Origin of the sequence: Arthrobacter sp. NPDC057009, from assembly GCF_042673905.1 — a bacterium.
Classification (GTDB): domain Bacteria; phylum Actinomycetota; class Actinomycetes; order Actinomycetales; family Micrococcaceae; genus Arthrobacter.
Map to the genome: position 1 here is coordinate 202,056 of NZ_JBHUSB010000003.1, position 52,889 is coordinate 254,944.

A 52,889-nucleotide genomic window follows, 5' to 3' on the forward strand; every position below is an offset into this window, starting at 1 on the left:
CATGTCCATCCTGCCCGTGATGATCGTCTACCTGCTGTTCCAGCGCTACTTCGTCCAGGGCATGTTCACCGGCGCCGTCAAGGGCTGACCGGCCCTTCCGGTCCCCACCATCCTCCACCCCACTTTCACCGCAGAAAGGCCACCATGGCGACCTTTACCGCACAGACCCCGCTGTTCGATGTCATGCGCGACCCCGCAGGGCACGAGATCCTGGCCAGCCACGTCCCCGACCTGGCAGCCAACCCCCTGCTGCACACGCTCTACCACTACCAGCTCGGCCTGATCCTCGGCACCGAGGAATCCCTGCGCAACGACCCCCAGAAGAGGGCGGAGATCCTCGCCAAGATCGAGGCGCTGGACCCCGTACCTGCCGGCCAGGACCGCTCCGTGCGGGACATCGAGCGGCCCTCCGGTTACGAACCGGACTCCGTCGAAACCGGCAGCGCCGCCGCCGAGTATCCGGCCGAGGCCCGCAAATGGCAGCGCTTCGAGCTCACCCTCCAGGGTTCCTCGCACGGCAACCCGTTCACCGACGTGGACCTTCACGCGACCTTCAGCAGCGGCGACCGGACCCTGCGAGTTCCGGGTTTCTACGACGGGAACGGCACCTACCGCATCCGTCTGCTGGTGCCCGCGGAGGGCGGCTGGTCCTTCACCACGGAAAGCAACGCCCGCTCATTGGACCAGATCACGGGTTCGTTTACAGCGGCAGGCACCGAACCGGCGTCGCGCGGTGTGGTCCGGGTAGCGGATAAGTTCCACTTTGCTTACGACGACGGCACCCCCTACCTGCCGGTCGGCACCACCTCCTACGTCTGGACGCACCAGGGCAATGAGCTCGAGGAACAGACGCTCGCGTCCCTGAAATCGGGACCGTTCAACAAGATGCGCATGTGCGTCTTCCCCAAGTCCTACCTGTTCAACGAAAACGAACCCGGGATCTACCCCTACGAGGGATCCCTGCAGGAGGGCTTCGACTACACCCGCCCGAATCCTGCCTACTACCACCACCTGGAACGGCGCATCAGCCAGCTCGAAGAGCTGGGCGTCGAAGCCGACCTGATCCTCTTCCATGCCTACGACCGGTGGGGCTTCTCCACCATGAACGCCGCGGCCGACGACCTCTACGTCAAGTACGTCACCGCCCGCCTGGCCTCGCACCGGAACATCTGGTGGTCCCTGGCCAACGAATACGACCTCATGTTCGAGAAGACCACCGAGGACTGGGAACGCTTCGCGGCCATCGTGCAGGAGAACGACCCGAACCAGCACCTGCTCTCCATCCACAACTGCCGTGAGTTCTACGACCACAGCCGGCCCTGGGTCACGCACTGCAGCATCCAGCGGCGGGACATCTACAAGACCGCCGAGATGACCACCGAATGGCGCGAGCAGTACGGCAAGCCGGTCGTCATCGACGAATGCGCCTACGAGGGCAACATCGACCAGGGCTGGGGCAATATCACCGGCGAGGAAATGACCCGGCGGTTCTGGGAAGGCGCCATCCGCGGAGGCTATGTGGGCCACGGCGAAACCTACGTCCACCCGGAGGACATCCTCTGGTGGGCCAAGGGCGGCGAGCTTCGCGGAACCAGCCCGGACCGGATCGGCTTCCTGCGCCGCATCCTCGAGGAAAGCCCCGGCGGGCACCTCGAACCGCTGCGCGGCCACTGGGACGTCCCCAGTGCAGGCATCAAGGACCGGTACGAACTGATCTACTTCGGGTTCAACCAGCCCACGTACCGCCGGTTCGTCAAGCCTCAGGACCAGACGTTCGAGATCGACGTCATCGACACCTGGAACATGACCGTGGAAACCCTCCCCGGCACGTTCTCCGGGCGGTTTAGGATCGAGCTGCCGGGCAGGCAGTTCGTGGCCGTGCGGCTGCGCGCCGTCTGACCGTTCCACCCGATGGCCGGGGGCAGGTTCTCCTGTCCCCGGCCGTCACACCGGATGTGAACCATCCCGACCTCGAAGCCCTTCCGACCGAAAGCGCAGACGTGATCCTCGCCGAGAACGAATCCCGACTCCATGCACCGGCCCGAACGATTGAGAACGGCCCGTGGCGCGTGCAGCTGCGCGGGGACGAACTGGCGGACATCGAATACCAGGGACACCCCGTCCTCAGAGCCATCAGGCCAGTGGTCCGGGACCACGACTGGCGGACCCTAGTACCTGAAGTCGAATCCGTCCCCGAGGTTGAATCTGCGACTGGCGACGACGACGACGCGTCCCTCCGGCTCGCCGTCGGCTTTACCGGTTTTGGCTCCGAGTACGCTGCCGACGTGGCCGTCAGCTTTTCGGGCGACGGGCTCACGGTTGCCTTCGACGGTACCGCGCCTCAGGATTTCCGCAGTAACCGGATCGGCCTGGTTGTCCTGCACCGGCCCGACGACGGCGGACGGCGCGTCACCATCACAGCCCCAGACGGGACCCGCACAGAGTCAGCTTTTCCAACCGACGTCAGCCCGCACCAGCCCTTCATGGACATTGCCGCGCTGGCCTGGGAACGCGACGGCACCGCCTACACACTCGAGTTCAGCGGCGACGTCTTTGAAACCGAAGACCAGCGGAACTGGACCGACGCCTCCTTCAAGACCTACAGCACCCCGCTGTCCCGCCCGTTTCCGGTCAGTGTGCGCGCGGGGGAGCGGGTGCAGCAGAGCATCCGCCTCACGGCCGCACCCACGGACCAGGCGGCCGGATCAACAGCCCCTTCGACTTCCGCGGAACGGGCCGACGGCGTGCTGACGGTGCACCGGCAGGTCCAGGGTTTTGTCCCTGGGCTGGGAACGTCAGCGTCCCGCTCAGCGGCGAGGCTCGGCGTCGTTCCCGGGCTGGACGCCCTAATCGTTGAGCTGCCGGGCAGCGGCCCCGCAGCAGCGGAAGTCCTGCACCACGGAGAGCGGCAGGCCGCCGAGCTGGACGCTCCGCTGGACGTGCGGATCGCCGCGGCCAGTGCCGCCGACATTGCCCCCAGGCTGGACCTGCTGCCCCTCGGGAAGGTGGCCAGGCTCGGGGTGTTCAGCTCCGACGGCCATGTCACCGAACCGGAACTGTGGGACGAACTGCGCGTCGAAGCGCAGCGGCGCGGCTTCACCGGCACCCTGCTCGCCGGCGCCCGCTCCCATTTCACCGAGCTCAACCGCCGGCAGGACGTCCTTCCCGATGACGCCGGCGCCCTCACCTACAGCATCACGCCGCAGATGCATGCCACCGAGGTGCCCCATATCGTGGAAAGCCTCCCGATCCAGCGGCTCACGGCGCTGAACGCTATCCGCATCGGGGTCGGTAAGCCGCTGCACATTGGCCCGGTCACACTCAAGGCCCGGTTCAACGCCGTTTCCACGGACGGTGCCTATGACCCTGCGACGGTCGAAGCGATGACCACGGACCCGCTGCAGGGCGAGGACTTCACCGCCGCCTGGCTGCTGGGCAGCATCGCGGCCCTGACCCTGCCCGGCGTCGATTCCGTCAGCTACTTCGAGGCCAGCGGACCCAGGGGCTTTATCGCCGATGACGGGACCCCGACGCCCGCCTTGCGGCTTTTCGAAAAACTGGCCGCCCTGCGCGGCGCCGAAGTGCTGGAGGCACCGCAGGGGATCCCCGGGCTGGTCCTCTACCCGGTTTCATCAGGCTCCGGCGTGTTGCTCTTTGCCGCGAACCTCACGGCAGAACCGCTGAACACAGCGGTCCGGCTTGAAGACGGCGAGACCCACACCTTCAACATTCCCGCCTGGTGCCACACGGCCCGGCGGCTCGACTGATCCCTCCACCCGGAGCCGATCCATCCACCACGAAATGAGGAACAAGATGTCCAACAGGCTTGCAGGCAAAACCGCTCTGGTCACCGGCGCCGGATCCGGAATCGGGCTGGCCGTGGCGCAGCGCTTCACCGCTGAAGGCGCCCGCGTGTACTTCGCCGACATCAACGCCGAAGCTGCCGAGAAAGCGGCGGCCGCCACCGGGAGCGACCTTGCCACAGCGCTTCCCGTGGACATCTCAGACGAAACCAGCGTGGAAGCGGCCTACGCCTCCATCGCGGCCGGCGGACCGCTGGACATCGTGGTGGCCAACGCCGGAGTCCAGCTTTTCGGCCAGGACGCGAAGGTGGGCGAGCTGTCCCTCGAGGTGTGGGAGAAGACCGTGGCCGTCAACCACCGCGGCGCGTTCCTGACGCTCAAGCATGCGGTGCGGGCCCTGCAGGGGAGGGGCGGCTCCATCATCTGCACCGGCAGCCCCACCGCGGTGGTGGCCTGCGGGCAGACGTTCACCGCCTACTCCAGTTCGAAAGCAGGCGTCCACGGACTGGCACGCGTCGTCGCTGCTGACTACGCCAGGGAGGGCATCCGGGTCAACACAGTTGTCCCCGGCTACACGGAGACGCCGCTCGTGCAGACCATTGCGGATGATCCTGCCAGCCGCGCCGGCCTGGTTGACTCCACCATGCTGGGCCGCGCCGGCACCGCCGCGGACGTCGAAGGCATCATGGTCTACCTCGCCAGCGATGAATCGGCGTACGCAACCGGCGGCCTGTTCACGGTCGACGGCGGCCTGACGGCGCTCTGAGGTGCGGCGCCTTCTGAGGTCAGGCGCGCCGCTGCTCCAGCAGATCGTGCTGGGCGGTGACGATCTGTTCCTCGCCGCCGACGACGAGCTTGCGCACCTCGGCGGCGATGGCCTCCGGGTCTCCTCCGTAAACGGTGTCAAGCATCTGTCGGTGCCAGTCCACGGAGCGCGACAGCGGCTCATCCAGTGCTGTGGTGAGCCGGAATAGCTCCGTGAAAGTGGGTACCTGCTGCTCCCAGACCGCCAGGAGCCGGCGGTTGCCGCACGAGGTGAAGAAGGCTGAGTGGAATGCTGCATCTGCGGTGGCAAACGCGTCCGTGTTGCCGGCTTCGGCCGCGGTGCGCATGTCCTCCAGGGCGGCTTCTGCTTCCTGGTGCAGTCCCTCGGGGTTTCCCGCCGCGCACTGCTGGGCCGCGGCGACCTCGAGCAGCTCACGGAGTGCGAAGAGGTCGCGGAGGTCCTGCCGGTCCAGGCCGACAACCCGGTAGCTCCTGCCGGAGGCCGCGATTAGGCCCTCGCCGGCGAGGGTTCGCAGGGCGTCCCGGACGGGTCCGCGGCTGACGCCAAAGGATTCCGCGAGTGCGGCCTCCACCAGCAGGTGCCCGGGAGGAAGATCGCCTGTAAGGATGTCGGACCGCAGCGCTGCCACAACCTGTTCTCCCAGTGCCTCCGCACGGGTCACGCGTCGGGCCAAAGCCATTGGATTCCACCTCTCATCAACTGCTGTTCATTCTAACGGTCAACCGGTTTCGGTTAACCGCCGAGAAAATCATCCGTGGCGCCGGCAACCACCCGGCGTTAGGATGCCGTGTGACGTTCAGGCAGGGATACGCGGACAACGGCGGCCTCCGCATGTACTACGAGGTCCACGGCGAGGCGCAGACAGGCTGGGCACCCCTTCTCCTGATCCCCGGCGGGGGATCCACCATCCAGACGAACTTCTCCAGCATCATTCCGTTCCTGTCCGAGCGCCGCCTGGTGATCGCCGTCGATGAGGAAGGCCACGGCCGGACGGCCCCGACCGATCGGCCGCTCACCGCCGAGAACTCGGCCGGGGACGTCCTGGCGGTCCTCGACCAGCTGCACCTGGACGCGGTGGATGTGCTCGGGTTCAGCGCCGGCGGCCACACCGCCCTCGCTTTGGCCATGCAGCACCCGTTCCGGGTGCGCCGCCTCGTCGCCGCCTCCACGTTTTTCAGCCGGGACGCCGTGCCAGACGAGTTCTGGGAGGGGATGAAGGCGGCCACCCTGGACGACATGCCCGCTGTCTACCAGGACGCCGACCGCAGCATCAATCCCGAGCCCGGCCACCTGGAGCGCCTGTTCGAACTGGACCGGCAGCGCATCCTCGGCTTCCCAGGCTGGACTGACGAGGAGCTCGGCAGAATCACTGCGCCAACCCTGGTGCTCTGCACCGACCAGGACGTGGTGAGCCCGGAGCACGCAGTGCGCATGAGCCGAGCGATCCCGGATGCCGGCCTCCTGATCGTGCCCGGCGGCCACGGTGACTACCTCGGCGAACTGGCCGCCAGCGACGGCGACCTGCAGGCCATGCACGCTACCCTCCCGTTCCTTAAGCGCTTCCTGGACCGCTAGCGCGGCGCGGAATAGCCCCTTCGGCTAGGGTTCAGGAAGAAGGGCCTCGGCGCGAAAGGTGGATCCAGTGTTGCTCTCCAGGACTCGGGCGGCGTACGCGCTCGCCGCGGTCTTCCTGTCCGCCGGCTGCCTGCTCACCGGCTGCGCCATGCCCGCCGACCCGAAAGGAACGCTGGGAAACATCACGGGAGGAACGCTCCGGGTCGGAGCGACCGAAAGCGTCAGCAAAAGCGGCGACTGGGTCCGGCTGGATCCAGGCAGTGATCCGGCGGGCATCGAACCGGATCTGGTCCGGAGCTTCGCGGACTCCCGAGGTGCAGCCGTGGACTGGCGCAGCGGCAGCGAACAGGACCTCGTCAGCGACCTCAAGCACGGGGACCTGGACCTGGTGGTCGGCGGGTTTGCCGACGACACACCATGGTCCAAGGACGCCGGCCTCACCCGCCCCTTCGCGGAAAGCACGGACGAGCGCGGCAAAACCGTCAAGCACGTCATGCTTGTCCCGCACGGCGAGAACGCCTTTCTGCTGGAACTGGACCGCCACCTGCTGGCGCAGGAGGTGACACCGTGAACCGCGCGGACAGCAAGACAACAGCCCGGTTCGGGCACACGCGGCTCCCCGAGGAGCAGCGCGCAGCCCTCCACAAAGCCAGGAAGCTCGAATGGCTGACCATCGCCTTCCTGGCCGTGACCGTCTCGCTGGTCTTCCTGGTGCTGGGCAGTTCGCAGGCCATGAAGGCGGCCTGGATCGAGGACCTGCTCTCTTTCCTGCCGCCCATCGCTTTCCTCGTGGCCGCCCGGGTCATTCGCCGTCCGCCCACCGAGCAGCACCCGTACGGCTACCACCGCGCCATCGGTGTTGCCCACGTCGTGGCGGCCGTCGCCCTGCTCGTGATGGGCGGCTACCTGCTCGTCGATTCCGCACTGGCACTCATCACGGCGGAACACCCCACCATCGGCGGCATCGAGCTTTTCGGCCAGACGGTCTGGCTGGGCTGGCTGATGATCGGCGTCATGCTGCTCATCGCCCTGCCGCCGGTTTTCATCGGCCGGGCCAAGATGAAGGTCGCCGAGAAACTGCACGACAAGGTCCTCTACGCCGACGCGGACATGAACAAGGCCGACTGGATGACGGCGGTGGCCGCCGCCGCCGGAGTGGCGGGCATCGGCGTCGGATGGTGGTGGGCGGACGCTGCCGCGGCCCTCGTCATTTCGGCCGGCATCACCTCCGACGGCGTCAAGAACCTCCGCGGGGCCATCGCCGACCTGATGGACGCCCGGGCGAGAACGTACGACAATGCCCGGCCCCATCCGCTTGCCGCGCAGATCGAAGCTGCGCTGGTGGACACCGGATGGGTCGCCCGGGCCAGAAGCCGGATCCGCGACGAAGGCCACGTCTTCCACGTTGAAGCCTTCGTGGTTCCCCGCGAGGGCGTCATCCCGTCCCTGGACCACATCGAACGGGCGCGCCGCGAATGCGTCGCCCTGGACTGGAAAGTGCAGGACATGGTGGTGGTTCCCGTCGCCGAACTGCCTGAGGAGTTCCTGCCGGGAGCCACTCCGGGCGGCGAACGCTAAAAGGGGACGGAAGAAAGATCAGTCGCGTCCCTGCCACGTGCAAATGTCCACCACGTTGCCCTCGGGATCTATGAGGGAGACCCATGCGGGGGCGTAGCGGTCGCCGAGGACGCGGCCGCCGGCGGCCAGGACTGCATCGATACGCGCCTGCGCCTGGTCATGCGGGACCGAGACGTCCATGTGGATGCGGTTGTGCGGCGGGACGGACTCTTTGTCCTGGAACCACGCGGACGGGCCGACGAGGTTAGGTTCGACCAGGTCCTCATCCCCGACGGCGACGTAGCCCAGCGCCGCACGCCAGAATTCCATGACGGCCGGCCGGTCGGAGGCGTCGAACGCGAGCTGGACGTGCTGCACGGCCGACGGGTCTGCTTTCAGCCCAAGCCCGGCAGCAACGCCGGAGATGCTGCGGGCAAGCTCGAGGTCGCGGTCGCTCAGCCCCACGCCCGGTGTGACGACCTGGACCGTCACGGTGTCCGGCCGCAGGTCCACCAGAGGGGCGTGGCCGAGTGCTTCCGCAGCCTCAGCGATGGCGGCAACGAACTGTGCGCCGGTGGCGAAGTCGCCGGTCTGGTACAAAGTCTTCGCACCCCAGAACAGCACGCGCCACTCCGTAACACCGTCGGCGGCTGAGAAGTCTCCATCGGAAATCGCTGTTGCCATGCCCCCACTATTCGGAGTCCGCGGGCCGTGGTCAATGGCCTTGTCCCGGTAACTAGTAGGCTTCTCTGGGTTGGCTTCGCGCCGACTCATCATTGGGGAATCTGTTGGGGGAAAATTTCATGAGGTACCGCTGGGCCGCGTCCACTGCCGTTATCGGAGCCATGCTGGGTCTAGCGGCAGCGCCGGCAGTGGCGGAAGCTGACGAAGCAATCTATATCTACGGCACCCCCGTCCGGGTGGCCATCGCCGCAGATGGAACGGCATACCTCGGCAATTACGGCCAGGGCGGTGGAGTCTTCGTGGTTCCCTCGGGCGCCACGAAGGCGGCACGCACCCTCAGCACCGGAGGACGCATCACCACTGGACTCGCGCTCGGCCCGGATGGCACGCTCTACGTAGCCACGGCGGAGGGGGACCAAGGCGCCGTCGGGATCATCCCGCCCGGTGCTGCAGGTGTGGAAAGGACCGTTCCGGTGTCCGCAGGCCTCCATCCGCTAGCCGCCGGACCGGACGGAACGGTTTACGTTGCCAACCCCGCCGGGGATTCAGTCTCAGTGATTGCGCCGAACGGAACCGCGGTGGACCGCACCATCAAGGTCGGAGCGGGACCGGCGGAAATAGCGGTCACGAAGGACGGAACCGCGTTCGTAACCAGCCAGACTGCCGGCACCGTCTCCGTGATCCCGGCCGGGGTGGACACTGTTTCGAAGACCATCGAACTGATCTCGGACACCGGAACGTCAGAGCAGCCCCACGGCATCGCCGCCGGACCCGATGGAACCGTCTACGTAGCCAACATCAAGTCCAGTGACATCGCCGTCATCAAACCCGGCGCCGACACTGCGGCTGAGCGGATCTTTGTCGGGGGCGGGCCGCAGGACGTGGCCATCGCATCCGACGGCTCGCTGTACATAACGAGCCTGCTGTCCCAGAAGCTGTCGGTCATTCGGCCGCACGCCAAAGACGTGGCGGGCTCGATCCCCACCGACGGCGGCCCAGGCCACCTGGCGGTAGCCCCGGACGGGTCCGCCATCGTGATCAGCCCCGCGGTGTCATGGCCGGGGGACGGGGCCGTGGTCCGCTACTCTGCGGCTGCCCTGGCGGCCGCGTCCCAAGGTTCGACGGCGGCGGCACTGTCCGCAGCTCCTGCCGGTGAAGCGGCTGTACCGGCAGCCGCCGGCTCCGGGAATGCCCTGCCGGCCGGCTTTTGGTACACACTGCCTGGCGGGGTAGGGGCCGCCGTCGTCGCCCTCGCCGCCTGGATCCTGGTGAAGGGCCGCCGCAGGCAAGGCCGTCCAGAGGACGGCGCCAGCTCAGCGGGTAGCGGGCTGTAACATCGTTCACATCCGTCTTTGAAAGGGGAGCAGTGCGCGCAACGGTCAAGGACGTCGCGCGCCGTGCCGGGGTTTCACCCAAGACGGTGTCAAACGTGATGAACGGCGTGGTGCCGGTCAGCGGTTCCACGCGGCTCAAGGTGGAGCAGGCCATCCTCGAACTGGACTATGTCCCCAACCTCTCCGCCCGGGGGTTGCGCAACGGCAGGTCCGGCGTCATAGCCCTGGCGCTGCCGGACCTGGCAACGCCGTACTCCGCCGAGATCGCGCACAACATCGTGGAGGTCGCGCACGAACAGGGCTGGAGCGTCCAGATTGAGGAAACCGGCTCCGATCCGCGCCGCGAATACGAACTGATGTCCCGCGCGCGTTCCAACCTCATCGACGGGCTGATCCTCAACCCTGTGGTGCTGGATGAGAGCGCCGTCAAAGTTGGCGTCTCCCTGCCTCCGGTGGTCCTGCTCGGCGAGGTCTCCCAGCAGCTGGCCGACCGGGTGTGGGTGGACAGCGTTGCCGCCGCCCGCGACATGACCCTCGCACTCGCCCGGACAGGCCGCCGCCGCATCGCCGTGCTGGGTACGGCGGAAGGCCGGCACTCGGCAGCGGCAGTCCTGCGTACCCGGGGTTACCAGGAGGCGCTCGATGAACTTGGGATTGACCAGGATGAGTCGCTGCTGATTCCGTGCGAGAAGTGGACGCCCCAGACCGCGGCGGAAGTACTGGGCCCCTGGCTGGACTCGCACCCGCTGCCGGAGGCACTGTTCTGCTTCACCGATTCCATGGCCATCGGCGCGCTGAGTGTGCTGTGGAAGCGCGGCATCAGGGTTCCGGACGACCTGGCAGTCGCCGGCTTCGACGACATCGCCGACGGGCAATACGCCGTGCCCTCACTGACCACCGTTTCCTTCGACAAGCGCCGTGTGGCCAGCGAAGCCCTGCGCCTGCTCACCGAGCGGATGGCTGACCGCTCCGGTGCACAGCGGGTAGTCACGGTGGGCTACAGCATTGTGGAGCGAGACAGCACGCGCAGTTAAACCGAGACCGCCGAATCAGATTGTTGGCGCTAACAATTTTTCCTTGTGCGCTCTTTTACAACGATGTAATGTGAGGTCTGCGTCACACGCCGGCTGCACCGGACCCGGGATGCAGCAAACCGGAACGGCTGGCAGGGCGCCATCAGGACTACTTTCAGCGGACCCATCCAAAGGAGTGACGGGTGAAGCAGTTTGATTTTTTCGCCGGCAGGCAGCTGCCCGGCCAGCAGATGTCCCGGCGGCAATTATTGACAGGAACAGCAGCCCTGGGCGGCGTGCTGGCCGCGGCCTGCCTGACGGGCTGTGGCGGGACCGCCTCGGCGGCGGCCGTGCGGGACATTGCCTTCTGGCACCTGCTGTCCGGCGGCGACGGCGTCAAGATGCAGGCCATGATCAGCGCGGCGAACAGGGCCAACCCCGCCTTCAAAGTCCATCCGACGGTCCTGGCATGGGGCCCGCCGTACTACACCAAGCTGGCCATGGCATCGGCCGGCGGCAGGCCGCCGGAACTGGCCATCATGCACGCCAGCCGGGTTCCCGGCTATGCACCGGGCGGGCTTATCGACCCCTGGGACATGTCTCTGCTGGCGGAGCACGGCGTTACGGCGGAGAGTTTCGCACCGAGGATCTGGGACAAGAGCCAGCAGGACGGCCAGGTGTTCTCCATCGCGCTGGACTCCCACCCCTTCGTCATGTTCTACAACACCAACGTTGCCGGCAAGGCAGGGCTGCTCGCCGCCAACGGCCAGCTGCAGCAGGTGACTTCCCCGCAGGACTTCCTCGCCATGGCCCGCGAGATGCAGAAGGTGACGCAGGCGCACGGCCTGTCCTTCGGCTACCTCGGCAGCGGCTCGCAGATGTGGCGCCTGTTCTACACCCTCTACAAGCAGCATGGCGCGGACATGGAACTCACTCCGGGCCAGCCGATGAAGGTGGACAGGGATGCCGCCGTCGAATCCCTGGAATTCATGGCGTCACTGTTCGACGACACCATCGCCGCACAAAGCGGTGACATCAGCACGGGCATTGCCGAATTCGCCCGCGGCGGTTCCGGGATGCTGTTCAGCGGCGTCTGGGAACTTCCCACTTTCAAGAAGGCGGGCCTGCCCGTCGACGCCGCCACCATCCCCACGCTCTATGGGACCCCGGCGTCCTATGCGGATTCGCATTCCTTCGTCCTGCCGCGCCAATTGAGCGTCGACGACGAAAAGCGGCGCGACGTGTACAAGTTCGTCAGCGACATCCTCAAGGGGTCGCTGTCCTGGGCCGAGGCCGGCCACATTCCGGCCTACCAGCCGGTGGTGCAGTCGCAGGCATACCGGGAACTCACGCCCCAGATCCACTACGCCAACGCCGCCGACATCATCACCTACGACCCCGAGGCCTGGTTCAGCGGCTCGGGCTCGGATTGGCAGACGTACTTTGCGGAGAGCGTGCAGAACGTACTCCTCGGCCGCGACAAGGCAGCCGACGGCTGGGACGCCTTTGCGCGGCGCACCAACACCCTTCTTTCCCGGCCCAACCCGGTCTGAGCGACAAAGGAGTCACCCATGAGTTCCTTGGCAACATCCCAAAGCGCCGCGCCTGAAACATCGTCCCTGCCCGGCAAGCCCCGCAGCAACCGCCCCCGCCGAAACCCGTCCCTCCGTGACGGAACCGGTTCGGCAATTGCCGGCCCCCGGCGCACCCGGGACAACCTCAACGGCTGGGGCTTTGCCGCCCCGTTCCTGGCCTTCTTCCTGGTGTTCCTCGTCTGGCCCCTGCTGTACGGCCTGTACATGAGCCTCACCGGCAAGTCCCTCACCGGGGCGAATGACAGCCTGATCGGGCTGGCCAACTACGCCGAAGCGCTGGCCGACGCCGACATGTGGCATTCCCTCGGCAACACGCTCTACTTCACGGTGATCAGCACGGTCCCGCTGGTACTCGTCGCCCTCGTCATGGCCGCCCTGGTCAACGTCGGGCTGCCCGCGCAATGGCTGTGGCGGCTGTCCTACTTCGCCCCGTACCTGCTCGCCTCCACCGTGGTTTCCCTCTTCTTCACCTGGATGTACAACCCGCAGCTGGGCCTCATCAACGATTCTTTGGCGAAGATCGGCCTGCCCAAGGTGGCCTGGCTGAACGACCCGAACGTGGCCATGTGGGCCATCGTCATAGCGACGCTGTGGTGGACCGTCGGCTTCAACTTCCTGCTGTACCTGGCTGCCATGCAGAACATTCCCGCCCAGCACTACGAGGCCGCGTCGCTGGACGGCGCCGGAGCCTGGCGGCAGTTCTTCTCGATCACGCTGCCGCAGCTGACCCCGACCACCGTGATGATTGTGCTCCTGCAGATCCTGGCCTCGCTCAAAATCTTCGACCAGGTGTACCAGATGACCGCCGGCGGCCCCGCCGGATCCACCCGGCCCGTGGTGCAGTACATCTTCGAAACCGGGTTCACCGGCTACCGGCTGGGCTACTCGGCAGCCATCTCCTACATCTTCTTCGGACTGATCGTGGCCGTCTCGGTCATGCAGTTCTTCATCACCCGCCGCAGGAGCGCATAACCATGGCAACCCAGACCCTCGCCCGCCCCGCCCTTCGCACCACGTCCGCCACACAGCTCCGCCGGCCCCGCAGGAAGATGACGGCCGGAAGGGCGGCCGTCCTGGCGGTCGCCGCGATCCTGGCCGTCCTCTGGCTTGTCCCCTTCGCGTGGGCAACCGTCACCGCTTTCAAGAGCGAGACGGACGCCGCCGCGTCGAAGGTCAGCTGGATCCCGCCGTCGGGCTTTACGGCCGACGCCTTTGTGAAGGTGTTCCAGGACGGCAACATCCCGCTGTGGACCTGGAACTCGCTCTACACCTCCGCCGCCATCACCGTGATCACCCTGGCCATCTCCGCGCTGGTGGCCTACGCCCTGTCCCGCATCGACTTCCGCGGCAAGAAGGTGCTGATGACGGTGATCATCGCCTCCATCATCATCCCGCCGCCGGTGCTGATCATCCCGCTGTTCTACCAGATGGTGGCGATGCACATGATCGACACCTCATGGGCCATCATCCTGCCGCAGGTCATCCACCCGGCCATGGTGTTCGTGCTCAAGAAATTCTTCGACCAGATCCCGCGCGAACTCGAGGAAGCCGCCGTGATGGACGGCGCCAGCCGGATGCGGATCTTCACCCAGATCATCCTGCCGCTTTCACGCCCCATCCTGGCCGCCGTCGCGATCTTCGTGTTCATCAGTGCCTGGAACAACTTCCTCTGGCCCTTCATCGCCACCAATGACGGCTCCATCCTGACCCTGCCGGTGGGGCTGCAGACCATCAAGAGCGCCTACGGCATCCAGTACGCGCAGAACATGGCCTCCGCGCTGCTCGCGGCGCTGCCGCTCATCCTCGTCTTCCTGTTCTTCCAGCGCCAGATCATCAAGGGCGTTGCGACGACGGGTCTCGCCGGCACCTGATCCGGCACCACTGCTTTCACAACAGTTCTGAACCACTACCAAGGAGACCCAAACATGTCCCGCGCAAGGATCACCCTCGACCGCGACTTCACCATCGGGGAAGTGCCCCGCCGCCTTTTCGGCTCCTTCGTCGAGCACATGGGCCGCTGCGTCTACACCGGCATCTATGAGCCCGGCCACCCGGAGGCCGACGAGAACGGCTTCCGGCAGGACGTGCTTAGGCTCGTCAAGGAGCTGGGGGCCACCGTCATCCGGTACCCCGGGGGCAACTTCGTGTCCGGCTACAACTGGGAGGACGGCATCGGCCCCCGGGAAAACCGCCCCCGCCGGCTCGACGGCGCCTGGCACACGCTGGAGACCAATGCCTTCGGACTGCACGAGTTCGTGGACTGGTCCCGGCAGGCCGGCACGGAAATCATGGAAGCCATCAACCTGGGCACCAGGGGAGTGGACGCGGCCCGCGAGATCGTGGAATACGCCAACCACCCCGGCGGCACCTACCTCTCCGACCTGCGCGCCAAAAACGGGCACAAGGACCCGTTCAACATCAAGCTGTGGTGCCTCGGCAACGAGATGGACGGGCCGTGGCAGATCGGCCACAAGACCGCCGAGGAGTACGGCCGGCTGGCGCAGGAGGCCGCCAAGGCAATGCGCTTCGTGGACCCGGACATCGAACTGGTGGCCTGCGGCAGCTCCAACTCCGGGATGCCCACCTTCGGAGCCTGGGAGCAGACGGTGCTGGCCCACGCCTACGAGGAGGTGGACTACGTTTCGCTGCACGCCTACTACCAGGAGCACGACGGCGACGTCGGCAGTTTCCTCGCCAGCGCCGTCGACACCGACTACTTCATCGAGTCGGTGATCGCCACCGCCGACGCCGTCCGCGCCAAGGGCAAGCACAAGAAGCACATCAACCTGTCCTTCGACGAGTGGAACGTCTGGTACCAGCGCGGCCTCGACACTGAGGACCAGCCGCACAACGTCAGCAAGGCGGGCTGGCGGGAGCACCCCCGGGTCATCGAGGACAAGTACAACGTCACGGACGCGGTTGTCGTCGGAACCCTGCTCAACTCGCTGCTCCGCCACGGCGACCGGGTGAAGATCGCCAACCAGGCGCAGCTGGTCAACGTGATCGCGCCGATCTTCAGCGAGGAAAACGGCCCGGCCTGGCGGCAGGCCATCTTCCACCCCTTCGCCCGCATGGCCGAGATGGCAAAGGGCCAGATCCTGCGCCTGGCTGTCGACTCGGACAAGTACGCGAACGCCCGGTTCGGCGACACCGACCTCGTCGACGTCAGCGCAACCTGGAACGAGGAAACGGGCCGGCTGGCGCTGTTCTTCGCGAACCGCGGCCTGGAGGAGGCCGCCGACGTTGAGGTGGCGCTGCGCGGCTTCGACGCCCGCCAGGTTGTCCGCGCGGAGGTCCTGGAAATTCCGGAAGGCGGGGACCGCTTCACGATCAACAGCCAGGGGAGCCCGGACCGCGTGGGCCTGAAGCCGCTGGAAGGGGTCAAGGCCAGCGGCCCGGAACTGCGGCTGACCCTGCCGGCGCTGTCCTGGACCGCCGTCGAGCTGGACGTGGCCATGAACTGATCCTTCCCGCCCCCCAAGGAGGGTGTTATGTACACCCGTACACAAGCAGTGTACGCTTGTACATAACGCCCTTCTGGAAGGAACCATCTTGGAGCAGTACTTTGCCGGCGACAGCAGGACCATGCAGGAGCGGATGCTCGCCGGGGACCTCTACATCGCCGACGATCCGAACCTTGCCGCCGACAACATCCGCGGCATGGAACTCGCCGACCGCTACGGCAGGACATGGCTGGCGGACCGCGGCGAGGCCAAGCAGATCCTCGCCGACCTCCTCGGCGCGATCGGCGAGGACACCGAGATCCGCCCGCCGCTGTACGTCGACTACGGCAAGTACATCCGGATCGGCGCCCGCACCTTCATCAACTTCAACTTCACCGCTCTGGACGTCGCTGCCATCACCATCGGCGACGACGTCCAGATCGGTCCCAACGTCCAGCTGCTGACGCCCACCCACCCGCTGGAGCCCGGTCCGCGGCGCGACAAGCTCGAGGCGGCGAAGCCCATCACCATCGGCAACAACGTCTGGATCGGCGGCGGGGCGATCATCCTGCCCGGCGTGACCGTCGGGGAGAACTCGGTGGTCGGCGCCGGCTCCGTGGTCACCAAAGACGTGCCGGCCAACGTCGTCGCCGTCGGCAACCCCGCCCGCGTCATCCGCAGCCTATGAGCGTCCGGCGCCACGACCCCAACCGCCGGCAGCGCCTCATCGAGGTTGCCCTCGACGTCATCGCCGAACACGGCGTGGCGGCCACCACCCACCGGAAAGTCGCCCAGGCCGCGGACGTGCCGCTCGGTTCGCTGACCTACCACTTCACCGGCCTCGACGACCTCCTCGCCGCCGCCTTCACGAAGCTCGCCGACGACACCGCCGACGGGTTCGAGGCGGCCCTCGCCGGCGCCGGGAGCCCGGACGCCGCCCGGGAAGCCGTGGTGGGGCTCATCACGGGCGAGCTGCTGGGGGCCAGGCGGAACATCCTGCTGACCTACGAGCTCTACGCCCTGGCCGCCCGCCGCCCGGACCTGCGCCGCGTGACCGACACGTGGATGGCCAGGAGCCGGGCCGCCCTGGCGCGGCACTTCGATCCCGACACCACCGTGATGCTCGACGCCCTGATCGAGGGCCTGTCCATCCACCGCGCCCTGGCCCTGAACCCCATGTCCGCCGAGACCGTTCGTGAAGCCGTGAACAGAATTGTGACCCCGCAGTGAACAGCCCTTCGACAACAGCAGCCGTCCTCTCCGCTCCGCCAGCCGGCTCCGGCAGGGCCCGCGCCGCGGTGGCACTGCTTTTCCTCACCAACGGCGCGCTCTTCGCCAACCTGCTGCCCCGGTATCCGGCCATCGTGGAGGAACTGCGCCTGAGCAATGCTGAATTCGGCCTTGCCGTGGCGGCATTTCCCCTCGGCGCCCTCATCGCCGGACTTGCCTCCGGTGCCCTGATCCGCCGCTTCCGGTCCTCGCGGGTTGCCGTGGCGGGCACCATCCTGACCAGCCTGGGCATCCTCGGCGCGGGAACGGCGCCATCCTGGGCGGTGCTGGCGGCCGCACTCTTCTTCGCCGGAGCCATGGACGCCGTCACCGACGTGGCCCAGAACGCCCACGGGCTGCGCGTCCAGCGGCTGTACCAGCGCTCCATCATCAACTCCCTGCATGCAGTCTGGAGCATCGGCGCGGTGCTCGGCGGCCTGATGGGGGCCGCGGCGGCGGGCCTGAACCTCGCACCCGGAATCCACCTCAGCATCTCCGCCGCCCTCTTCGCGGCCCTGACGCTGTGCTGCTACCGCTTCCTCCTCCGGGGACCCGAAACGGACGACGACGGTGCTGCGGCCGCCGCTGCGGATGGCCAGCCTGCCCTGGACGCACCCAAGGCCGCCCGGGGGACAGCTGCCAAGTACGGCATTCTGGCCGCCCTGGTGCTGATTGCCACGGCGGGCGCCCTCGTGGAGGACGCCGGCAGTTCGTGGTCCGCCATCTACCTCAGCGACACCCTGGAGGCCGCCACCACCGTGGCCGGGCTCGGCTTCGTGGCACTGACCGGCGCGCAGTTCATCGGCCGCCTGCTGGGAGACCGGCTCGTGGACCGCTTTGGCCAGCGGACGGTGGCCCGCGCCGGCGGGATCATTGCCGCCGGCGGCATGGGCACAGCGCTTCTTGTCCCCAGCATCCCCGGCACCATCCTCGGTTTCGCGGCGGCGGGCCTCGGCGTGGCAACCCTCGTTCCCGCCGCCATGCACGCCGCGGACGAACTCCCCGGGCTCCGGCCCGGAACGGGGCTCACGATGGTCAGTTGGCTGATGCGCGTCGGCTTCCTGGTGTCCCCGCCTGTGGTGGGGGCCATCGCTGATGCCGCCAGTCTGCGCGCCGGTCTCTTCGTGGTGCCGCTGGCGGGCCTCCTGGTCCTGGCGCTGTCCCCGGTACTGGCGAAGCGGACGGCGAGCTAGGCTACGGGTCGTGTCATATGAACTTTCTGTTTTCGGGACCAATGAGTTGACTGCCGACGCTCTGGCAGATCTTATTCGCGCAGCCAGCATCATGCATGTGGAAGAGGTTCCAGACCCGGCAGCCAACGGACCAGCGTTGCTCACAGCAGTGCGCGGCAGCCGTCGGGTCGACTCTTTCAGCGTCGAAGGACCCTTCCACGTGGAGCCTGAAGACGTTCCGGAGGACGTCACCGCCGCTGTCCTGGATCCGCAGTTCATGTACCAGGTGCTGGCAGTGGGCGGCGCACAGGAGATCCCCCACGCAGTGCGGTTTGGGAAGAAGCTGGCGACAGCGGCAGGCGGTGTCCTGGTGGATGAGCAAACCGAGGAAATCTGGCCCAAATCGTCCCGTCGAAAATCGCCGCGGCGCGAATCCGGGGATAAACCCGACGAGGTGGATGTCACGATCTATTTCCTCGCCGAAGAAGCGCCAGAAGACGTCCCCGCCCGCTTCCTGAAGCTCGCAAAGCGTTATCTGCCTGAATCTGTTCCCCGCCGCTTCGGCACGTACGAGCCGCTTCAGGGCCGCGTTGACCGTGACGGCGAGGAAGCCTTCCTGGCCGCATGCGAAGAGGAATCCGTGACCGGCATGTTCTTCACAACCGGGTCCCCGGTCCTGTTAGGACGCCTTGACCTGCCAAGACCACGGTACCGTCGGGACATCGGGAAACTTAGTCTCATACTGGCCCGCGATGCGCTGACTGATGCAGCCTGGCGTCGGTCCTTGCGCCGCTTCTTCATGGGCGCGGCGACAGAGTTCAATGCTTTCTTCGCGAGTGCCGAAGTCCTGCGGCGAACCCCTCCAGAGGGAGTGCCCAAGGTCGGAGGCACTGAGCTCCCGCGGCGCCCCATACTGTTTGGCGAGTGGGTAGGCTTGCCACCGTACCCACAGTGGTGGAACTGGTTCGGACCGCTGTGGGCAGACACCGTCCGGCCGTACCTGGTAGGAGAACCGGAAGAACATCCGACAGGGCTGTTTCACGCTTGGTCAGAGGAACCTTTGGACCGCGACCAAATCGCGGCACTCCTTCGCGACCCGACACAGCCTTGGGTGCCCGCCCAATACTCGGCTGTCTACGGGGACGGGGTCGAAGCGCTCCGTGTCGCCGAGGTCGTACCCGGTCGGCTCACCAGAAACACCTTCCGGACGACTGACCAGGCATCCTAGAACAGTCTGCCAGAGCCTTCGGCATCTCCTGCGCCGTCTCAGTCGTCATTCTTTCCAGCTGAATGATCGGAACTCCCACGGGGCGTCACGTGTGAGGCGATCCGCTTGCATGCCTGGTGGCATGGCTGCCAGCTGCGCGAGGGAAGGATCAGCTTTTCCTGCCAGCTGCTCGGCTCTGAACACCAGATCCCTCATCTTGCGCGCCATGAAAACCCGCATAGGTGCTGCCGGACCGTGATCGATTCAATACTCAGGCTCGTCCTTGAGAGACTTTTAGTGCTGTTTACTGTCTGCGACATGGGGATCGCTGTGAAAATCGTGCTGTACATCATCTGGGTGCTGTTCGCCGCTGGCGCGGCGGCTGCCTCCATCCATTCGCTGCGGAAGACGCAGGCCCAGGAACGGCTCATTGACAGCTGGCCCAAGGCGCAGGCAACGGTCACCGGCAGCCGGCAAGGCTGGACTTCCGGTGCCGGTAACGCGAGCCGGAACCAGCGGCACTGGCCGAGGTACGAGTTCACCGGACCGCAGGGCGTCCTGTACCTCGGCGAATCTGAGGTCTCGCGTGTGGAGCGGCCCGTTCCCGGATCGGTGCTGGAGGTCGCCTACAACCCGGAGAACCCGGCCGAGTCCTTCGAGGTCGCGCACCCGTCCAAGGTCGTGTTGGGCTGCCTGATCCCGGTTATGGCGTTCTTCGCGCTGGCGTCGTTCTGGTTCATAGGAGTGTTCCCGCTCGGTTGACCAGTACCGGCCGCCGTCCCGGTCCCGTGGCACTCTGGCCGCATGGAGGAATTGATCAGCTATCCAGAGCCGCCTGAGCTTCCAGCCGAGAAGATCCGGGAGCTGACCGACTACGCGGAGCAGATGGCCGCGGCCATGAAGCTGAAATGAAAGTGGTCCGCCGACTGGGCAGGGCATCCCCGGAACACGACCTGACCAAGATCATCGAAGGCTGGAAACTCGTGGCCTTGTCCATCAGGGAAAGCTACGACGGCCGCTTCTGACCGCCGCAGGATCGTCTTGGAGAGCTCGGCAACACGCGGGACCTGCGTCCACAAACATGTCGGCCCCCGGGCGCACCATGGGGCTATGACAGCTCCAACGGTTGAGGCTGCGATCCACGAACTGATGGATCTGGCCTGGAATCTTGTCTACGACCTCCTTCAGCACCGGGGTCTGCTGGGCGACGGGTTCTTCGTCGAGGAGTACACCGGCATCCATTCCTGGGTGGACGGGCAGCGGCGGTACACAGTCGTCCATTCGCGGGACGTGGCGGTCCTGTTCGTGGACACCCGGCCGGTGGACGCCATCGTCTTCCGTCACGATCTGCTGGGCGCGGACGACCCGAAGAGCTTTTTCACGGTAAGCGCCTGAAGCAGATTGCCGGGAAAGCGGGCTCAGCCAATGGGGCAGCAGTGTCCGTATGGAGGCGACAGGATCTCAAGCACGTGCTGATCGCTGAGAACCCCCGTAGCTCCCCTTGTATGGGGGTACCATACAAGTGTGGACGATGAGATGGTGAGCCGTTTGGCTGAAGAGGCCAAAGCCTGGACACGAGAAACTGAGGCTGTCCGTCAAAAACTTTTGCTCACGGCCCGCCGCCGGCAGGAGAGTATCCTCGGTCTGCACGCTTCCGGCCTGTCGGTGCGTGCCATCGCCGCCCGCTTAGGGAGCAGCCCCGCGGTGATCCAGGACGCCATCAGAGCGGCTAAGGCCAGGCATCCCGCCGCCCGGCGGGAGGAACGGTTCCCCTATGAGTTGCATGTCATGGTGGGAATAAGGCTGCACGAGGAACCGGAGCGGCTCCGCAAGGTCGCCCGGACGAATATCGAAAAGATGCGCGGCACTTCGCGTGCACCCATCGCCGAAGGATGGCTGGATCGGTGGGAGGAATTGCTCCATTTGTCCGATGATGAGCTGGAGCGGGCCATGCTGGCCGATGATGAAGAAGGCAGGGACCTCCGGCAAATCAGCCCGTTTGCCGGAGCACTGAGCTCGCAGGACCGGCTGGTCGCAATGAGGAAGGTGCAGTTGCTTGAAAAGGGATGAGCTGGAGCATGCGATCCGTGCCGCGACGCAAATAATCAAGCAAGACCAAGTGATCATCATAGGAAGCCAGTCGATTCTCGGTTCGTTCACCGAAGATCAGTTGCCTGACGTGGCCACCATGTCGCCGGAGGTGGATATTGCTCCGATGCGCGACGTGGACGCCGAAGCTCTGAGCGACCAACTTAGTTTTGATGCAGGCGAGCTGTCGGAGTTCCACCAGGAGTATGGCTTTTACATTGAAGGCGTTGGACGGCGGACGGCGATCCTGCCCCCGGATTGGGAATATCGTTTGGTTGGCGTCAGGAGCGAGGCCACCAATAATGCCACCGGTCTTTGTTTGGAGCCGCAATGACCTTTGCGCGGCAAAACTTATGGCGGACCGACAAAAGGATCTCGACTTTGTCCGGGCGCTGGTGGAAGCGCGGCTGGTCGATCCCGCAATTCTTGAACAGCGTCTGGCGTCGATCGACTTGGCGGGGGTCGACAGCGACCAAGGCGAAGAAGCGTTGGCCTATCGCCAGCGAAAATCCATCGAGTGGGCCACGGCCGTCCAGACGCAGGCAGGCACTCAAGACCCCCGCAGAACTGGCTAGGACCAATAGCAGCGTCAGGCCTCGACCTTGTTTTCCCCCAATGAACCCCATGCCCGGAGATTACCGGCATCCGCCAGCATGAGCTACCCGCTGACCTGCCCCGGAGCGGTGAGTCCTTGCCGATGGGACCTATCCCGGTTAGGGCGCAGGGTTCCGGCGCCGTAGGCTAGGCCGGATAGACGGCGATTGCGGTGGCCTTGATGACGAAGTGGACGGTCATCCCGGGGTGAAGGCCGAGGTCCGCCGAGGCTGCCGGGGTGATGTCCGCCGACAGGCCGCCGGCGTGGACCCGGATCTGGTCGCCGTGCGGTTCCAGGTCCGTGATGGTGACGGCGAACGAATTCCGCGGGCTGCCGTGTTCATCGCCCGGGAAGACCGAGACCGCCGTCGGCGAAAAGACGGCGACGCCGTCCTGGCCGGGGACGGCACCGTCCTCGGGGTGTGCGGTGATGTCCAGCCCGCCGTCGGACGTGAGCCCGTGCGCGGTGATGGTGCCGGGGAGAAGGTTCATTCCCGCCAGGCCCGCCGCGAACTTGCTGCGCGGTCTTTCCAGGACGCCGCGGGTGGGACCTTCCTCCGTGATCCGTCCGTGCTCGATGACGACGGCGCGGTCGGCGAGCATCAGGGCATCCAGGACATCGTGCGTGATGATGATGGCCCGGCGGTTTGCCAGGACGCGCTTGAGGAGCCGGCGCAGCATGGGGGCGGCATGGATGTCGAGGGCTGCCATCGGCTCGTCGAGGAGCAGCAGTTCGGGGTCGGTGGCCAGGGCGCGCGCGATGGCGACGCGCTGTGCCTGCCCGCCCGAGAGCTGCCCGGGCCGCCGGTCCGCGAACTCCGCCGCATCCACTTCGGCCAGCCAGTGCCGTGCCGTCTGCAGTGCATTGGCCCGGCCCGCACCGGCCGCGCGCGGCCCGAAGGCGACGTTCTCCAGCACGCTCATGTGCGGAAACAGCAGCGGTTCCTGTGCCAGCAGCGCTGTTCCCCTGGCGTGCGGGGGCAGGAAGTGGCTGTTGCCGCCGTCGAGATTGAACAGTGTCTTCTCACCCAGGTCCGCGCGCCCGCTGTCCGGGCGGAGCAGTCCTGCGACGATTCCCAGCAGTGTTGATTTGCCGGCTCCGTTGGGGCCAAGCACGGCTATGGTTTCGGAGGCCCCGAGCGTCAGGGAGACCTCGAAGTTGCGGGCGTGCAGGGCGGCCTCGAGCGTGAAGGTCATTCCGGACCCGCCTCCGCAGCCAGCGCGCGGGGGCGCCGGTAGGAAAGCCCGACGACGGCGACCGCCACCGCCACGAGCACCAGGGACAGCGCGACGGCGGCATCGGCGTCGGTTTCCCGCTGCAGGTAAATTTCCAGCGGCAGGGTGCGGGTGACACCCTGCAGGCTGCCGGCGAAGGTCAGGGTGGCACCGAACTCGCCAAGGCAGCGGGCGAAGGACAGCACGGCCCCGGAGGCAAGTCCAGGCAGGACCAGCGGAATGCTGACGCGGCGCAGCACCGTGGTGGGGCGGGCGCCGAGGGTTGCCGCCACCGCCTCATACCTGGTCCCGGCCGTCCTGAGCGCGCCCTCCAGGCTCACCACCAGGAACGGGAGGGCCACGAACGTCTGGGCAAGAACGACGGCGGTGGTAGAGAAGGCGATCTGGATCCCCGCCAGCTCCAGGCTGCGGCCGAGCAGGCCCTGCCTGCCGAACGTGTACAGGAGGGCGATGCCGCCGACGACGGGCGGCAACACCAGGGGGAGCAGCACGAAGGCCCGCAACAGGCGCTGGCCGGGGAAGCTGGCGCGGGCCAGGACGAGGGCCAGGGGCACGCCGAACACGATGCACAGCACCGTGCTGGCTGCCGAAGTCCGAAGGCTCAGGCCCAGCGCGGTCAGGGATGATTCCGAGGTGACGAGCGGGATGAACTGCCCCCAGTTGACCCTGGCCACCATGGCGGCCAGCGGCAGCAGGACAAGCAGAGCCCCCGCCGCCGCGATCGCGAACACCCACGGCGGGACGCCGGTGTATCCGGTGTTCCGCCGGTTTGTTATCGTGCTGGCGGCAGCCTTTTTGCTACGGGGTGCCGAAACCGGCATCACTGAGGACCTTCCTGCCTTCGCTGCCGGTAACCATGGCGATGAAAGCCCTGGCCACTTCCTTGTTGCTGCTGCTGCCGACGGTGGCGATCGGGTAGGTGTTCACTGCCTGGTCTGCTTCGCTGAACGGAATGCCCCTGACCTTGTCCCCGGCGTTCCTGACATCGGTGACGTAGACCAGGCCGGCGTCGGCTTCCCCGGAGGTGACCTTGCCCAGCACGTCGGTTACGGAGGATTCCTCACTGACGGGTTTCAGGGTGGTTCCGGTGGCCTTTTCAACCTTCTCGGTGGCGGATCCGCACGGCACCTGAGGTGCGCAGACAACCACCTGGACGCCTGGCTTCGCCAGGTCGGCGAAGGAACTGATCGACGCCGGGTTGGCAGCTGGGACGGCGATCTCCAGGACGTTGGTGGCGAAGTTGCTTGCCGGGCCGTCGATGAGCCTGGCGTCGGAGAGTCTGGCCATGTTCTTGGTATCGGCCGCGGCGAACACATCGGCCGGCGCACCCTGGCTGATCTGGGTGGCCAGGTCCGAGGACCCGGCGAAGTTGAGCGTGACGTTGGTCCCTGGGTTCTTGTCCTCGAATTCGGAGGCGATCCTGGTAAAGGTCGCCTTCAGGGACGCGGCGGCGAACACGGTGAGGGTCCCGGTTTCACCTGACTTACCGTTCGCCGTCGAACCGCCACTTTGGGTGGTGCCGGATGCGGTATTGGAGGCGGCGCAGCCGGCCAGCCCGGCGGCAAGGAGGGACGCGGCCAAAAGCGCGGTGGGGCGCGCACGGGTGATGCTCATATGACGCTCTTTCCCTGGGGCGTCTCGATGATGACGGTGGTGGCTTTGACCACGGCGGTGGCCACCGAGCCGAGTTCCAGGCCGAGTTCCCTGACGGCTTCGCTGCTCATCAGGGACACGACGCGGAAGGGTCCGCACTGCAGCTCGACCTGGGCCATGACCTTGTCCGCGGTGATGCCGGTGACCAGGCCAACGAACCTGTTGCGCGCCGAGCTGCCCACGCGGGTGGGGTCATCGGGCAGCTGCGCCTGGTCGCGGGCGAGCTTGGCCAGTTCCAGTCCGTCCACGGCCAGGCGGCCGGAGGAATCCTTGACGGGGGTGAGGGTCCCGTTCTCGGTCCAGCGGCGGACGGTGTCGTCGCTGACGCCCAGAAAGCGCGCGGCTTCGGAGATGCGGATTTTCGGCACGACAGCATCGTGGCATATCTGCGGAGTTATTGGCTACTTATTCCCGCGTATGCGGAACTCGCACTCGCCCTCCGGTGCGGTAGTCCGGGAAGGGTTGCAACCCAATGTAAGTAGTGACACTATCTAGCTGTGAGCGGAATCGACTGGCAGCAGGAGCTGACCCGCGCTGCTCTCCCGCATGCAGTGCTGGGGCTCCTGGCGAACGGCGGAATGCACGGCTACGCCATGATCGAAGTCCTCCGCTCCGGCGGGTTTCCTCGGACGCGGGGCGGGACGCTGTATCCCCTGCTGCGCCGGCTCGAGGAGCAGGGGCTGGTCAGCCATGTGTGGCAGCACGACACCGCGGGGCCGGGCCGCAAGCAGTTCGCCATCACCGGCGAGGGCCGGGCGGAACTGGCCCGCGCGGCGGACGCCTGGCAGCAGATGGATGAAGCACTCAGCAGGATTCGGACAAGCGGAAAGGAAACCCCATGACGTACGAGCGTGACCTGGCGTTCAACCTTCGGATACGCGGTGTCTCTGAGCGCGAGATCGCCGAAACGCTGGAGGAAGTCCGTGCCCACGAGGCGGCCTCCGGGACGTCGGCAAAGGACGAGTTCGGAACTCCTCAGGACTACGCGAAGCAGTTCCCCAAAGGGAAGCGCCGGTCACGGGGAACCACCGTGACCACAGTCGCCGTGGCAGTGGCGCTCGCGTACGTGCTCGCCGTCGTCGTCACGCCTTTCCTGGGCCTCGACATTAGGGAAGCCGTGGGGCCGGTCACGCTCCTGCCGGCGCTCGCCGTCCTGCTGGCCGGCGTCATTGCCGGGTTCCTGACCGACTACCTCCGCCCGGCGCCGCGTTCCCTCCAAAGTTCCGCTCGGTAGGTTTTCCGTCGCCGTTTGCCCGGGCACTGGACGGCCTGCCTGGCTCGCGGCATAATGCACCTCACCAATCAACGCGCACAGCCATTTCCAACCTCGACGGGGCAGGCTCATGAACGCAGACCAATCCGAGAGAAAGAGTGGCGGCGGCCCGGTATCGGTCCGCCCGTTGCGCAACGGCGACCTCGATCGCGCCGATGAGATTCTGAGAGTTGCGTTTGGTACCTTCCTCGGCATTCCCGATCTGTTCGGGACGGCTGACTACGTCCGTACGCGGTTCGCTGCTGATGCCCACGCCGCGTTCGCCGCTACGGTGGACGGTGACCTCGTCGGATCGAACTTCGCCGCCAACTGGGGCAGCGTTGGCTTCTTCGGACCGCTGACCGTGCGCCCGGACCTGTGGGACCAGGGCGTCGGTCAACGCCTGATGGAGCCGGTCATGGGCTGCTTCGAGACCTGGGGAAACAGGCACCTTGGCCTGTTCACCTTCTCGCACAGTCCAAAACATCTCGAGCTTTACCGCCGTTACGGCTTCTGGCCCCGTTTCCTGACCGCCGTCATGCGCAAGAAGGTGGTGCCCGCGGGCCCTGTACCCGGCCGGATGTTGTATGCCGAGCTGTCCGCTGCCGAGCAGGCCGACTACCTTGATGCATGTCGAGCACTGACCGATGCCGTGTATAACGGGCTGGACCTGGGACGCGAGATCACGGCCGTGCACGCCCAAGGGCTGGGTGACACCGTGCTGCTTCAGGGCGAATCAGGGCTTGATGGGCTCGCAGTGTGCCACTGCGGACCGGGATCAGAGGCGGGCACGGACGTGTGCTTCATCAAATTCGGTGCCGTCCGCCCCGGGCCAAACGCTGGTGACAGATTCGAACGCCTGCTCGATGCCTGCGAGCAACTGGCAGCCGAGCGCGGACTGGGCCAGCTCGATGCCGGGATGAACCTCGCCCGCACGGATGCCTATCAGCGCATGGTCGCCCGAGGTTTCCGTACGGGGCTGCAGGGCGTGACCATGCACCGGCCGAACGAGCCGGGGTACAGCCACCCAGACTCCTACGTGATCGACGACTGGCGCTGAATCCTGCCTGTTTTGTTACTCCCCGCTTCGGGCGGTGAAGCTGCGTTTCGGTGCGCGTCCGTAGGTTGCATCCCAGGTTGGGAACCGGGCGGCGAGGTGCTTGATTGGGGTGACACGCATCGAAAGGACTCGCCATGACGGAACTCTCAGACCTCAGCCCGCGCCGGATCCGTAACGTGCTGGGCCATTTCGCAACCGGCCTGACCGTTATTACGGCCGCGACGGAGAACGGTCCTGCCGGGTTCACCTGCCAGTCCTTTGCCTCCCTTTCGCTGGAACCGGCGCTGGTGACCTTCAGCCCGGCCCGGACGTCCAGCACCTGGCCGCTGCTGCGCGCGGCGGGCCGCTTCACCGTCAACATCCTTCCCGCCGAACACCAGCACCTTGCGGCCCAGTTCGCGCGGTCCGGCGCGGACAAGTTCGCCGGTGTCGACCACTCGCCGTCGCCCCTCGGCAACCCGGTCCTCGACGGTGCGTTGGCCTGGGTGGACTGCGAGCTGCACCAGGAGTACGACGGCGGCGACCACACCATTGTGGTGGGCGCAGTCCACGCCCTCAGCGCCCGTTCCGACGTCGACCCCCTCCTCTTTTTCAAGGGTGACTACGCCTCCCTGCAGGAGCATAAGATCCTGGTGGGCGTCGCCTGACGACGGCGGGCGGCAGCCGACGGGGGAGTGGGAATCGCTACGAGGCCTGGCTTTCAAACCGTTCCCGTGTGAGGAACACGAGCTGTGCTTCCTTCTCCGCGAGTTGCACCGTCGGCCCCAGTTCGAAACCGCAGCCCTCAAAGCGCCGGATCGCTTTGGAATTCCGGGCATCCGGCTCGGCAACAACGCGGTCCTTGGCAGGGTCCGCCAGCAGGAAGCGGGTCAGCGCCGCGACAAGCGTGGGCGTGAAGTTCCGCACCGGCCGGTCGGCGGGAGCCAGGAGCAGATGCATGCCCGTGTCTTCGGCGCGGGCCTCGTACACTTCGCTGACCGGGTCCTGGAGGGGCTCGTAGGTCTGGAAGATGCCCGCCGGGTTCCCGTCCACGCACATCAGGTACCCGTGATGCGTGTCCAGGCTGTCGAGGAACTGGTAAATGTCCCGGACCTCATCCCGGCTCAAACTGAGCATGCCCCAGAACCGTGCACGCTCCTCCCGCACCCAGCTGTAAAGCAGGTCCGCGTCGGACTCCGGTTCGATGGTGACAAGCCGGAACCGTCCCAGCCCCTGCAGCTCTTCCTCGTAAACGGTGGGCCTGGCGGAAAGCGCGAGGTTGGTGCGGGTGCCGTTCATGTGGTCTCCTTCGTGAGCTGTTCCCAGTCCGTAATGACAGGGATGAGTTCCCCGGCGGCCCAGAGGGGCAGCTGGCTGGCGAAATGCTGGTCTTGTGGAAGTCCGGAGGCGCCGAAAGGCACCACCCACCGGCTGTTCGCCCGGTCCGCGATGTCCCAGACGTAGCGCGCCACGGGTCCCCGGAAGCACCGGTCGCTGGCGCCCGGCAGGCTTTCGGTGGACAGGACGCAGGCCGTGTCTCCGGACAGGCGGGTGGGCGGGACGCCGGGCACAGCCCCGCCGCCGCCCGCTTTTTCTACGGCACTGCCGTGTTCCAGGAGGGCATGGAGCGGCAGGACCGTGTGGCGGTCACCCCAGGTGCCGGCCGACGCCGCCGCGGCGGTTTCCTCCAGTGCGGTTTCCTCCAGGGCGGTTTCCTCCAGGGCGCGGCGGGCCGCCGCGTCCACGTCCAGGCCCAGGGCCCTACCGTTGGCGAGGAGCGACTCCAAGGCGAATCCTGTGCGCGCCACCGGATGCAGCCACGGTGCAAACAGGGCAGGGTAGCCGTGCGGGTCGGCCAGCCGGTGCAACGCGGGTGAGTTCGCCAGGTCAAGGACCAGCGCGGACCGCCACGCTGCAAAAACTGCGGCGTCACTGCTGTCCGAGTCCATATGGCCGGACCACTGCAGCAGCCGATCGCGGAGTTTGAGGGCGGCGTCGGACAAGGGAGCAGAACCTTCGAGCAGCGCCCGGAATACGGGCCACGAACCGAGCCACGTGTCGGTGTGGATGTCCTGCATCGCTGCTGCGTCCAGGCCGGGGCCATGTTCTTCCAGCAGTTGCCGGATGCGGCGGGCGCGATGGGCCGGGGCAAACTCGAGCCCCAGCCGGTCGCCGCCGCCGGCCTCGCGGTCGTTGGCGTGGACGGCCAGGCCCGGAACAGGGGACGCCGGAAGGTCCTCCCAGTCGCCCGTCCACTGGTGTTCTGCCGACCATCCGGGCACGGGGCGGACGCGGTTGTCCCGGTTCCTGGCCGGGACCTTTCCAGCCACAAGCTGGCGCACCGCACCGCCGGAATCGGCCACGAGGACACAGTTCACCGGCTCCACCCAGGCATCCAGCGCCTGTTCGACGTCGTCCGCCGAACGGCTCCGCAGGAGCGGCAGGAGGGCCTGGAACCCAAGGGATTCCGCCGCGCGGGCGGGTGTCCGCAAACTCAGCGCCCCGCCGTCGGGCCCGCCGAAAATCACCGGACCGCGGTCTGTTTCAATGACTTCAACAGTCTCGGCCGCGCCGCCGCATACCAGGATCACTTCCTCGTGGTGGGCCCGGACGGGGCTGTCACCGTCGGGTCCGAGCGCCAGAAGGACGCTCCCGCTGCGCCGCAGGTGTTCCTGGTACAGGTCCTGGTAGTCCGCCATGGCGTTGGTGATGGCCCAGGCAACCGTTCCGGCGTGGCCAAAGTGGGGCAACCCGGGGACGCCCGGAAAGGCGAGTCCGACGACGTCGAACTCCGGGCACGCCAGCCGCACCTGCTGGTACACGCCCGGGAGTTCCAGGAGCCGGTGCGGATCGCCGGCGATAAGCGGGGAACCGGTGGCCGTCAGGCCGCCCGCCGCGGCCCAGGCGTTGCTGCCCGCCCAGACCGGCGCCTCGATGCTGAACAGCGCCACGGCGTCGGGGCCGAGGGTTTTGGCAATGTGTTCCCGCCAGAGCTTGTTGGGGAAAGTGCCGACAAGGATGTGGTGCACCATGAACACCCCTAGGGGCGTCCACGGCTGCCAGGCCGCAGGAGCGGTGCCGGTGTTCCGGAACTCCGGCGCGTCGCGGAGCTTGGAGTCGAGGGCGTGGTTCACCCCGTCCACGTATGCGGTGCACCAGCGCTGTGTCTCGGCGTCGAGGTTTTGGAAACAGCGGCGGGCGGTGTCGTCCAGGCGCGCACGGCGGGCGAAGCGGTCCCACTCGAGCCCGTCGGCACCCAGGTGCTCGGCGGTCCTGCCTTCCGCGCGCCAGCGCTCCATCTCAATCTGCCAGGAGCGGTCCGCGGCCGCGTTCTTGCCCTGGAGGAAAGCGAGTTCATCTGCCGTGTTCGCCCGCAGATGGGGGATGCCCCACGGGTCGCGGAATGTCTCAGCAGGCATCGGCGCGGGCATCTTGCAGGCATCCCGGGTGTGCGGGCACGCGGTTCTCCAATTCTTGTTAGGTAAGGCTTAGCTAACAAGAGAATAATCGGCCTGCCTGCGCTGCCAAAAATGCGGCGGTAACAAAGCGCCCGGCCTGAGGGGCAGGCCCGGGTTACCGCCCCCAGCTTTCGGACCGTTCCGCCCGGCGGTGACCGGCTTGCTGGACGAGCTCGATCATCCAGGGACGGTGCCCCTGATGGAACGTCATCCCTTCGGGAAGTCCTTGGACGGACGGGACGGAACCGGCGATGTCGATGGTGATGCGGCCGCCGCCCAGCGGGGCGTTGGTGATGTGCAGGTCCCCGAAGGACTTCGGGAGGACAGGGTCCATCCAGACGCCGCCAGCGGAGACGACCGGGTCGTAGCGCATCAGGCTCGTCACCATCTGGATCGGCGCGGTGGCCGCCCAGGCCTGGGGCGAGCACGCCGTCGGATACGGCACAGGCGCGGCGAGCTGCTCCCGGCTGAAGCCGCAGAACAGCTCAGGGAGCCGGCCGTCTGAGTACTCGGCCGCATCCATCATGCCGGTGGCGATCCGCTGCGCCTCTTCCACGAAGCCATAGCGGAGGAGTCCGGCGGCGACGATGGCGTTGTCGTGCGGCCAGACTGATCCGTTGTGGTAACTGGCGGGATTGTAGGCGCCCATGTCGCTGGCGAGGGTGCGCACGCCCCAGCCGCTGAACATTTCCGGCGACATCAAATGTTCGGCCACCATGGGGGCCTTGTCCTGGTCGATCAATCCCTGCAGCAGACAATGCCCCATGTTTGAAGCACAGGCGTCCACCTGCCTCTTCTTGCCGTCCAGGGCAATGGCGTAGTACCCGCGCTCGGGGATCCAGAACTGCTCGTTGAACTGTTTCTTCAGCCGTGCCGCGCGGTCGGTGAGCTCATTCGCCAGAGCCGCGTCCCCGGCGTCGTACGCCAGCCATGCCCGCGAAAGGTAGGCGACGTACACATAGGCCTGGACCTCGCACAGTGCGATCGGCGGCTCGGCCAGGGTGCCGTCGGCGAAGTTGATCCCATCCCAGGAGTCCTTCCAGCCTTGATTGATGAGCCCCTGGTCATTGAGGCGTTCGTACTCGACGAAGCCGTCGCCGTCCCTGTCCCCGTATTTCGTGATCCACTCGAGCGCGCGGTCCGCATGGGGCAGCAGGGCGGCGATCGTGTCGGCGGCGAAGCCCCAGCGGCTGACCGCACCGAGCACCATCAGGAACAGGGGCGTGGCGTCGACGCTGCCGTAGTAGGCCGACTTGCCGCCCAGGGACAGCCCGCTGGAAACGTCGAGCCGGACCTCGTGGAGGATCTTGCCCGGCTCCTCCTCCGTCATGGGGTCCACCACAGTTCCCTGGCGGTCCGCAAGGGTCTGCAGGGTGCCCAGCGCCAGCGACGGATCAACCGGCATCGCCATCACCGAAGCCCACAGCGAGTCCCGGCCGAACAGGGTCATGAACCAGGGTGCTCCGGCGGCTACTACGACGCGTTCAGGATGCTGCGGATCCTCGATCCGCAGGGCGCCGAGGTCGTCGTAGCTGCGGCGCAAGGTCCGCTCCACGGAGCGGTTTCCCATCTGCAAGACCGGAATCTTCGCCACCCACTCCCGGCGGCGACGGTCTCTGGGAGACAATCCATCCCCCTCAGCGTGGACGAAAGCCGTTGCCGAATCGGTTCCCTCGGTGCTGGGCAGCACGGTCAGGACCGTGCTCCAGTGTCCGTGCGCCGGAACGGAGGCCCGGTAAATCACAGCGTCCGGGGAAACCTCCGCGCCCGGGGCCTGGACCACCACAACTTTGCGGACGTCCTGCCAGACGGCCCGGATGGTGAGCGCGGCGCCGTCGGCCTGCCGCGTTTCGTCCCAGCGCCGCTGGATCCGGGCCTCTTTCACTTCGAAGAGGTCAGCGAAGTCCGCGCCGATCTTCAGCGCGATTTCGCAGTCGGCGGGTTCGGGGGAGTAGTTCCGGACGGTGACCTGCTCCTGGATGCCGGCTCCCACTTCCCGCAGGCGTTCCACGATCAGCGGGCTGTCGGCGTAGCCGTCCGAGCGGGGGACCCGTCCGACGAACAGGGCCCGGTACGGCTCCTTCGTCTCGGCCGCCAGCGGCTCCAGCGCCTGGCCGTCGACTGTCAGGTTCCAGCCGGAGAGGATGCGGGCGTCCTGCACAAAGAGGCCATGCGGATGGTCGGCGCTGATGTCCCCGTTCGGCAAGGAAATGCAGAAGGACGATCCCTCGACCAGGGTGACCGTCCCGGCGCCCAAGGGGCCCGCCGCTGTGTCAGCATTCCACCCAGCCATCGCGGCCACCTCCGAGTAAGTAGCAACAGTGCAACTAGCAACAGCGTGCAGTTTGACGCTACGCTTGCTGGCTCGGCCTAGCTAGGCCTTGCTTTTCGGGGTGGAATCACGACGGCGGGTGGAGGCTTACGCCGGGATCGCGCCGGCTTCGGGCTGGATGCCCCAGGTCATCTTCCTGATGGTTTCGCGCTGCAGCCCGCTGAGGGCGGCGAGCTCATAATCATCCAGGACTCCCCGCCGTCGAGCTGCCGCCAGGAGCTTGAGGCGGCGGTCCTCCAGCGTGGTCTTGGACTCTTCAAGTTCGGCCAGCTCCGACTTCAGCTGCCTGATCAGGGCAAGATGCTCCTCGGCCGGTACACCGGAGGGGACCAGGTCGTCGGCCGACAGGCCCACAGTTCGGACCGTCCAGCGGGAGAGCTCCGCGGCCGCGGCGAGGCGGGTGACTTTCATGCCATCGCAAAGCGCCTGCGCGAGCTGCTGGTTGAGGCGGACGGAGACGGCCCGCATGCTGGTGGCATTGAAGGAGAGTCGCTGCCGGCTGTCCCTGAGCAGTCTTCGTGTCTTCTCGGCCTGGACTGCAGTGTTGTCGGGTTTTGGTGTTCCCCGGTAGCGGTAGTAGCCCTCGCGGCGGTCGTCGCCGTGCATAACAGCCAAGAGCACTCCTCGGTTCGGATTGACATCGGGCTTACCTAGAAGGCTAGGCAGACCAGGCGGAGGTGCGGAAATACCTATAGTGCGTGGAGCCATAACCAAAAAGTTTGGGTTGGGTGCTTTTGGCAGAGGCCGACGGCGGTCCATAAGAGACGCTTATCCGTCCACGCAGATTAGGTCTTATCCACAGCGGCCGGAATTCCCTAGTGTCGAAGGAACGAGTATCGCTCCGTCCTGACTCCTTAGGAAGAGACCATGTCTGAATTTGAACCCGCATCTCGAGTGTCCCGCATCAAGCAATCCGCCAGCGTGGCCGCAGCAGCCCGCGTGCGTGAGCTGAAGGCAGAAGGGCGCCGGATCCTGGACCTGACGGTCGGCGAGCCGGACTTCGACACCCCTGAGCACATCAAGGCCGCAGCGGCAGAGGCAATCAGCAACGGCGAGACGAAATACACCTCCGTTACCGGAACGCCTGCGCTGCAGAAGGCGATCCTCCAGACCATCGAGCTGCGCACCGGCATCCACTACACACCGGCCGAGATCACCATTGGCGGCGGTGCTAAGCAGGTCATCTTCACCGCTTTCATGGCTTCCCTGGACGCCGGCGACGAGGTTGTGGTGCCGGCGCCGTACTGGGTCTCCTACCCTGACATGGTGCTCGCCAACGAGGGCACGCCGGTGGTTGTCACGTGCGGCGAGGAGTCAGGCTTCAAGCTCACTCCCGAGGCTCTTGCCGGGGCGCTGAACGAGCGGACCAAGTGGCTCATTCTGAATACGCCGTCGAACCCCACGGGCGCCGTGTACTCCCGGTCCGAGCTCCGGGCCTTGGCGGATGTCCTCGCCGACTTCCCGCAGGTTTACGTCCTGACGGACGAGATCTACGACCAGATCTACTTCGGCTCGGGCAAGACCTCGAGCCTGGTTGAGGTGGCGCCGGAACTGAAGGACCGCATCCTTGCCGTCAACGGCGTTTCCAAGGCCTACGCCATGACCGGTTGGCGGCTCGGCTACGCCGCCGGACCGGCACCGCTGATCGCAGCGATCAATAAACTCCAGTCACAGATTTCCTCCTGCCCCTCCTCCGTGAGCCAGGCCGCCAGCGTCGCCGCGCTCATCGGGGACCAAACCTTTGTGCGGGAGAGCGTCGAGGTTTACCGCAGCCGGCGTGATGCAGCGGTAGCCGGGCTGAACGCCGTCGAAGGCCTTTCCTGCGCGACGCCGGAAGGCGCCTTTTACGCGTACGTCAACTGCGGCGGTGCCATTGGCAAGACCACCCCGGAGGGGAAGGTCATCGCCAACGACGAGGACTTCACGCTCTACCTTCTCGAGGCGGCCAGCGTCGCAGTGATCCAGGGCTCGGCTTATGGACTGGGCCCGTACTTCCGCATCTCCTACGCCACCAGCCTCGAAGTCATCGAGGAGTCCACCGCAGCCATCGACAAGGCCGTCCGGGCCCTCAGCTAGCACCAACCCAATCGAAGGAAAATCCGTGATCCACGTAAAGACCAACATCGAACGACCCGACGCCGACGCCGTCCGCCGCCTGGCGCAGTTCTCCTCCGCCACGATCCACGAGGCCCAGGGCCGGAAGGGCGCCCTCAGCTCCAGGATCAAGCCGATCGACCGCAGCATGTCCTTCTGCGGACCCGCCACAACCGTCCGTTGCGCGCCACGGGACAACCTCATGCTGCAGGTTGCCATCCACTACGCCCAGGCCGGGGACGTTGTCCTCGTTGCGGCGGGGGAGTACGAGGAAGCCGGCACCTTCGGCGACGTCCTCGGCAATGCCATGAAGGCCAAGGGCCTGGCAGGCATGGTGACGGACTCCGGCGTCCGTGACACACAGGACCTCATCGAACTGGGGCTGCCCGTCTTCTCCGGAAGCGTCTCCATCAAGGGCACCGTTAAGGAAACCATCGGCCCCATCAACCACCCCGTGGTCTTTGGCGACGAGATCATCTACCCCGGCGATGTCCTGCGCGGCGACGCCGATGGTGTGGTTGTGGTCCGGAAGGACGAAATCGAGGAAGTTATCCGCCTCTCCCAGGAACGTGAGGATGCCGAACGCGAACTCATCGAGCTCTACAAGGCTGGCGGAACCACCATCGAGCTGTGCAACCTCACCGAGGTGCTGAAGGCCAAGGGTCTGCTCGTCGAGCACGCGTAGCCACTTATTTATGTAGTCGCCTATTTATCTGGCGACGGCGGCCATCACCTCACGCCGGTGGGCCACCTCAGGCGGGGCAGTACTTCTGTTCCGCCTGAGGCGTACTCAGGCTGCACGGGCTGTGCGAACCGGTGGGTTTCGCTTACTCACGGTCCTGGCGGTCCGGTTTCACCCAGCCCAGTTCCGGACATCGTGGATGGGGCCAACCTGGTTCCGGGTAGCGGTGGTGCTGTTGAGCGGTAGGTGTGGCCGGTTGGGGTGGTGATTTCGAAGGTGTGCCGCGGCCCCGGTCGGGGTTGGGCTTTCCATCCCGGGAGTTCTTTGGTGTGGTTGCAGGCTTCGCACAGTCCCGCGCCGTTCTCGAGGGATGTTGGACCGTCATCGTGCCAGGGAACAATGTGGTCGTGGTGGCGGATCGGAGCGTCGCAGTAGGGCGTCCGGCAGGTGTCGTCGCGGACTTGGATGAAGCGGCGTAGCGGTGGCGGGAAGAGCCGCCGTTTCGAATCCATGGCCACGAGGTCGCCGGTGTCCGGGGCGGTGTAGAGCCGGCGGAGCCAGACCTTGAGTTCCTGCACTGCGTCCTTGTGGCCGGTCACCGTCTCGTTCTTGCCTGTATTCGAGCCGGACGCGTTTGAGCTGCCACTGTTTGGCTGGACGGGCTGCTGCTCTCTTTCTTCCTGGTTGAGAAGTTCCCGTGCCCAGGCTGCGGGGACGATGCCGTAGCCGGCCAGCCTTGCGGGTTCGCTGTCGGCCTGAAGGAGGGTGCGGTCGGTCATGACGAGGTTAACGTCTATGCCGCTGATTCCGCCGGGGGTGCCGGTGGTCCACTCAACCAGAGTGTCGGCCTTGATCTGATCGAGTGAGCGCGGGTCCCCTGCGGAGCGGAGGGCATCGGCTTGCCGGGTGAGGGCGGCGTATGCGGCGACGCCCTCGTGGGCGGGCAACAGGGCTGTCAGGTAGGTCATGCAGTCCGGTGCGGGGCGCAGGCTCACGCTCCGCTCGGATGCGGCGTGGCTGGCCCGCTGGGTGACCGAACGCGGGTCCCGGCGGGTGGCGGCTGCTTTCAGGGTGGCGATGATGCCGCGGGTCCCGACCCCGTTGAAGGTTCCGGTGTCGGCGGCGAGTTCCTCATCGACGGCGGCCCGGTTTTCGACGGTCAGGACGGCTGTTTCCTTCACGAAGTACATCGCGCGCTCTTCGTTGAGCTGGCCGGTGTCCAGGGCTGCGAGGGTGTGGGGCATTTCGATGACGAGGGCCTTGGCCATCCCGAGCAGCCGGCCACCGCGGTGCGGGGACTCGCCCCGGGCAAGGGCAATCTGCTCAGCCACGCCCAGGTTGTGTTCTTTGGGGCGTTTCTTGCCCAGGTCCTCAGCCGACAGCGCGCTGCCGCTGGCCTGGGCCTGGGCGGTCGCGGCGCCATGTTCGGCTTGTTCCTGCCGCTGTCTGGCTTCGAACTCGACGGCAAGCCTCGCCTGTTGCCCGGCAATCATGCACTTGACCTTCTCCAGCGCCCGGTTCTGGTCGAGCAGCCCGGGACCGTCGGCGGTGAGATCGGCCTCTAGAAGGACAGGGGCCGCCGCTATCCGCTCCCCGGCAGCCGGCCGGGGCCCGGCAGCGCCGGAGGCGGCGGTCCCGGTGAACACGGAGTCGTAAAACAGGGCCTCGGGGAAAGGGTCCTCCGGGAGGTTGTCGTCATCAAGCAGGGTGTCGAGGAAAGGGTCCTCCGGGAAAAAATCCTCGGCATCCACGAACCTGGAGTCATCGTCATACAGCAACCCGCCGTCCGCAAACTCATCAAACGGGAAAAACTCGCCAGTGAACCACCCGTCGCCAACCGGGTCACTCGGAAAGACTGCGTCCGGAACAAGGCCGCCGGGAACAGCGGCAGCATGCAGGTCGCCGCCGCGCGGCGCCACTCCTGTCAGTGCTGAATTCCCGGGAACCTCCATGCACACAGTCTGCCCGGGGGGACTGACATTAAAGGGGCCGTTAGGACCCAGATGGAGACGGATCTAAAAAATTTTTTGAACCGGGCCCCAGGAAAGGCCGGGCAGAAAACCCAAGCCCCGGTAGCACCGCCGTCGTACGGGTTTCATGCCAGAAAGGGGACCGCGGGATCAGCCGCGGTCGGGAACCGGGTACGTCAGTGGACCGACGACACTTTCTTCGAGGTACCAGACCGTCGAACCGCCGCTGCTGACGGGCATGATGCTGCCCTCGAAAACGAAGACCGGATCCGCGGAACGGTCCTCAGGCCGCCAGAACCCATTAGCCGGGCAATGGGATCCTGTTTTGGCCATTAGACCCAGGTGCGCGTCAGAGGTTCTCTTACTGCTGATTTTTTTCATGGCGGGCTCCGGTTTACTGGTCACAAAAATGTCTTGCCGCAATTTCTCGGCACGCCACCAATAGTAGAATCCCGGGCACGTCCTTACTAAGACAAATGCTGAGTGCCCTAATAAGCCAAACCTATGGACTAGCGGCCATACTTACTGCTGAGCATTTCCTGCAGCATTTCCTTCAGTACCAGGAGCACCGCCGAGGCCGCCTCCGAGAGTGGATCGTGATCAGGCGTGCACAACGCAATCTTGCACTGCAGCGCGGGCTCAACGATGCGCAGCACATGGAAGTCCTCCTCATGAAACAGCGCATCTGCCGCGGATTTGGGCAGGATTGTGGCACCCAGATCAGCCCGCAGGAGCCGCGCCAAGGACGGCACGGATTCCACTTCGCCGACCAGTTGCAGTTTGAGCCCCTTGCTGTCGAAGCCGGTTTCCACCACTTGCCGGAGGGTGTGGATTTTCTCGGGAAGGAAGAGTCCGAAGCCTGCCACGTCCTCCAGCGCGATCTCGCCGTTGTCGCGCACAGCGTCGGGCCTGTTGCCGTTGACCACGAGGTGCAGGTCCTCGACGATCATCGTGGTGAACTGGACGCCGCGGATCGGGCCAGGTTCATAGATGAGGGCCATGTCCAGGCGTCCATTCTTAATGGCTTCGCTGAGCACGCCGCCATAGATTTCGGTGACGTGAAGGACAATGTCCGGGTACCGGCGGCCCACTTCGCTGATGATCTGCGGGGTTAGGCTGGACGCCATGCTGTAGGGCGCAATGGCAATCGACACCCTGCCCGACGGCGCCGCCCCCGACTTGGCGACGTCCGTCCGGGCCTGCGCGACAAGCCGCAGGATGGACTGGGCATGGCGGTATAACGTGTGCCCGGCAGCAGTGGGCTGAACCCCCTGCTTGCTGCGGATCAGCAGCCGCTGCTTGAGCTCGTTCTCCAGTGCCGAAACCTGCTGGCTCAGGGCCGGCTGGGCAACGTGCAGTGCCGCTGCCGCCTTGGTGATGCTTCCCGAATCCACGATCTGCACGAAGTACGCGAGTTTGCGCGTATCCATAGCCGCCCTCTCTCTGCCGTGGCGCCCTGAACCAAGGAAGGTCATAACCGGATGCTATGGAGGGATACGCAACAAGTCTTTGTGTGACCCGCATCGCAGACACTAGGTTGAACCCAGAACGCTAATTCTTTCTGCTTACATTCTATCTCCCGCGGTGACATGCAATTTCACGATGACGTCAGATGCATTTCGCATGGACATGGGTGTAACCGAATTAGGCGCTTTCTTTTACATTCCAGAAATATCCACTCCTTACCGTCAGAGCATCCAGGATCCGCCGCCACAAGCCCGGATTCTTCTTTATGAGAAAGAGATGACAAATGCGAGCATCCATTAAAGGCAAGATCACAGCCGTGGCAGCACTCTCCGCTGCGGCCCTGGTTCTCTCCGGCTGCGGTGGCGGCGCCGGCGCGTCCGGCGGCGACAGTGCCACATCAGGCGAAGTGAACCTCATTGCCTACTCCGGCGTGTGGCAGGACCAGTACACCGCGTCCGTCATCGAGCCCTTCAAAGCCAAGTACCCCAACATCAAGATCAACTACGCATCCAAGCGGTCTTCGGCGGAAATGCTGAGCGCGCTGCAGGGCCAGAAGAACAATCCGGCAACTGACGTCGCCATCATGGACAACTCCGTGTCCACCACTGGCAACAAGCAGGGCCTCTTCGAGAAGGTTGACACCACCAGCGTCCCGAACCTCGCGAACGTACCCGAAAAATTCCGGGACAAGGACGGTTACGGGCCGGTCGCCATGCTCGACGCCGTCGGCCTCCTTTACGACACGGCCACCTTCCCCAAGGCCCCGGAGAGCTGGAAGGTGCTGTGGGATCCGGCCTACGCCGGCAAAATCAACGTCAATGCCCCGCCGTCCCTGCTGGGCCTGTCCCTGACAGCCATCACCGCCAAGATGGAGGGCGAGGACTACACCAAGGGCATCGACACTGCTGTGAGCCGCCTCAAGGAGCTGGCCCCGGGCGTACAGACCTTCGCACCCAATCCGGATGAATACCAGAACGTCATCACGGGCCAGACGGTCCTGGGCCTGGGCCAGAATGCACGAGGCCAGTTCTACAGCGACCAGAGCAACAAGAAGATGGGCGTCACCTTCCCGAAGGAGGGCACCGTCTACCAGATCAACACGGTCAATCTGGTGAAGGATGCGCCGCACTCCGCGGCAGCCAAGACGTTCATTGACTACGCCCTGTCCGCTGAAGCGCAGACCGCCTTTGCCAAGGCTCTCTTCTATGCCCCGTCCGTGAGCAACGCCACGCTGCCTGCCGACGTGAAGAACCGAGTGGTGCCCACCGACGGGTCCGTGAACATTGTCCCGCTGGATGTGGAGTTCCTGTCCTCCGCCCGCGACAAGTGGACCGACACCTGGAAGCGCCAGATCATCACCAAGTAGCCGCCTGCCGGTTGCCCCTCCCACCCTTCCCTTCAGGAGAACTGAACCCGTGACTGAACCAAAACTGTCGATCGTAGATCTGACCAAGAGATATGCAGCAGGTCTGGAACCCGCCGTCGACCGCCTGAACATGGAAGTGGAGGAGGGGCACCTGGTAGCGCTCCTCGGTCCGTCCGGATGCGGAAAGACCACCACCCTGCGGATGGTGGCAGGCCTCATGGACCCCACCGCCGGCTCCATCGTCGTTGACGGCAAGGAAATCACCCACACGCCGGTGAACAAGCGCGGCATGGGCATGGTGTTCCAGTCCTACGCCCTGTTTCCGCACATGAATGTGGAACAGAATGTCGCCTTCGGACTGGAGATGCGCCAGACGCCGAAGGCGGAGCAAAAGGCCCGTGTGGCAGCCGCGCTGGACATGGTCCAGCTCGGCCACCTGGGCAAGCGCCAGACCAAGGAACTTTCCGGAGGCCAGCAGCAGCGGATCGCCTTGGCCCGCGCCCTGGTGGTGGAGCCCACGCTGCTTCTGCTGGACGAGCCCCTGTCCAACCTCGATGCCAAGCTCCGCGAAACCATGCGCACCGAGATCCGGTCCATCCAACAGCGCACCCGCGCAACGACTCTCTTTGTCACCCATGACCAGGACGAGGCCCTGGACATGGGTGACCGGATCGCCGTCATGAACGGGGGACTAATCGAACAGTTCGGTTCCCCCACGGAAGTCTACGAACGCCCGCGCACGCACTTTGTGGCAAACTTCATCGGCCAGGCAAACTTCCTCACTGCCCGGGTGGGCAGTGAGACCGGAGCGGCGAACCTTGCAGGGGAAAGCTACTACAGGGTCGACGTCGACGGGCTGGGACAGTTTGGCGCCGTAGGTTCCGCGGGCCTGGCCGGCGGCTCCCATGAACTGGTTATCCGCCCGCACCGGCTTAACGTCGCCCTGCACCCGGCCCCAGGCCAGGCGCCGCTCAGCGGAACCATCGAGCGGGTGAGCTACACCGGCGACGCCCTGGCCGTGGCAGTCCGGGTGGGCGAGAAGCAACTGCAGGCCCAAATGCCAACCACCAGCGGCGACCTGCCCCGCATCGGGGACGCCGCGTACCTGTCCTGGGCGCCGGAGGACGCCTACCTCCTTCCTGCACCCGCTTCCGCGCGCAGGGAGAGGGTGGCAGCATGACGCTCCTGCAAGCCCCGGCTGCCGCGGAGAAGCGCCCGGCCCAGGACGAGGGGCTTCTGGAGAAGGCTACCGAGCGGCGCAACCGCCGCACCTATCTGGCCCTGCTCCTGCCTGGCCTTCTCGGCCTCCTCGTGAGTTTCGTCTTCCCGCTGGCCTACATGGTCCGGATGTCCTTTAACCAGGGCGCCCCGGACGGAGTCATTGTCGAGACGTTTACCCTGGACACCTACATCCAGCCGCTGACCGACCCGTACTACTGGCAGGTCACCCTGGACACCTTCCAGATGGGCGTCACGGTGGGCATCCTGTGCGTGCTCGTCTCCTACCCGGTGGCCCTCTTCCTGGCCCGCAGCACCAGCAGGTTCCGCGGGCTGCTCATAGCCATCGCGATCGCGCCGCTCCTCACTTCGGCAGTGGTGCGCACCTACGGCTGGATGGTGATCCTGGGAACCAACGGCCTCATCAACTCCTCGCTGGACGGGCTTGGCATCATCGACACGCCCCTGAAGCTCACCAACAACATGACCGGCGTGACCATCGGGCTGGTTGAGATCTTCATGCCATACGCGATCCTTGCCATGATCTCCGGGTTCGGCCGGCTCAGCCCTCAGCTCGAGGAAGCGGCCGGCTCGCTGGGAGCCAGCAAGTTCAAGGTGTTCACCAAGGTCACACTCCCGCTTTGCCTGCCGGGCCTCCTCACGGCGTTCCTGTTGGTCTTCGTGCTGGCCATCAGCACGTTCATCACGCCGCGGCTTCTGGGCGGCGGCAGCGTGCAGGTCCTTGCCACTGAGATTTACGACCAGACCACTGGCCTGCTGAATTGGCCGTTTGCCGCTGCCCTGTCTGTCATTCTGCTGGTGCTGTTCGGACTGATTATCGCCGTCTACCAGCGGCTCACCAAGAAGATTGGAGGCTGACCGTGAGCGACGTCCGGGTATTCAAACCGCGCTTCAACCCTGCCAAGCCGGCTCTCGGGCTGCTGGTGTTCCTGCTGTACCTCTTCCTGCTGGCACCGCTGCTGATCGTCTGCGTTGTTTCATTCGCGTCCAACCAGTACCTGTCCTTTCCGCCGGAGGGGCTGACCCTGAAGTGGTACGAGATGCTCCCGCAGGAGAGCACCTTCATGGAAGGCATGAAGGTCAGCCTGATCGTGGCAGTCGTGGTCACGCTGATTGTCCTGGCGCTGGGCGTTCCGGCGGCACTGGCCCTGGACAGGTTCGACTTCAAGGCCAAAGCAGCCGTGCAGTCCTTCTTCCTCTCACCGCTGCTGATTCCCAGCATCGTGCTTGCGCTGGGAATGGTTCTGCTCTTTGGCCCGCTGGAACTGAACAACACTTATGCCGGCATCATCATCGGGCACGTGGCCATCACGATCCCGTTCGTCATTCGGACCACCCTAATGAGCCTCGCCACCACCGACACGTCCTGTGAGGCGGCTGCACGCATCCTTGGTGCCAACTCATGGACAGTCTTCCGGCGGGTGACGCTGCCCATCATCCAGCCGGGGGTCATCGCCGGCGGTGTCATCGCGTTCATCGTGTCCTTCGACGAAGCAGTTATCTCCCTCTTTGTCGCCGAGTCCGGACTGCCCACCCTGCCCGTCCAGGCACTCAGGTACGTAGAGAACTCGGCAGACGCCGCCGTCGCAGCGCTGTCTGTCATCCTCATCCTGATATCGCTGGCGGTCGTGGTCGTCGTCGAGCGCGTCATGGGACTCCGCAAAGCCCTCCGCTGACGATGCCGTCCCCAATGCTGCCCGGTCCCGCAACGCGGGACCGGGCAGCACGCCGTTAAGGCTCCGGTCATAACCGGCACCTATCCCGTGACACCGATTACGTCTTTGTGTGATCAATTTCCCGGTGTCAGACTTTTTACAGACGCCGGAAGACCGGCAAACCGAACCACAATTCCCCGTACCGGGTGGGTTCGGCCACCCCACGAACAGCGATAGCTGCGCCTTTGCCCCTGCGGGAAAGCGGCAGCTAACCACCCCCAGGAAGGCAGATAATGGGACCCACAGTTGATCTCGTCGCAGATCTCGGTGAAGGCTTCGGCGCCTACTCAATGGGCGACGACGCAGCCCTGCTTGAGGTGGTTTCCAGTGCCAACATCGCCTGCGGTTTCCACGCCGGTGACCCCGACATCATGCATGCCACGGTCGCCGAATGTGTCCGCCGCGGCGTCAGCATCGGGGCGCACCCGAGCTTTCCGGACCTGCGGGGCTTTGGCCGGCGCGCCATGGACCTGACTGCGGACGAGGTCCGCAACGACGTCCTGTACCAGTTCGGTGCCCTGACTGCCTTTGCCGCGTACCACGGCACCAGCGTCGCCCACATCGCACCGCACGGCCGCCTGGGTAACCTCGTTGCCTCCCGCCCCGATTACGCAGCAGCGGTGGCCGACGCCGCCGCCCGCCTCAACCCCGGCCTCATTGTCCTAGCGCAGGACGGAGAACTGGCCTCCGCTGCCGCTGAACGGCAGCTTCCCGTGGGCATCGTCGGCATTGCCGACCGCGCCTATGAAGCCGACGGCACCCTCGTGCCCCGCAGCCACCCGGGCGCCGTGATCCACGATCCGGCTGCAATCGTGGAGCGCACCGTGCGGATGGTCTGCGAGGGGCTCATTGAAACCGTCGCCGGTACGGACCTGCCGATTGTCGCCGACACTGTCCTCCTGCACGGAGACACTCCTGGCGCCGTGCAGCTGGCCCGCCAGGTCCGCGCCGAGCTGGAGAACGCCGGCGTGACCATCGCCCCGCTGACCCAGGTGCTGGCCGCGAAAGAAAAGGTCGCCTGACATGGCTGCCACCCCAAATCCAACTCCGGTGGAGATCTTCGAGTCGGGGGATTCCGCCCTTCGCGTCGTCGCCTCCTCCGCTGACACGGAGGCCAGCTGGAGCACTGTCCATTCCCTGGCGCAGTGGTTTGAGACAGCAGAGGCCGACGGCGTACACGGCGCAGTGCCCACCTACGACTCGCTGCTCGTGGAATTTGACCCGGGGGTCACCTCGGCGCGCCAGGTCCGGGCATTTGTCCTCCTCGGCCTGCGCCAGCTCGAGCACACCGGTGCACCGGCCCGTACACCCCGCGAATTCAGCGTCCCCGTGGTTTATGGGGGCGAGTACGGTCCGGACCTGGAACGGGTTGCCGAGCACGAACAGCTCTCCGTGGAGGAGGTCATCGCACTCCACACGGCCAAGTCCTACGTGATCCGCTGCCTGGGTGCCCCCGCAGGCTCACCTATGATGGACGGACCCGACTTCCCACTACCGGTTCCGCGGCTGAAGGATCCCCGGCTGTCCGTCCCTGCGGGTGCTGTTTCCGTTGCCGGCCGGCAAGCGGTGATCGCCCCGGCGGCGGCGCCCGGCGGCTGGTGCGTCATCGGGCAGACCCCGCTGACCGTCCTTGATGCCGCCAGCGAGCCGCTGGTTCCCTACCTGCCCGGTGACCGCCTGACGTTCCGCCAGATCCAGCCGGAGGAATTCGCGGAGTACGCGGGCCGGAAGCTGGAGGCAGCACGATGAGCGGGTCACTGATCATCCAGCAGCCCGGCAATTCGGTGGTCACGGACCTGGGCCGCTTCCGCGGACCCCGGTTTGGACTTCCCGTCAATGGGGCCCTGGACCAGTTCTCGGCGCGCGCGGCGAACGTCCTCGCCGCCAATGCGGACAACGCTCCGCTGCTGGAAATTACCGCCCTCGACTTCCGGATGCGTGCCACCAGCGACCTGCTCATCGCGGTCACGGGCGCACCGCTGACTCTGACCGTTGACGGGCGCGAATGCCAGCAGTGGGAGCCGGTGTCTGTCCGTGCCGGGGAGACGGTTGCGGTGCGCCGCATTACCGGCGGCCTTCGCGCCTACCTTGCCGTCCACGGCTCGATCGAGGCACCGGCCCTGCTGGGAAGCTGTGCCCCTGACACGGTCATCGGCTTCGGCCTCCGACTCTCCGAAGGCATGGAGCTGAAGACCTCCAGGAGCGTCGGACCCATCCGGCAGCCATACTTTGACCTTCCGCTGTTCAGGCTGGGGCTGACCCGGCCCGAGTTCAGCAGCAGGGTGGTCATAGACGTCACGGACGGTCCGGACGTCGACGAATTCGGCGACACAGCGGAGCTGCTGTACAACACCGAATACACCGTCAGCGCCCGGAGCAACCACATCGGGCTGCGCCTCGGCGGTGCCCTTCCCGAACGCCAGACGTCAGCAGAAGTGCTGTCCCGCGGCGTTCCGGTGGGAGCCATCGAGGTTCCGTCCAGGGAAGAACTGCTGGTGCTGCACCGCGGACGCGGCGTCACCGCCGGCTATCCCGTCCTGGCAGTCGTCACCAGCCGTTCCCTGGACACCCTTGCCCAGGTCCGGCCGGGACACACCATCACCTTCCGCAAGACCACCGTCCCCGAAGCTACGGCAAAGCACCGGGCGGCATTGCGGGAACTGGAGAACCTCCGTTCCCGAGTCAGTACAGTCTTCGCCCTCCTAGGCATCGGCAAAGAGCCCGGCTGGCCGGAACTCGCACCGGCAGCCGGCAGCTAAGGATCACCGATGACCTCCCCTCGAACTAAGTCCAAGTTAGGAATGAAAATGTCTACACCAACGCGTGCGGCCGCTCCGCAGCACGATCGCCTCGATGCGAGGCAGACCCGCAAGGTAGTGACCGCCGGCTGCGTCGGCATCTTCGTGGAGCTTTACGACAACGGCATCTTTGCCTTTATGGCCGGCACCCTGGCCCTCGTGTTCCTGGCACCCGGCAATCCGGACAACGCCCTGCTGTTCGTCTTCGCCGGCTACGCCGTGTCCTTCTTCGTCCGCCCGCTCGGCGCAGTGGTCTGCGGCATCCTGGGAGACAAGATCGGACGGCAAAAACTCCTGGTCTTTGTCATCCTCCTGATCAGCGTGGCCACCGCCGGCATCGGGCTCCTGCCCGACTACGCGGCAATCGGCATCGCAGCGCCGGTGCTGCTGGTGACGCTGCGCCTGCTCCAGGGCTTCTCCGTTGGCGGCGAAGCCGCCGGCGCCATGACCTTCCTCGCCGAGCACGCCCCTGAAGGCAAGCGCGGCATCATCACCTCCTACGCCCAGATCGCTTCGTTCGCAGCACTGCTCACCGGCACCTTGGTTGCCTACGCCATGTCCCCGTGGCTCACCCAGGCAGCGATCGACGGCGGCGGGTTCGGCTCGTTCGCATGGCGCATTCCGTTCCTGGTTGCCATCCCCATGGGCGTCATCGGCTGGTACATCCGCAAGGCCATCAGCGACACCCCGAACTTTGAACGTCTGAAGGAAGAGGGCGGCCTGTCCAAGAACCCGCTGAAGGAAGCTTTCGCTTCCGCCGAACACCGCCGCGCCATGCTGCTGGCACTGTTCATCCCGCTCATGAACGGCTCCGGCTACTACGTCCTGTTCTCCTACATGCCGACGTTCCTCAAGGGCAAGCAGCTTAACTTCACCATCGGCGAGGCCCTGCTGGTCACCGCCTGCAGCCTGGTTGTCATCTGCATCGCCATCCCGTTCATGGGTGCCCTCTCCGACCGCATCGGCCGCAAAAAGGTCATTGCCGGATCGGCAATCGCCATGGCCATCCTCGGCATCCCGGCCTACGCGCTCATCGCCACCGGCGAGATGGCCCTGGCCATCCTGGGTGCCTGCCTCATGGCCGTTGTCTTCGCCGGACACACCGCCGTGATTCACATCCTGATCGTGGAACTGTTCCCCACCCGGGTCCGCTACTCGGCCTACGGCCTGGGCTACAACATTTCCTCGGCGCTCTTCGGCGGAACCGCCCCGCTGCTGATGACCTGGCTGATCTCCTCCACCGGCAACATCTACATGCCCGCCTTCTACGCCGTCATCACGGCGCTGGGCACGCTGGCGGCCGTCAGCACCGTCAAGGACCGGGCGCACCTGCCGCTGCGCGACGCCTAACCACTACCACTGCAATAACCAGGAGACTTAAATGCCGTTTTCCGACTACTCAACCGCCCTCGTCACCGGCGCCTCAACAGGCATGGGTGCCGCGATCGCCGAGCGCCTCGCCAAGCGGGGACTCACCGTCCACGCCGTGGCCCGCAACGAGGAGCGACTGAACGACCTGGCCGACAAGACCGGCGCCATTCCCCACGTCGTCGACCTGACCGACACCGCAGCCCTGACGGCCGCCGTCGGGAATCTGGAAGTCGATGTGCTGGTGAACTGCGCCGGCGTTTCCCGGCCGGGCAACATCCTGGACTCCTCGGAGAGCGATATCGACGAACTTGTGGACGTCAACCTCCGCGGCCTGCTCCAGCTGACCCGGCTGGTCCTGCCGGGGATGGTGGAGCGCGACCGCGGCCACGTCATCAACATCAGCTCCATCGCCGGCCTGTACAACTTCTACGGGCACACGGTGTACCACGCCACCAAGGCAGCTGTGCACCAGATCTCGCGGCAGCTGCGCAACGACACCGTCGGCAAGCGCATCCGCGTCACCGAGATCTGCCCCGGACGCGTCGAAACCGAGATCTTCGGCCGCAACATGGGCGGCACGCCCGAGGCCATGGAAGAGGCGTGGAAGACGTATTACGAAGGCTACGAGTCCCTGACCACGGACGATATTGTCAACGCCATGGACTACGCCATCGAAACGCCCCGCCACGTGAACGTGGGCATGCTGGAACTCATGCCCACCTTCCAGGTTCCCGGCGGGCTCACGTTCGACCGGCGCCCGGCCTAAAGCTCCCACCGGGTGGGGCCGGACAGACCGGCCCCACCCCGTTTCCCACTGCTCCCCAGAATCGATAGGTTTTCCGATGCAAACAGTCCGCACCGTCAGCTTCCCCGACTCCCAGCTGCTCGCCGATCTCTCACCCCTTCCCGAAGGGCTCAAGGCAGTGGTGTGGGACCTGAAGTCGGATCCCGACGGCGGGACGCTGGGCGAGATCGACGGCGTCATCCTCCCCTACATCAACGCCGGTGCGGTTCTGGGATCCCTCGCCAAGGCTGAAAACCTGAAGTACGTCCAGACGCAGTCCACCGGATTCGACGGTGTCATCGAGGCGGCCGGTCCGGCCGCCGGCGTGGCCAGCGCCTCCGGTGTCCATGCGGCAGCGACGGCGGAACTCGCGGTGGGCCTGATGCTGGCCAAACTGCGCGGCATCGACCAGGCCGTCCGCGACCAGCAGCACGGCCTGTGGCGGCCGGAGCGCCGCCAGTCCCTGGCCGACCGGCGCGTGCTGCTGCTGGGCGTGGGTGGGATCGGGCACGAGATCGCCCGCCGCCTGGAGCCCTTCGAGGTCACGGTTACCCGGGTGGGAAGTTCTGCGCGCACTGATGAGCACGGAGAGGTCCACGCCTCCAGCGAGTTGCCTGCCCTGGCGGCCACGCACGACATCCTCGTCTCGGTGCTGCCGCTGAACGAGCAGACGAACCAGCTGATCGGCGAAGAGGTCCTCGCGGCCCTGCCGGACGGCGCGCTGGTGGTGAATGTGGGCCGCGGCCCGGTGGTGGACACCGACGCGCTGACCAAGGAAGTCCTGTCCGGCCGCCTGAACTGCGCGCTCGACGTCGTCGATCCCGAACCGCTGCCGCAGGACCACGCGCTGTGGTCCGCGCCCAATGCCCTGATCACGCCGCACGTGGGCGGCAACGCGTCAGCCTTCGAGCCGCGGATCCTGAAGCTCCTGCGCAAGCAGCTCGAAGCACTTGCCGCAGGGCAGGCCCCGGCCAACCTCGTACAGCGCGGTCCCTTCTAGGACAAGCGCCTTTCAAGGACCACTCTCCAATCAAGCGCGAACGTACACTTGTGGCCCCGCACAGGGCCGCAATTGGGGCCACAAGTGTCCGTTCGCGCGAAAGCCGCGGCCTGCCGGGCCCTACGACAACGAACAACCATTGCGCACACAGCGCAGACCGCGGCGAAGGAGCTGCTCTTTTTCATGACTTCACTTTTTGATTTGACCGGGCGGGTTGCTTTGGTGACGGGTTCGAGCCGGGGGATTGGTAACGCCCTGGCGCGGGGGTTGGCTGACGCGGGCGCGACGGTGGTGTTGAACGGGGTGAATCCGGAGCGGTTGAAGGCTGCCGAGGCCGCGATGGCTGCGGATTATGCACCGGGGCGGGTGCACAGTGTGGCGTTTGATGTCACGGACGACGCCGCAGCCCAGGCGGGGGTGGCGTGGGTCGAGGAGCACGTGGGCGCGTTGGAGGTCCTGGTGAACAATGCCGGGATCCAGCACCGGGTGCCGATGCTGGAGCTGGACGTGGCGGACTGGGAGCGGGTGCTGTCGACGGATCTGACCAGCGCGTTCCTGGTGGGCCGGGCCGCGGCCCGGCACATGGTTGGCCGGGGGCACGGGAAGATCATCAATATCTGTTCGGTGCAGACGGATCTGGCCCGGCCCACGATCGCCCCGTATGTGGCGGCGAAGGGCGGGCTGCGGAACCTGACCCGGGCGATGACCGCGGAGTGGGCGGGGTCGGGGTTGCAGATCAACGCGATCGCGCCGGGGTATATCCATACGGAGATGACGCAGAACCTGGTGGACGATGAGCAGTTCAACGCCTGGATTCTGGGCCGGACCCCGGCTGCGCGGTGGGGCACGGTGCAGGACCTGGCCGGCCCGGCGGTGTGGCTGGCCTCGTCCGGGTCTGATTTCGTGAACGGGCAGACGATCTTTATCGACGGCGGAATGACGGTGGTGGTCTGATGACAACGGCGAACGGTACAACAACACACAGCACAGCAGAAACAGCAGCAGCAGTGGAACCGGCGCTGCCGGTCTCGGGTCCGGCGGTGGTGGCGCATGGGAAGGGGGATTTGCGGATCGATGACCTCCCGGTCGCAGCGCCGGGGCCGGGTGAGGCGGTGGTGGAGGTTCTGTACGGGGGGATTTGCGGGTCGGACCTGCATTACTGGCTGCACGGCGCGGCCGGGGAATCGATCCTGAAGGCGCCCCTGGTGCTGGGGCATGAGATCAGTGGCCGGGTCGTCCGGGCCGCGGCGGACGGGACCGGCCCGGCGGCGGGGACGCCGGTGGCGGTGCACCCTGCGACCCCGGGCCCGGGGGACGGGACGGTGAAGTACCCGGTGGAGCGGCCGAACCTGTCGCCGGGGTGCACGTACCTGGGCTCGGCGGCGCGGTTCCCGCACACGGACGGGGCGTTCAGCCGGTACGTGAACCTGCCGGTCCGGATGCTCCGCGCCCTGCCCGAAACCCTGGATCTGCGGACCGCGGCGCTGATCGAACCGGCCAGTGTGGCGTGGCATGCGGTGTCCCGGGCCGGGGACGTCACCGGCAAAACCGCCCTCGTGATCGGCAGTGGCCCGATCGGGGCGCTGACGGTCGCGGTGCTCAAACGCGCCGGCGCGGCCCGGATCGTCGCGGTCGACATGCACGAAAAGCCGTTGGAGATTGCCACGGCCGTGGGCGCGGACGAGGTCCTGCACGCCGGCGATACAGACGCGATCGCCGCGGTGCAGGCCGACGTCGTGATCGAATCCTCCGGGAACCACCATGGCCTGGCCTCCGCCATCACCGGCGCGGGCCGGGGCGGGACCGTGGTCATGGTCGGGCTGCTGCCCACCGGCCCCCAGCCGGTCCTGATCTCCCTGGCCATCACCCGCGAACTGGACCTGAAGGGCTCGTTCCGGTTCAACGACGAGATCGACGAGGTCATCACCGCCCTCGCCGACGGCACCCTGCACATCGGACCGGTCATCACCCACGACTACCCCGTCACCGACGCCCTCCAAGCCTTCGACACCGCCCGCAACTCCGCCCAATCCGGCAAAGTCCTCCTCAACTTCGGAGCAACATCATGATCACGAACCTGCCGCCCCTGGTTGTCATGGGCGTCTCCGGCTGCGGCAAGTCGACCATCGGCGCGCTGCTGGGCGAGCGTCTGGGCGTTCCCTTCTTTGACGGTGACGACTTCCATCCGCCGGCCAACAAGGCCAAGATGGCCAGCGGCACGGCGCTGAACGACGAGGACAGGGCACCCTGGCTCGCGGAAATCGGGACCGCGCTGGCAACGCCCGGTGACGGAGCAGGCACGCGCATCATCGCCTGCTCGGCACTCAAGCGGAGCTACCGGGACCTGCTCCGCAGCCGCGCACCGGAGCTCGTGTTCATCCACCTTTCCGGCGCGGAAGCCACCATTGCAGGCCGGATCAGCGGCAGGGCGCACGAGTATATGCCCAGCAGCCTCCTTGCCTCGCAGCTTGCAACGCTGGAGCCGCTGGGCCAGGATGAAGCCCACATTTCCGTGGATATCCTCGGCGACCCGGCGTCGCTGGTGGACGGCATTGTCCGTCAACTGGAACTGGCCGAACAGGATGTACTGGCCACTACGGCCGGCTGCTAGACCTTATTGCTGCGGTGGGAGTCCGGTGCCGGCGGGCTTGGTGAGCGTTAGCTCCGTGTGCACTATGACAGTGGAACACTGGAATTGCACGGTGCAGCTCTGCAAAAGGAGCGTGGCTGCGGCCGTCCCTTCGTCGAATGCCATCACGGTTGGAACCACGCGCAGGGTGACGGTTTGGGACTGTTTGGTGCAGCTGATCTGGTCACTTCCGATGCCGGAGGCGATGCGCCCGTCGCTGACCCGTTGGCTGAGCTGGACCAGGGGGACGGCCATGATCAGGCCGGGGTCCGTGTCGCACGTGAAGGTCACGGGGATATCCACTGCGGCGCCATCCGCCACGAGGACCCCGGGACCTGCCTCCAGCGTGCCGGGAGTTGCGTGGGCGGGGGCGGCGACGGCCATGAGACCGGCGGTGAGAACGGCGGCGGCGAGGCGGCAACTGGTGCCTAACATCAGGTACTCCCTTGTATGGAAACCTTGAATGGAAGCAGGGCGTCACGGGTTCCCGCAGCGGTACCGGCGGGTCGCCGGGCGCCTGGTTACGGGGCCACGCCAGTGGAGGTCATGGCCCCTGACGGCAGCGCCTGCCGGGCGCTGCCCGATGCGGCCGGAAGTCCGGCTGGCCGCACAATACTCACGTATTTGTGGAGCTGGCAAGAGCCAAAATATAATGGTGAGGATGTCGGGGGGATCTCGATCAG

54 protein-coding genes (1 of these 54 only partly in view) are annotated in these 52,889 nt (G+C 66.0%); 41 read left to right on the top strand and 13 right to left on the bottom strand.

Annotated features, from left to right (window positions below; all coding sequences use genetic code 11):
• The 4 genes in view from ACFTR6_RS05460 to ACFTR6_RS05475 are tightly spaced (at most 56 nt apart) and all read left to right on the top strand, a layout consistent with a single transcriptional unit that may run on beyond the window.
• Window positions 1–88 carry the end of a carbohydrate ABC transporter permease gene (locus ACFTR6_RS05460; protein WP_076800087.1) on the top strand. 797 nt of this gene lie to the left of the window's left edge, so only the last 88 of its 885 coding nucleotides appear in the window; its start codon lies beyond the left edge, outside the window; its stop codon occupies window positions 86–88.
• 56 nt (window positions 89–144) lie between these two features.
• Window positions 145–1,899 carry a DUF5605 domain-containing protein gene (locus tag ACFTR6_RS05465; RefSeq protein WP_377957150.1) on the top strand — a complete coding sequence of 585 codons (1,755 nt, stop codon included), beginning with the start codon at window positions 145–147 and terminating at the stop codon, window positions 1,897–1,899.
• Between the two features lie 56 nt (window positions 1,900–1,955).
• Window positions 1,956–3,767, top strand: a complete 1,812-nt coding sequence (locus tag ACFTR6_RS05470; protein ID WP_377957151.1) for a hypothetical protein — start codon at window positions 1,956–1,958, stop codon at window positions 3,765–3,767.
• Window positions 3,768–3,813: 46 nt separating this feature from the next.
• Window positions 3,814–4,569: an SDR family NAD(P)-dependent oxidoreductase gene (locus ACFTR6_RS05475; RefSeq protein WP_377957152.1), complete on the top strand. Its 756-nt coding sequence runs from the start codon at window positions 3,814–3,816 to the stop codon at window positions 4,567–4,569.
• A 19-nt stretch (window positions 4,570–4,588) separates the two neighbouring features.
• On the opposite strand, the gene ACFTR6_RS05480 is transcribed toward ACFTR6_RS05475, so the two are convergent.
• The gene (locus ACFTR6_RS05480; protein ID WP_377957153.1) at window positions 4,589–5,269 is read right to left on the bottom strand and encodes a GntR family transcriptional regulator; all 681 of its coding nucleotides are present in this window, start codon (window positions 5,267–5,269) and stop codon (window positions 4,589–4,591) included.
• Window positions 5,270–5,379: 110 nt separating this feature from the next.
• Between ACFTR6_RS05480 and ACFTR6_RS05485 the strand changes: the two genes are divergently transcribed.
• The 3 genes from ACFTR6_RS05485 to ACFTR6_RS05495 all read left to right on the top strand — a co-directional run bounded on the left by ACFTR6_RS05485 (window position 5,380) and on the right by ACFTR6_RS05495 (window position 7,743).
• Window positions 5,380–6,165 (top strand): alpha/beta fold hydrolase, encoded by a 786-nt coding sequence (locus ACFTR6_RS05485; protein WP_377957154.1) that lies wholly within the window; start codon window positions 5,380–5,382, stop codon window positions 6,163–6,165.
• A gap of 67 nt (window positions 6,166–6,232) precedes the next feature.
• Window positions 6,233–6,736, top strand: coding sequence for an ABC transporter substrate-binding protein (locus ACFTR6_RS05490; RefSeq protein ID WP_377957155.1), 504 nt, complete (start codon window positions 6,233–6,235; stop codon window positions 6,734–6,736).
• Window positions 6,733–7,743 carry a cation transporter gene (locus ACFTR6_RS05495; RefSeq protein ID WP_377957156.1) on the top strand — a complete coding sequence of 337 codons (1,011 nt, stop codon included), beginning with the start codon at window positions 6,733–6,735 and terminating at the stop codon, window positions 7,741–7,743. The genes ACFTR6_RS05490 and ACFTR6_RS05495 overlap by 4 nt, the downstream gene beginning before the upstream one ends.
• An 18-nt stretch (window positions 7,744–7,761) precedes the next feature.
• Here the strand turns inward: ACFTR6_RS05495 and ACFTR6_RS05500 are convergent, their stop codons facing one another.
• Window positions 7,762–8,406 (bottom strand): VOC family protein, encoded by a 645-nt coding sequence (locus ACFTR6_RS05500; RefSeq protein ID WP_087871729.1) that lies wholly within the window; start codon window positions 8,404–8,406, stop codon window positions 7,762–7,764.
• Between the two features lie 119 nt (window positions 8,407–8,525).
• On the opposite strand from ACFTR6_RS05500, the gene ACFTR6_RS05505 reads away from it, so the two are divergent.
• The 15 genes from ACFTR6_RS05505 (at window position 8,526) to ACFTR6_RS05575 (ending at window position 22,102) form a co-directional block, all read left to right on the top strand.
• Window positions 8,526–9,740 (top strand): hypothetical protein, encoded by a 1,215-nt coding sequence (locus tag ACFTR6_RS05505; RefSeq protein WP_377957157.1) that lies wholly within the window; start codon window positions 8,526–8,528, stop codon window positions 9,738–9,740.
• A gap of 32 nt (window positions 9,741–9,772) precedes the next feature.
• Window positions 9,773–10,774 (top strand): LacI family DNA-binding transcriptional regulator, encoded by a 1,002-nt coding sequence (locus tag ACFTR6_RS05510; RefSeq protein ID WP_377957158.1) that lies wholly within the window; start codon window positions 9,773–9,775, stop codon window positions 10,772–10,774.
• A gap of 230 nt (window positions 10,775–11,004) precedes the next feature.
• The gene (locus tag ACFTR6_RS05515) at window positions 11,005–12,306 is read left to right on the top strand and encodes an extracellular solute-binding protein (RefSeq protein ID WP_377957199.1); all 1,302 of its coding nucleotides are present in this window, start codon (window positions 11,005–11,007) and stop codon (window positions 12,304–12,306) included.
• Between the two features lie 18 nt (window positions 12,307–12,324).
• Window positions 12,325–13,320, top strand: coding sequence for a carbohydrate ABC transporter permease (locus ACFTR6_RS05520; protein ID WP_377957159.1), 996 nt, complete (start codon window positions 12,325–12,327; stop codon window positions 13,318–13,320).
• Window positions 13,321–13,322: 2 nt separating this feature from the next.
• Complete coding sequence (locus tag ACFTR6_RS05525; protein WP_377957160.1) at window positions 13,323–14,219, top strand: carbohydrate ABC transporter permease; 897 nt, start codon at window positions 13,323–13,325, stop codon at window positions 14,217–14,219.
• 54 nt (window positions 14,220–14,273) lie between these two features.
• Window positions 14,274–15,812: an alpha-N-arabinofuranosidase gene (locus tag ACFTR6_RS05530; protein ID WP_377957161.1), complete on the top strand. Its 1,539-nt coding sequence runs from the start codon at window positions 14,274–14,276 to the stop codon at window positions 15,810–15,812.
• Window positions 15,813–15,897: 85 nt separating this feature from the next.
• Window positions 15,898–16,479 carry a sugar O-acetyltransferase gene (locus ACFTR6_RS05535; RefSeq protein ID WP_377957200.1) on the top strand — a complete coding sequence of 194 codons (582 nt, stop codon included), beginning with the start codon at window positions 15,898–15,900 and terminating at the stop codon, window positions 16,477–16,479.
• On the top strand, window positions 16,476–17,021 hold the full coding sequence (locus ACFTR6_RS05540) for a TetR/AcrR family transcriptional regulator (RefSeq protein WP_076800112.1): 546 nt from the start codon (window positions 16,476–16,478) through the stop codon (window positions 17,019–17,021). The genes ACFTR6_RS05535 and ACFTR6_RS05540 overlap by 4 nt, the downstream gene beginning before the upstream one ends.
• On the top strand, window positions 17,018–18,253 hold the full coding sequence (locus ACFTR6_RS05545; RefSeq protein WP_377957162.1) for an MFS transporter: 1,236 nt from the start codon (window positions 17,018–17,020) through the stop codon (window positions 18,251–18,253). The genes ACFTR6_RS05540 and ACFTR6_RS05545 overlap by 4 nt, the downstream gene beginning before the upstream one ends.
• Before the next feature lie 97 nt (window positions 18,254–18,350).
• On the top strand, window positions 18,351–19,460 hold the full coding sequence (locus ACFTR6_RS05550; protein ID WP_377957163.1) for a hypothetical protein: 1,110 nt from the start codon (window positions 18,351–18,353) through the stop codon (window positions 19,458–19,460).
• 276 nt (window positions 19,461–19,736) lie between these two features.
• The gene (locus ACFTR6_RS05555) at window positions 19,737–20,201 is read left to right on the top strand and encodes a DUF3592 domain-containing protein (protein ID WP_377957164.1); all 465 of its coding nucleotides are present in this window, start codon (window positions 19,737–19,739) and stop codon (window positions 20,199–20,201) included.
• 348 nt (window positions 20,202–20,549) lie between these two features.
• A complete protein-coding gene (locus tag ACFTR6_RS05560) occupies window positions 20,550–20,834 on the top strand; it encodes a hypothetical protein (protein WP_076800121.1) in 285 nt (94 codons plus the stop codon).
• A 129-nt stretch (window positions 20,835–20,963) separates the two neighbouring features.
• A complete protein-coding gene (locus tag ACFTR6_RS05565; protein ID WP_157365154.1) occupies window positions 20,964–21,509 on the top strand; it encodes a hypothetical protein in 546 nt (181 codons plus the stop codon).
• Window positions 21,496–21,861: a hypothetical protein gene (locus tag ACFTR6_RS05570; RefSeq protein ID WP_377957165.1), complete on the top strand. Its 366-nt coding sequence runs from the start codon at window positions 21,496–21,498 to the stop codon at window positions 21,859–21,861. The genes ACFTR6_RS05565 and ACFTR6_RS05570 overlap by 14 nt, the downstream gene beginning before the upstream one ends.
• A 19-nt stretch (window positions 21,862–21,880) precedes the next feature.
• A complete protein-coding gene (locus tag ACFTR6_RS05575) occupies window positions 21,881–22,102 on the top strand; it encodes a hypothetical protein (protein ID WP_377957166.1) in 222 nt (73 codons plus the stop codon).
• Window positions 22,103–22,268: 166 nt separating this feature from the next.
• Here ACFTR6_RS05575 and ACFTR6_RS05580 read toward each other — a convergent pair whose 3' ends face one another.
• Genes ACFTR6_RS05580 through ACFTR6_RS05595 form a run of 4 tightly spaced genes read right to left on the bottom strand, consistent with a single transcriptional unit; the run spans window position 22,269 to window position 25,378 of the window.
• Window positions 22,269–23,318: a sulfate/molybdate ABC transporter ATP-binding protein gene (locus tag ACFTR6_RS05580; RefSeq protein ID WP_377957167.1), complete on the bottom strand. Its 1,050-nt coding sequence runs from the start codon at window positions 23,316–23,318 to the stop codon at window positions 22,269–22,271.
• On the bottom strand, window positions 23,315–24,178 hold the full coding sequence (locus ACFTR6_RS05585; RefSeq protein WP_377957168.1) for an ABC transporter permease: 864 nt from the start codon (window positions 24,176–24,178) through the stop codon (window positions 23,315–23,317). The genes ACFTR6_RS05580 and ACFTR6_RS05585 overlap by 4 nt, the downstream gene beginning before the upstream one ends.
• Window positions 24,156–24,971 carry a molybdate ABC transporter substrate-binding protein gene (modA, locus tag ACFTR6_RS05590; protein WP_377957169.1) on the bottom strand — a complete coding sequence of 272 codons (816 nt, stop codon included), beginning with the start codon at window positions 24,969–24,971 and terminating at the stop codon, window positions 24,156–24,158. Before modA ends, ACFTR6_RS05585 begins: the two co-directional genes overlap by 23 nt.
• Window positions 24,968–25,378 carry a molybdopterin-binding protein gene (locus tag ACFTR6_RS05595; RefSeq protein WP_377957170.1) on the bottom strand — a complete coding sequence of 137 codons (411 nt, stop codon included), beginning with the start codon at window positions 25,376–25,378 and terminating at the stop codon, window positions 24,968–24,970. The genes modA and ACFTR6_RS05595 overlap by 4 nt, the downstream gene beginning before the upstream one ends.
• A gap of 129 nt (window positions 25,379–25,507) precedes the next feature.
• Here ACFTR6_RS05595 and ACFTR6_RS05600 point away from each other — a divergent pair, with 129 nt between their 5' ends.
• The 4 genes from ACFTR6_RS05600 to ACFTR6_RS05615 all read left to right on the top strand — a co-directional run bounded on the left by ACFTR6_RS05600 (window position 25,508) and on the right by ACFTR6_RS05615 (window position 27,969).
• On the top strand, window positions 25,508–25,852 hold the full coding sequence (locus ACFTR6_RS05600; RefSeq protein WP_377957171.1) for a PadR family transcriptional regulator: 345 nt from the start codon (window positions 25,508–25,510) through the stop codon (window positions 25,850–25,852).
• A complete protein-coding gene (locus ACFTR6_RS05605) occupies window positions 25,849–26,244 on the top strand; it encodes a hypothetical protein (protein WP_377957172.1) in 396 nt (131 codons plus the stop codon). The genes ACFTR6_RS05600 and ACFTR6_RS05605 overlap by 4 nt, the downstream gene beginning before the upstream one ends.
• 109 nt (window positions 26,245–26,353) lie before the next feature.
• Window positions 26,354–27,322: a GNAT family N-acetyltransferase gene (locus ACFTR6_RS05610; protein WP_377957173.1), complete on the top strand. Its 969-nt coding sequence runs from the start codon at window positions 26,354–26,356 to the stop codon at window positions 27,320–27,322.
• 134 nt (window positions 27,323–27,456) lie between these two features.
• On the top strand, window positions 27,457–27,969 hold the full coding sequence (locus ACFTR6_RS05615) for a flavin reductase family protein (protein ID WP_377957174.1): 513 nt from the start codon (window positions 27,457–27,459) through the stop codon (window positions 27,967–27,969).
• A gap of 37 nt (window positions 27,970–28,006) precedes the next feature.
• Here ACFTR6_RS05615 and ACFTR6_RS05620 read toward each other — a convergent pair whose 3' ends face one another.
• From ACFTR6_RS05620 to ACFTR6_RS05635, 4 genes are all read right to left on the bottom strand, one after another.
• Entirely contained in the window at window positions 28,007–28,600 is a 594-nt protein-coding gene (locus ACFTR6_RS05620; protein ID WP_377957175.1) for a GNAT family N-acetyltransferase, read from the bottom strand.
• Window positions 28,597–30,720 carry a penicillin acylase family protein gene (locus ACFTR6_RS05625; protein ID WP_377957176.1) on the bottom strand — a complete coding sequence of 708 codons (2,124 nt, stop codon included), beginning with the start codon at window positions 30,718–30,720 and terminating at the stop codon, window positions 28,597–28,599. Before ACFTR6_RS05625 ends, ACFTR6_RS05620 begins: the two co-directional genes overlap by 4 nt.
• A 154-nt stretch (window positions 30,721–30,874) precedes the next feature.
• Window positions 30,875–33,052, bottom strand: coding sequence for a glycogen debranching N-terminal domain-containing protein (locus ACFTR6_RS05630; RefSeq protein WP_377957177.1), 2,178 nt, complete (start codon window positions 33,050–33,052; stop codon window positions 30,875–30,877).
• A gap of 126 nt (window positions 33,053–33,178) precedes the next feature.
• Window positions 33,179–33,697 carry a hypothetical protein gene (locus ACFTR6_RS05635; RefSeq protein WP_377957201.1) on the bottom strand — a complete coding sequence of 173 codons (519 nt, stop codon included), beginning with the start codon at window positions 33,695–33,697 and terminating at the stop codon, window positions 33,179–33,181.
• A 261-nt stretch (window positions 33,698–33,958) separates the two neighbouring features.
• Here ACFTR6_RS05635 and ACFTR6_RS05640 point away from each other — a divergent pair, with 261 nt between their 5' ends.
• Both ACFTR6_RS05640 and ACFTR6_RS05645 read left to right on the top strand, forming a co-directional pair.
• Entirely contained in the window at window positions 33,959–35,167 is a 1,209-nt protein-coding gene (locus tag ACFTR6_RS05640; RefSeq protein ID WP_377957178.1) for an aspartate transaminase, read from the top strand.
• Window positions 35,168–35,192: 25 nt separating this feature from the next.
• Window positions 35,193–35,870, top strand: a complete 678-nt coding sequence (locus ACFTR6_RS05645; RefSeq protein WP_377957179.1) for a 4-carboxy-4-hydroxy-2-oxoadipate aldolase/oxaloacetate decarboxylase — start codon at window positions 35,193–35,195, stop codon at window positions 35,868–35,870.
• Between the two features lie 146 nt (window positions 35,871–36,016).
• Here ACFTR6_RS05645 and ACFTR6_RS05650 read toward each other — a convergent pair whose 3' ends face one another.
• Window positions 36,017–37,819 (bottom strand): HNH endonuclease, encoded by a 1,803-nt coding sequence (locus ACFTR6_RS05650; RefSeq protein ID WP_377957180.1) that lies wholly within the window; start codon window positions 37,817–37,819, stop codon window positions 36,017–36,019.
• Window positions 37,820–38,346: 527 nt separating this feature from the next.
• Window positions 38,347–39,267, bottom strand: a complete 921-nt coding sequence (locus ACFTR6_RS05655) for a LysR substrate-binding domain-containing protein (protein WP_377957181.1) — start codon at window positions 39,265–39,267, stop codon at window positions 38,347–38,349.
• Between the two features lie 320 nt (window positions 39,268–39,587).
• On the opposite strand from ACFTR6_RS05655, the gene ACFTR6_RS05660 reads away from it, so the two are divergent.
• The 13 genes from ACFTR6_RS05660 (at window position 39,588) to ACFTR6_RS05720 (ending at window position 52,188) form a co-directional block, all read left to right on the top strand.
• Window positions 39,588–40,670: an ABC transporter substrate-binding protein gene (locus ACFTR6_RS05660; protein WP_377957182.1), complete on the top strand. Its 1,083-nt coding sequence runs from the start codon at window positions 39,588–39,590 to the stop codon at window positions 40,668–40,670.
• Window positions 40,671–40,719: 49 nt separating this feature from the next.
• Window positions 40,720–41,850, top strand: coding sequence for an ABC transporter ATP-binding protein (locus ACFTR6_RS05665; RefSeq protein ID WP_377957183.1), 1,131 nt, complete (start codon window positions 40,720–40,722; stop codon window positions 41,848–41,850).
• On the top strand, window positions 41,847–42,767 hold the full coding sequence (locus ACFTR6_RS05670) for an ABC transporter permease (RefSeq protein ID WP_377957184.1): 921 nt from the start codon (window positions 41,847–41,849) through the stop codon (window positions 42,765–42,767). Before ACFTR6_RS05665 ends, ACFTR6_RS05670 begins: the two co-directional genes overlap by 4 nt.
• Window positions 42,768–42,769: 2 nt before the next feature.
• On the top strand, window positions 42,770–43,585 hold the full coding sequence (locus ACFTR6_RS05675) for an ABC transporter permease (protein WP_377957185.1): 816 nt from the start codon (window positions 42,770–42,772) through the stop codon (window positions 43,583–43,585).
• Between the two features lie 272 nt (window positions 43,586–43,857).
• Window positions 43,858–44,646, top strand: coding sequence for a LamB/YcsF family protein (locus ACFTR6_RS05680; RefSeq protein ID WP_377957186.1), 789 nt, complete (start codon window positions 43,858–43,860; stop codon window positions 44,644–44,646).
• Between the two features lies 1 nt (window position 44,647).
• Window positions 44,648–45,373: an allophanate hydrolase subunit 1 gene (locus ACFTR6_RS05685; RefSeq protein WP_377957187.1), complete on the top strand. Its 726-nt coding sequence runs from the start codon at window positions 44,648–44,650 to the stop codon at window positions 45,371–45,373.
• Window positions 45,370–46,383, top strand: coding sequence for a biotin-dependent carboxyltransferase family protein (locus tag ACFTR6_RS05690; RefSeq protein WP_377957188.1), 1,014 nt, complete (start codon window positions 45,370–45,372; stop codon window positions 46,381–46,383). Before ACFTR6_RS05685 ends, ACFTR6_RS05690 begins: the two co-directional genes overlap by 4 nt.
• A gap of 48 nt (window positions 46,384–46,431) precedes the next feature.
• Window positions 46,432–47,772: an MFS transporter gene (locus ACFTR6_RS05695; protein ID WP_377957189.1), complete on the top strand. Its 1,341-nt coding sequence runs from the start codon at window positions 46,432–46,434 to the stop codon at window positions 47,770–47,772.
• A 31-nt stretch (window positions 47,773–47,803) separates the two neighbouring features.
• Window positions 47,804–48,559 carry an SDR family oxidoreductase gene (locus tag ACFTR6_RS05700; RefSeq protein WP_377957190.1) on the top strand — a complete coding sequence of 252 codons (756 nt, stop codon included), beginning with the start codon at window positions 47,804–47,806 and terminating at the stop codon, window positions 48,557–48,559.
• Window positions 48,560–48,635: 76 nt separating this feature from the next.
• Window positions 48,636–49,577: a 2-hydroxyacid dehydrogenase gene (locus ACFTR6_RS05705; protein ID WP_377957191.1), complete on the top strand. Its 942-nt coding sequence runs from the start codon at window positions 48,636–48,638 to the stop codon at window positions 49,575–49,577.
• Between the two features lie 183 nt (window positions 49,578–49,760).
• Entirely contained in the window at window positions 49,761–50,531 is a 771-nt protein-coding gene (locus ACFTR6_RS05710) for an SDR family oxidoreductase (protein ID WP_377957192.1), read from the top strand.
• Window positions 50,531–51,646 carry an L-idonate 5-dehydrogenase gene (locus ACFTR6_RS05715; protein ID WP_377957193.1) on the top strand — a complete coding sequence of 372 codons (1,116 nt, stop codon included), beginning with the start codon at window positions 50,531–50,533 and terminating at the stop codon, window positions 51,644–51,646. The genes ACFTR6_RS05710 and ACFTR6_RS05715 overlap by 1 nt, the downstream gene beginning before the upstream one ends.
• Complete coding sequence (locus tag ACFTR6_RS05720; RefSeq protein WP_377957194.1) at window positions 51,643–52,188, top strand: gluconokinase; 546 nt, start codon at window positions 51,643–51,645, stop codon at window positions 52,186–52,188. Before ACFTR6_RS05715 ends, ACFTR6_RS05720 begins: the two co-directional genes overlap by 4 nt.
• A gap of 3 nt (window positions 52,189–52,191) precedes the next feature.
• On the opposite strand, the gene ACFTR6_RS05725 is transcribed toward ACFTR6_RS05720, so the two are convergent.
• Window positions 52,192–52,641, bottom strand: coding sequence for a hypothetical protein (locus ACFTR6_RS05725; RefSeq protein WP_076800177.1), 450 nt, complete (start codon window positions 52,639–52,641; stop codon window positions 52,192–52,194).
• Window positions 52,642–52,889 lie beyond the last annotated feature (248 nt).

What these genes read in the sequence shown, in the direction of transcription:
- ACFTR6_RS05465 (WP_377957150.1), top strand. Translation starts at nt 145, where the DNA reads ATGGCGACCTTTACCGCACAGACCCCGCTGTTCGATGTCATGCGCGAC.
- ACFTR6_RS05475 (WP_377957152.1), top strand. Translation starts at nt 3,814, where the DNA reads ATGTCCAACAGGCTTGCAGGCAAAACCGCTCTGGTCACCGGCGCCGGA.
- ACFTR6_RS05480 (WP_377957153.1), bottom strand. Translation starts at nt 5,269, where the DNA reads ATGGCTTTGGCCCGACGCGTGACCCGTGCGGAGGCACTGGGAGAACAG.
- ACFTR6_RS05500 (WP_087871729.1), bottom strand. Translation starts at nt 8,406, where the DNA reads ATGGCAACAGCGATTTCCGATGGAGACTTCTCAGCCGCCGACGGTGTT.
- ACFTR6_RS05505 (WP_377957157.1), top strand. Translation starts at nt 8,526, where the DNA reads ATGAGGTACCGCTGGGCCGCGTCCACTGCCGTTATCGGAGCCATGCTG.
- ACFTR6_RS05515 (WP_377957199.1), top strand. Translation starts at nt 11,005, where the DNA reads ATGTCCCGGCGGCAATTATTGACAGGAACAGCAGCCCTGGGCGGCGTG.
- ACFTR6_RS05520 (WP_377957159.1), top strand. Translation starts at nt 12,325, where the DNA reads ATGAGTTCCTTGGCAACATCCCAAAGCGCCGCGCCTGAAACATCGTCC.
- ACFTR6_RS05525 (WP_377957160.1), top strand. Translation starts at nt 13,323, where the DNA reads ATGGCAACCCAGACCCTCGCCCGCCCCGCCCTTCGCACCACGTCCGCC.
- ACFTR6_RS05530 (WP_377957161.1), top strand. Translation starts at nt 14,274, where the DNA reads ATGTCCCGCGCAAGGATCACCCTCGACCGCGACTTCACCATCGGGGAA.
- ACFTR6_RS05540 (WP_076800112.1), top strand. Translation starts at nt 16,476, where the DNA reads ATGAGCGTCCGGCGCCACGACCCCAACCGCCGGCAGCGCCTCATCGAG.
- ACFTR6_RS05560 (WP_076800121.1), top strand. Translation starts at nt 20,550, where the DNA reads ATGACAGCTCCAACGGTTGAGGCTGCGATCCACGAACTGATGGATCTG.
- ACFTR6_RS05575 (WP_377957166.1), top strand. Translation starts at nt 21,881, where the DNA reads ATGGCGGACCGACAAAAGGATCTCGACTTTGTCCGGGCGCTGGTGGAA.
- ACFTR6_RS05580 (WP_377957167.1), bottom strand. Translation starts at nt 23,318, where the DNA reads ATGACCTTCACGCTCGAGGCCGCCCTGCACGCCCGCAACTTCGAGGTC.
- ACFTR6_RS05585 (WP_377957168.1), bottom strand. Translation starts at nt 24,178, where the DNA reads ATGCCGGTTTCGGCACCCCGTAGCAAAAAGGCTGCCGCCAGCACGATA.
- modA (WP_377957169.1), bottom strand. Translation starts at nt 24,971, where the DNA reads ATGAGCATCACCCGTGCGCGCCCCACCGCGCTTTTGGCCGCGTCCCTC.
- ACFTR6_RS05605 (WP_377957172.1), top strand. Translation starts at nt 25,849, where the DNA reads ATGACGTACGAGCGTGACCTGGCGTTCAACCTTCGGATACGCGGTGTC.
- ACFTR6_RS05610 (WP_377957173.1), top strand. Translation starts at nt 26,354, where the DNA reads ATGAACGCAGACCAATCCGAGAGAAAGAGTGGCGGCGGCCCGGTATCG.
- ACFTR6_RS05615 (WP_377957174.1), top strand. Translation starts at nt 27,457, where the DNA reads ATGACGGAACTCTCAGACCTCAGCCCGCGCCGGATCCGTAACGTGCTG.
- ACFTR6_RS05620 (WP_377957175.1), bottom strand. Translation starts at nt 28,600, where the DNA reads ATGAACGGCACCCGCACCAACCTCGCGCTTTCCGCCAGGCCCACCGTT.
- ACFTR6_RS05625 (WP_377957176.1), bottom strand. Translation starts at nt 30,720, where the DNA reads ATGCCTGCTGAGACATTCCGCGACCCGTGGGGCATCCCCCATCTGCGG.
- ACFTR6_RS05630 (WP_377957177.1), bottom strand. Translation starts at nt 33,052, where the DNA reads ATGGCTGGGTGGAATGCTGACACAGCGGCGGGCCCCTTGGGCGCCGGG.
- ACFTR6_RS05635 (WP_377957201.1), bottom strand. Translation starts at nt 33,697, where the DNA reads ATGCACGGCGACGACCGCCGCGAGGGCTACTACCGCTACCGGGGAACA.
- ACFTR6_RS05640 (WP_377957178.1), top strand. Translation starts at nt 33,959, where the DNA reads ATGTCTGAATTTGAACCCGCATCTCGAGTGTCCCGCATCAAGCAATCC.
- ACFTR6_RS05650 (WP_377957180.1), bottom strand. Translation starts at nt 37,819, where the DNA reads ATGGAGGTTCCCGGGAATTCAGCACTGACAGGAGTGGCGCCGCGCGGC.
- ACFTR6_RS05655 (WP_377957181.1), bottom strand. Translation starts at nt 39,267, where the DNA reads ATGGATACGCGCAAACTCGCGTACTTCGTGCAGATCGTGGATTCGGGA.
- ACFTR6_RS05660 (WP_377957182.1), top strand. Translation starts at nt 39,588, where the DNA reads ATGCGAGCATCCATTAAAGGCAAGATCACAGCCGTGGCAGCACTCTCC.
- ACFTR6_RS05670 (WP_377957184.1), top strand. Translation starts at nt 41,847, where the DNA reads ATGACGCTCCTGCAAGCCCCGGCTGCCGCGGAGAAGCGCCCGGCCCAG.
- ACFTR6_RS05680 (WP_377957186.1), top strand. Translation starts at nt 43,858, where the DNA reads ATGGGACCCACAGTTGATCTCGTCGCAGATCTCGGTGAAGGCTTCGGC.
- ACFTR6_RS05685 (WP_377957187.1), top strand. Translation starts at nt 44,648, where the DNA reads ATGGCTGCCACCCCAAATCCAACTCCGGTGGAGATCTTCGAGTCGGGG.
- ACFTR6_RS05690 (WP_377957188.1), top strand. Translation starts at nt 45,370, where the DNA reads ATGAGCGGGTCACTGATCATCCAGCAGCCCGGCAATTCGGTGGTCACG.
- ACFTR6_RS05695 (WP_377957189.1), top strand. Translation starts at nt 46,432, where the DNA reads ATGTCTACACCAACGCGTGCGGCCGCTCCGCAGCACGATCGCCTCGAT.
- ACFTR6_RS05700 (WP_377957190.1), top strand. Translation starts at nt 47,804, where the DNA reads ATGCCGTTTTCCGACTACTCAACCGCCCTCGTCACCGGCGCCTCAACA.
- ACFTR6_RS05705 (WP_377957191.1), top strand. Translation starts at nt 48,636, where the DNA reads ATGCAAACAGTCCGCACCGTCAGCTTCCCCGACTCCCAGCTGCTCGCC.
- ACFTR6_RS05710 (WP_377957192.1), top strand. Translation starts at nt 49,761, where the DNA reads ATGACTTCACTTTTTGATTTGACCGGGCGGGTTGCTTTGGTGACGGGT.
- ACFTR6_RS05715 (WP_377957193.1), top strand. Translation starts at nt 50,531, where the DNA reads ATGACAACGGCGAACGGTACAACAACACACAGCACAGCAGAAACAGCA.
- ACFTR6_RS05720 (WP_377957194.1), top strand. Translation starts at nt 51,643, where the DNA reads ATGATCACGAACCTGCCGCCCCTGGTTGTCATGGGCGTCTCCGGCTGC.
- ACFTR6_RS05725 (WP_076800177.1), bottom strand. Translation starts at nt 52,641, where the DNA reads ATGTTAGGCACCAGTTGCCGCCTCGCCGCCGCCGTTCTCACCGCCGGT.